The sequence below is a fragment of the Nocardiopsis halophila DSM 44494 genome, assembly GCF_000341245.1.
GTDB classification, from domain to species: domain Bacteria; phylum Actinomycetota; class Actinomycetes; order Streptosporangiales; family Streptosporangiaceae; genus Nocardiopsis_A; species Nocardiopsis_A halophila.
In genome coordinates this window covers 1-57,671 of record NZ_ANAD01000201.1, presented here as the reverse complement: position 1 = coordinate 57,671, position 57,671 = coordinate 1, and the positions used below count along the sequence as shown (strand labels likewise).

The window sequence follows — 57,671 nt, the reverse complement described above, 5'->3', positions numbered from 1 at the left end:
ATCACGGTGATGGCGGGGTCGTCCGGGTCGACGTTGGCGGCCAGCGACGCGGCGGCCTGCCGCACGACGTCCTCGGCCTCGGCCGTCAGCTCGTACTCGTCGAACTCGAACATGACGTCGGAGTGCAGCGAGATGGTCTCGGTGTCGCCGTCACGGGTGGTCGAGGCGATCTCCGAGTCCACGAAGCTCTCCACCTCGCCCTCCTCGGCGGTGGCGTCCTCCCCGGGGCGGCGGTTCTCGAAGACCAGGTCCTCGCCGGCGGGCGGCGGATCGTCGACGGTCAGGTGGTCCGGCCCGTTGGGGTCCTCCGGGTCGGCCCGCTCCTCCTCGACGTCCTGGACGGGGATGCCGGTCATCGCCCCCAGGCCGCTGCCGACGAACGTCACCTGCCGGACCTCGTCGGGGAGGCGGGGGAAGTAGCGCCGGTACTCGTTGGTGACGCCGTCGTGCACCGGGTACAGGCCGTCCCCGTTGGGGCTGACCGACCCGTACTTGAGACCGTCGGCGTCGAAGTACTGGCGCCAGGCCCGCCCGGTGACCGTGTCGACGAGCGTGTGGGGCATGCTCAGGTTGCGGTTCGCACCGTTGAAGCCATCGGGGTAGGAGATCTCGTAGTGCATCACCGTGTAGTCGTCGGTGCGTTCCAGACCGGTGATGGAGAAGCGCATCTCGTTGTCCTGCCCGGTGTCCTGGAAGATGCGCCCTTCCTTGGTGTAGGGGAACTCCTCCGTGACCTCCGGCGGGCCGCCTCCGAACCAGTCGGACCAGTCGCCGCTGCAACCGCTCAACAGGAGAGCGCCCGACACCGCCAGCGCCACCGCAGAGAGGGCCCGTTTCCGCGCCATGCGGGTGAACTCCGATCGTTTGAGGGGGACGTGTCGGTCAACATCCTGGGGCACACGGGCGCGTCGGCGCGAAACGGGGCCTCCCGGGTCCGCTCGGTCCGGCCCCGCGCCGCTTCGTCTCCGTGCCGTTCCTGTGCGGCCCCTGTGCCGCCTCCGCGTCGCACCGCGCCGCCTTGACCCGCAGCCGGGCCGCGGCCGACCCCGCATTGACCTGCCACGGGTAGACCCGGTGGGGACGCGCCCGCTCCCGGCCCCGGCGGCCGGCGGGCGGAACCGCCGACCGCGAGGAGAGCCCATGCCCAGCGCCCCCGGGCGCCCCCGGCCGCAGCCGGTGCTGGCGCCGCTGACCCGCTCCGCGATCTTCCTGACCGCGGTCGTCCCGCCCGGCGGCGAGGACGGCGCGCGCGAGGTGCTGGGGTCGCTGGAGGCGCTGCAGCGGTCCGTGGGCTTCCGCAACCTGAACAGCGGGCTGGCCTGCGTGGCCGGGATCGGGTCGGCGGCGTGGGACCGGCTCTTCACCGGGCCGCGCCCGGCGGGCCTGCACCCGTTCCGGGAGCTGGACGGCGGGGTGCACCGCGCCCCGTCCACCCCCGGCGACCTGCTCTTCCACATCCGCGCGGGGCAGATGGACGTCTGCTTCGAACTGGCCCTGCAGATCACCGCGGCCGCGGGGCCGGCGCTGCGCATCGTCGATGAGGTGCACGGGTTCCGCTACTTCGACGAGCGCGACCTGCTGGGGTTCGTCGACGGCACGGAGAACCCCACCGACACCGAGGCCGAGGACTCGGTGCGCATCGGCGACGAGGACCCGGCCTTCGCCGGCGGCAGCTACGTGATCATTCAGAAGTACCTCCACGACATGGCGGCCTGGCAGGCGCTGACGACCGAGCGGCAGGAGGCGGTCATCGGCCGCACCAAGCTCACCGACATCGAGATGGACGACGACGCCAAGCCCGCGGACTCGCACGTCGCGCTGAACACCATCACGGACCCGGACGGCACCGAGCGCAAGATCGTCCGGCACAACATGCCGTTCGGCCGGGTGGGGGAGGAGGAGTTCGGTACCTACTTCATCGGCTACTCCTCCACGCCGGATGTGACCGAGCGGATGCTGGAGAACATGTTCATCGGGGATCCGCCGGGCACGTACGACCGGATCCTCGACTTCTCCACGGCGCTCACCGGAGGGCTGTTCCACGTCCCCACGCTCGACTTCCTCGACGACATGCCGGACGCGCCCCGGGACGGGTCCGGCAGCGGGTCCCTGGGGATCGGCGGCCTGCGAGGCCTCTGAGGCCCTGAGGAGCGCGCAGGGCCGCGCACACAGGACCCGCTCTGACCCGGACGACGCAGACGACGGAGAGGAGGCCCGAATGGGCACGCGAGACAACCTCCACCGGTGGTTGGCGCCGGTCTCCGGCGCCGCATGGGCCGACCTGGAGGAGGAGGCTCGCCGGACCTTCCGGCGCCATGCGGCCGCCCGCAAGGTGGTCGACGTGCCCGACCCGGTCGGGTCGGACCTGGCATCGGTGGGCACTGGGCGGTCCTATCCCGCGGCTCCCCCGGGCGAGGACGTCCTCGCCCGTGTGCGGGAGTCCGTGCCGTTGGTCGAGTTGGAGATCACTTTCGTGCTGAGCCGCGAAGAGATCGACGCCGTGGAGCGCGGGGCGAAGGACGCCGACTGGCAGCCGGTGAAGGACGCGGTGAAGAGCATGGCGCTGGCCGAGGACACCGCGGTCTTCCACGGCTACGAGGCGGCAGGGTTCACCGGCATCGCCTCCGGCTCCTCCAACGCCGCGGTGCCGCTGCCGGAGTCGGTGCGCGAGTACCCCGACGCCGTCGGGCGGGCCCTGCGCCTGCTGCGCGAACAGGGCGTCGACGGGCCCTATGCCCTGCTGTTGGACGCCGACGCCTATACGGCGGTGTCCGACACGAGCATCCACGGCTACCCGGTGAGGGACCACCTGAAGGAGCTCGTGGACGGCGGAATCGTGTGGGCGCCGTCGCTCTCCGGCGGCCTCGTGCTGTCGCTGCGGGGCGGCGACTTCGAGCTGCGCCTGGGGGAGGACCTGTCCATCGGGTACCTGGACCACGACGCCACCCAGGTCCGCCTCTACCTGCGCGAGACCCTGGCGTTCCTGCTCTACGCGGCCGAGGCCGCGGTGCCGCTCCCGGCATAGCGGGCGTCCGCGGCGCGGGTGCCGATTTCGGTCACCCGCCCCACGGAAAGAGCGGAACCGATAAAGTCGTCTGAGGGTTCCGTTGGAAATGTCTCCACGTCGATTCGTCGATTTGTCGACATTTCCGCGCCGACGGGGAATCCGGGGACGGGGAAACCGCGGAACGGGGCGGCTCCACGGACCCGGCCGGACTCCGGGGGCGAATCCCGGCTCAGGGCCGGACCTCCTCGATCGCCGTCTCGGTCGCCTTCCGCTCGTGCTCTTCGAGGTCGATCGGTCGGTGCAGCATGGCGGCACCGGTATCGGCGCGGAGTCGGGCCCCCTGCTCCTCGGCCGCGGCCCGCAGGCCGCCGACCACCGAGAGCAGCATGGAGATCCCCTCCACCGCGGAACCGCCGTCCTGGTGCTTGGTGAAGCGCTCGGAGAGGCGGTCGAACCCCGCGCAGAGGTCGGGGGCGGGGACCTCCACCGCGCCGTCGCAGCGATCGAGCTGCTCGCCGGACCGGTCCTGCCACAGGTCCCACCGCCAGGAGGGCCAGAGCGCGGCGGACATGGCCGGTTCGCCGAGCAGGTCCGGGTACGAGGTCCAGACGCCGGCCCGGCGCGCGTCCGCGTCCAGGTGGACGCCGGCGACGGGGGGCCGCGGCAGGCGGGTGCGGGGGGTCCAGGAGGCGAGGTACTCGAACACGCGCTCCGCCCCGTTCTCCGCGATGATCGCCGGCGTGCCGTCCACGTCATAGGCGCTGACGCGGCCCTCCTGCCGAACGGTGAGCAGGACGGAACCCCATGGCTCGTCCGGGTCCGCCTCCCCGAGGCCGATCGGGCCGAGCGGCAGTTCCCGGGGGAGCAGGGAGCCGGGAGGGTACGCCTCGGGGCTCAGGCGCATCTGAGGGAAGGCCGCGTGGAAGTCCTCGGGGGTGCGCAGGTCGTCGGCCACGGGCATGGCGCGCGGCGCCCGGATCGCGGCGGGGTCCGTGCCGAGGCGGGCCACCACGTCCATCAGGCCGTTGTAGGCCCACTCCACCGTCCAGCCGGGCCAGGTGCGGCGCAGAGCCATGAGGGCGGCCGTGCGGACCGCGGGGTCGCCGTCGCAGTGGCCGAACCAGAGCAGTGTGCGGGTGTCCAGGTCGAACAGGGCGGCCCCGTCGCACATCTCGGCGTCCGTCCAGGCCTCGACGGGATGCTGCGCCCGGGCGAACCGGAGGGCGCTTCCGGGGCCGGGGAGAAGGTCCAGGTCGATTTCGTGTGCGCCCCACTGGGAGTAGAGGTTCCGGTGGCGGCCGTCTTCGATGATCACGTAATGCGCTCGGCTTCCCATGGCGGGAGAGTAGCCGCGCGGTCGGCGCATCCGCAGGCGGATGCGCGAGAAACGGGCGGGAGGAAAACGGTGTTTCGTCCGCTATCCGGGAAAACCGGTACAACGTCCCGTCATTCTCCGTTCGCGTTGACGCGGCATGTGCGCTCCGAGCAGGGTTGACCGCAGAGGGGAGTCTCCTGACCCGTAGAGAGCGGAGCCGGGCCCATGGCGCAGCCCTATGTCGTCCCCGATCTGTACCGCCCGTATCCGGCGCGATTGAACGTCAATATCCAAGCGGCCCGCGCCTGTGGAAGAGAGTGGGCCAAAGGGGTGGGCATGCTCGCCGGTCAGAGGGGGCGGGCAGGGGCGGCGTGGTCGGAGGAGGAATTCGACTCCATGGACACCGGCCTCCTGGGTGCCTATGCGCATCCCGACGCATCGGCTTCGGAGCTCGAATTGCTCACCCAGTGGTACACGTGGCTGTTCTTCACGGCCGACCGATTCCGCCGCGATCTCCGGGACGGCCGGCAAGGTCGGTACGGCCTGCACGGTCGGCACGGTCGGTACTGCGCCGCGGAGCGTGCCGAACGCCTGGCGCGGTTCCTCGACGGGAAGGCACCGCCTGCCGACTGTCCGCGTTCCGCCTCTGAGGCCGGGCTCGCCGATCTCTGGCCGCGCACGGAGGCGACCGCCCCGGAACACCTGCTCGACGGCTTCGCCGCGGCGACGCGCGCGCTCATCGTCTCCGAGTCCGGCCTGCAAGGGATGCCGGGCGTATCGGCTCCCCACCCATTGCGGCTGTTCTCCCGGCGGAGGGAATCGGGCGCGGCGGTATGGGCGATGCAGCTGGTCGCTGTCACCTGCCCTGAGGCGCCGCCCGGCCGGGTGCTGAGGACGCGGCGGTTCGCCTCCCTGCGCGCATGCTTCTCGGACGCGGCGCACCTGGTGAACGACCTCTACTCCTATCGCAGGGAGACCGAGGACGAGGGGGCGCTGGACAACGCCGTGTCGGCGCTGGAGTACGCTCTCGGCGTCCCGCCGCAGGAGGCGGCCGAGCGGGTGAACGGGCTGCGCACCGCGAGGATGCGGCGCTTCGAGGAGATGTCGGCGTCCGAAGCGCCGGCCTGGCTGGCCGACCACGACCTGGCCCCGAGGGAGTGCGCGGCGATCGCGGACTACCTCAGGGGGCTGCAGGACTGGCAGGCCGGGATCGTCGAGTGGCACCAGAGGTCGGGCCGGTACCGCGCATCGATGAGGCAGGCGAGGCGGACGGGGCAGGGGGCGGCCGTCCTCCCCCTCCGCCCTGCCGCCCCTTCAGCCGCCCGGCCGCCGACCTTTCCCCCGTCCTCTCTCGGCCACCCGTTCCGGCTCCCGCCCTTCGAACTGCCGTGGACGCACCGGATCAATCCGCACGTCGACTCCGCACGGAAGAGGGCCCGCCGATGGGCGCGCGGGGTCGGCCTCATCTCCACGAGCACGGACGCGCCGACCGCACCCGTCTGGACCGAGCACACCTTCACCGCAGACGATGTCCCACTCCTCACCGCCCTGACGCTTCCCGACGCGACCGAGGAGCGGCTGTGCCAGGCGGCGCTCTGGAACGTCTGCCTCATGGCCGTCGACGACCATTTCGCGTCGGCCACCGGACCGGTTCTGAACGACGAGGGGGAGCTCGCCGCCGCACGCGCGTTCGTCAGCCGCCTGCCCGCCCTCATGCCCCTCACAGACGTGCCCTGCGCGTCTCGCGTGCCTGCTCCGCCCCGCAACCGTCGCGACCGGATCGAAGCCGCCGTTGCCGACCTGTGGCGCACGACCTCCCCCGACATGCCGGAGGGCCTGCGGAGACGGTTCCGCTCCGGCGTCGTCGCCTTCGCCCGATCCCACCTGTGGGAGCTGGACGACATGATCCGGGTACGGACGCTCGATCCCGTCGACCACCTCGAAACGCGCCGCACGACGTCCAGGGCGGACCTGTCCATCGCCCTGATGCTGCACGCCTCCGCTGAGGGGCCCCACTCCTCAGGCCTCCAGGCCCTGCTCGGATCGGCCCTTCTCCACCCCTTGCACGCGGCGTTCGCCGACACGGTGGGGATCCGCAACGACGTCCACTCCTACCGCAAGGAGACCGAAGAGGAGGACGGGGCCGCCAACGGGGTGGTGGCGATCCGCCGATTCCTCGACTGCACGGTGCAGGAGGCGGTCGACCTGGCCTACGCCCTGTTCACCGAGCGCGTGGCCGACTTCCGCAGCGCGGAGGCCGACCTGCCGTCGGCCCTCGACCGGACGTCCCTCGACGCCCCGACCCGAGAGGCCGTCCACAGGCATGTGGAAGCCCTGAAGACCTGGATGGCCGGCGACAACGAGTGGTACCGCAGGACCCACCGGTACACCCGCCCCAGGAGGCGCCCGTACCTCCTCCTCGAACCCCACCCCCTCCACCCATCGAGGAGCCCCGTCGACGCCTCCTACCGCCGCCCGCTGACGCTTTAGCCGTGCTGCCTCGAAGGACGCCGGGAGGACTCATCTGTCGCCCGTGCGGAACGGCGCCCGTAAACCCGGCGCAGGGTGGTGTTCAGCTCCCACGGCCGGGACGAAGTCCTCGGCGAAACCGAGAGGCGGTACGGGCACGGGATACGGGACACTTCGCCGTGTGATCGTGATGCAGCCCGTCTTGGAGATGTACACGCCTGACGGCTTCGACCTCTGGCCGATCGCCGAGATCGAGCCGTTCGACTTCCTGCCCCTCAGTGGTGAGCTCTCACCGGCCGAGGTCGGGGCGGCCATGATGCGCATCGCCGACTACAACGACATCGACCCCGACGGCGATCGGCTGCCTCAACCGACCGCCGCACTCGACTCGTTCCTCCGCGGATTGCTGACGTGCGACGACCTCATCGCGCCCGGCGGCCTGCGGGCCACCGACCACTCGACAGGCGTCACCTTCCTGCCCGATTGCTGTGATGGCCTGGAGGAGTGGCGCGACTGGCACCGCCTCGTCGAGGACGGCGGCCTGCTCGGATTCGGCCACCCCCCGGTATCACCGACCGCAGAGCGCTTCGGCGACACGGTCCGGCTCACCGTCAACGCCGAGCAGAGTGGCAGTCCGGTGATCGAGCTGCGCGTGACCGAGCTCCGCCACCTGCTCACCGGTGTCGAGCGTGACCTGGCCGACTTCCTCACGCGGGCGGCCGATTGGTCGTCCAGGCACCTGCCCGGCCACTGCGCTCCCGTCACGGCCGCCCTCGCCCGCCTTGTCGACCTTCCCGTTCCGCCCATGCCGCCGAAGCCGTAGGACGGCACGGGCGCGGCCTCCGCTCCGGCCAATGGTCCGGCGCGAGTCGGCGTCGTGTGACCGGCCGCCGACCCCGGACTCAGTGCTCGGCTCCCGGTTCCGCCTTGGCGAGGCACTTCCTTACCCAGGCGACGTCGTCGTCCGTGAGGCCGGGGTCCTCCGCTAGAGCGCCGAGCCGTTCCAGCAGCACAGTGTCGCCCGTGGCGCCGGCGTGCTGGGCGAGGGTGTTCACGGCCACCGCCCATGCCTGGCGTTCTGGGTCCCAGTCGGAGGCCTCGGCGCCTTCGGAGATCCGGATCAGGTCGGGCACGATCCCAGGGAGCCCGCCGTGCCTTCTGAGCGCCCTGATGAGCAGGATGGCCCGGCCCGGGCTGCGTGTCTCCCGCAGCGAACGGCTCAGCTCGGCAAGCCGTTCAGGTGCCCGAGGCGACCGGGCGATGGCGTTGATCAGCTCGCCGGCCGCCTCGTCCGGGATGTCGTGGCGATCGATGGCCGCGAACGCACTGCGGAGGTCGTCGTCGGTGGCCTGGGCGCTCCTCACCAGTTCGGCGAGAGCAGCGGGCGAAGGGGGGCCGTGCTCAGGCGCCCCGTTCTCGGCTGAGCTGGAGGAACTCATCGAGCGATCCCTTTCACGGGCGAATCCGTGCTGGTGGCAGAGGTGGTGACACGGCTTGCGGGTGCTGCGCAGGCGACGCGGAGCGCGAACCGGGACGGTGATCGCTCCCCGCGACCGGTACCGGCCATTCGCGCCGCCCTGTGCGGACGTCCGTCGCCCCGTCCCAGGGAGGCGCCTCTCCAGGCGCGCAGCAGTGCCCCTCCCCGGTTCCCGGCCACGTCGACGGTTCGGGATGGATGGGACGGATAGGCGATAAGGCGGAAATAGAGGGCTTTGTAGTGTGTCGTATGGAAAGCGCAACCGTCGCAACGGGCATGTCTTACTGTAGGTTGCGAGCGTTCACGGTGAGTGTTGAGTCGGGGGTCCCGATGGGGAAGGCGAGCACATGCTCCTGAGTTTTCGAGTCGCCAACCACCGCTCACTCCGGGAGGAGCAGCAGCTGCTGCTGGTCCCCGCCGACCGTGAGGACGCACAAGAGACCGATGCGCCCGAGGCGCTGCCCGTCGCGGGGCTTTTCGGACCCAATGCCTCGGGTAAGAGCAACGTGCTCGGCGCCCTGGGGTTCATGCGCCGACTGGTCCGGTTCTCCATGGAGATGGGAGAGCCGGAAAGCGGGATCGAACGTGACCCCTTCGCGCTGAGTCCCCAAAGCCAGGAAGAGCCTTCCCACTTCGCGGTCGACCTGCTCCTCGCCCGGACGCGGTACACCTACGGCTTCACGATCGACGACACGCGCGTCGTGGAGGAGTGGCTGTACCGCTACTCGGACGGCGGCGACCCGACGATCCTGTTCGAACGGGACGAAGACGGTTTCTCCTTCGACCCGTCCCTCCCGGACTCGGTGCGGCAGGTACAGGAGATCACCGATGTGAACACGCTCTTCCTCACGGTGGCCGCCCGTGCGCGCCTGAAGGTCTTCCGTCCGGTCTACAACTGGTTCATGCGATGCCGCCACTGGCGGGGGCGCCGGGACCGCGTACTCGACCGCGACCGCCGGTTGCTCATGCGCCGCATCGCCGAACCGGGGGTCCTTTCCCGTCTTCAGGAACTCATCCGCGCCGCCGACACCGGGATCGAGTCGGTCGAGCTCGAATACGAGCAGCTGAGCCTGGACATGGACGTGTCCCGAAAGGACCCGTGGGACAGCGACGTCCCGGATCCGCGGGCGTCCGCCGGCCGTGCCCGGCGCCGGCCCAGGCAGGCCGCCGAGGACGAGGCCACCCTGCTCTTCCACCACCGGACCGGTGAGGAGGGATCGCAGCCACTGACCGTCGACCAGCAGTCCGACGGCACCTGGGTCCTGCTGAGCCTCGGCGTCGAAGTCCTCGACGCCTTCCGGCACGGGTCCCTCCTCGTCGTCGACGAGCTCGACTCGCATCTGCACCCGCACCTGTCCGCCAAGCTCATCGAGCTGTTCAAGGACCCCGACGTCAACCGGCGCGGGGCGCAGCTCGTGTTCTCCAGCCATGACACCGCCCTCCTGGGCTGGATCAGGGGCGGAGAGGTGCTGGAGCGCGACGAGGTCTGGTTCGTGGAGAAGGACAAGGAAGGGGCCACGCAGCTCTACTCCTTGAGCGATTTCGGCGACGAGGGCGAGAACCCGGCGCTCGCCTATCTCACAGGGCGGTACGGTGCAGTCCCCGAGGTCACCGAGGGACCGGTGGCCGCGCCGCTCCACCCCCCCGAGGAGAAGGATGGCCCCTCGAAGGACGGCCGCGAATAGGCCGACGACGTTCTCCCATCGGACCTCCCTGCGGCGGCGGGGCGGACATCAGACGCAGCGGCGCCGGATTCTCGTCGTGTGCGAAGGGGATACCGAGCACGCGTACTTCACCGGGCTCCGGGAGAGCGACAAGCAGGAGATCCACCCCTTCCTTCCCGAGAAGTCGAAGCGGCCGCAGCGGCGGAAGGTCGTCGAACACGCCGTCAAGGCGAAGTCGCGTGCCGAGTACTCGCAGGTGTGGGCGGTCTTCGACGCCGACGGCGAAGACGTTCGCCCGCTCTGTGCACAAGCCGAGGCCGGCGGAGTGGGGCCCGCCGTCTCGAACCCGACGTTCGAGGTCTGGCTCCTCCTCCACCACCAGGACGGTGTGTCCGGGCGCTCGGCCCAGGCCGTCGGCCGGGAGCTGAAGAAAGCGGTCCCGCACTGGAGAAAGGGGAAGTGGACCCGGTTCGACCACTTCTCCCCGGGCCTGGAGAAGGCGTGCGCGAAGGCGAAGGAGTATCCGCCTTACGGAAACCCTTCCTCCACCGTGTGGAAGCTGATGAGGGAGCTGGGAATCGGGGAGTGAGTCCGCGGTCCGGCGCGTGGGCGTGGGCCCGCTGCACCGCGTCCGGTCCGCCGCGCCCGATCCGCCGTGCCCGCAGGATTCCTCCTTACACTGGGCATCCGGACGTCGGATTCACGGGCCACTCCGCGCATGTTCAGGGGCCGCCCCTGCGCATGCCCGGCCCAATCCCCCAGATCGGCCAGATTGGCAGGTGCCCCGTGGAAGATCTCACCCCCGCCGACCCGCGCCGGATCGGCGGCATCGACCTGCACGGACGACTCGGGCGCGGGGGCATGGGGCAGGTCTACCTCGGCACCACCGAGGACGGCGAGCGCGTGGCGGTCAAGAGGCTCCTCGAAACCCATGCCGACCGCGACGACCTGCGTGTCCGCTTCGACCGCGAGATCGCCGCGATGCGGATGGTTCAGGGGCCCGGAACCGCCGCCCTGCTGGACGCCGCCTCTCCTGACGACGACGATCCCTGGCTGGCCATGGAGTTCGTTCCGGGGCTGCCGCTCAAGGACCACGTCCAGCGGCACGGCACCCTCAACGCGTCCTCCGGAATCGCCCTCGCACTCGTGCTCGCCGACGCCCTCGCCGAGATCCACGCCGCCGGCATGCTCCACCGGGACCTGAAGCCGAGCAATGTGCTGATGGGCCCCGAGGGCCCGCGCGTCATCGACTTTGGCCTCGTCGCCCTCGGTGCCCCCGGTGGCGAGTACACCGCCACCAACGCCCAGCTCGGCACCCCGGTGTGCATGGCCCCTGAGCAGGCGGGCACTCCGGACAAGGTCACGGCCGCCGCCGACGTCCACGGGCTCGGGGCCACCGTGCTCTTCGCGCTCACCGGCCACTACCCCTACAAGGGGTCCACCATGCCGGAGCTGGTCGGCGCCCTCACCAACCCCGCCGTGAGCCCCGACCTCGACGGGGTCCCCGACGACGTCAAGCACCAGATCGGCCGCATGCTCGCCCACGACCCGGCCGACCGGCCCACGCTGGACCGGATCCGTCCCGAACTCGTCGAGCGCCTGGCCGGATACGGCCAGTCACCCGCCGCCGCACGGGTCGACCTGGCCCGCCGCACCTACACACCGCAGGCCGACGACCTCGACGACCGCCCCCTCGCCCGACGTCCGCGCAGGTCGAGACGGTCGGCTCCGCAGGTGTCGCTCTCCGCCGAGCTCCCGGTCGTCCGCAGGACCGCCGAGCGGCTGCGCCGCGCCTACGCGTGAATCCGGGTGACCGGGTCAACCGGTCACGGCCACTGGCAGTCTTGTTACCGGAGGCGGTCTGCGGTGGCCGCCGTGCGCTCGTCATCGTGCGCCGGTGCCGCCGGACCCCCACCCTGAGGTCGGCCCGCTCCGGGCGCCGTTCCGCGACCGCCGTGTCGCGTGCGTGGGCCCCGGGCACGACCAGGACACACCGCTGGGACGAGCAGGACGAGAGGGAGCGGAATGGCGGACGGCACGGGCACCACAGCGGAGTCGACCCCGTTCGCGCCCGGCGCGCGGATCGAGGTCCGCGACGCCGAGTGGATGGTGCGCACGTGCGTCCCCGCGGACGCCCCCGAGGACGGCTACATCGTCCGGGCGGTCGGCGTCTCGGAGTTCGTCCGCGGCGAGGACGCCGTCTTCTTCACCGGCCTCGAAGAGCGCGCGGGCGGCGCCGTCCGCCAACTGCGCCCGGAGGAGACCGAGCTCGTCACCGACCCGTCCCCCCGCTTCGCCCGCAGCCGGCTGTACCTGGAGTCGGTGCTGCGCCGCACGCCCCTCCCGCAGTCGGAGCGCGGTCTGGCGATGACCGGCAAGTTCCTGCTGGACGACCACGTCTACCAGCAGCGACCCGCCGAGCTCGCCCTCAAGGGCCTGCGGCCGCGCATCCTCCTGGCCGACGTGGTCGGGCTCGGCAAGACCCTGGAGATCGGGCTGATCCTGGCCGAGCTGATCCGGCGCGGCCGCGGCGACCGCATCCTGGTCGTCACGCCGCAGCAGGTGCTGGAGCAGTTCCAGCAGGAGCTGTGGACCCGGTTCGCGATTCCGCTGGTCCGTCTGGACTCGGTGGGCCTGGAGCGGATCCAGCGTGAAATCCCCGCAGGCCGCAACCCCTTCCTCTACTTCAAGCGCGCGATCATCTCCGTGGACACCCTGAAGAACCAGGGCAAGTACGGCCAGCACCTGCGCAACATGCACTGGGACGCGGTCGTCATCGACGAGTCCCACAACCTGATCAACGAGGGGAACCTGCGCAACGAGCTGGCCAAGCTGCTGGCCGCGCGCACCGATGCGCTCCTCCTGGCGAGCGCGACCCCGCACAACGGCAACGCCGAGTCCTTCGCCCAGCTCATCAGCCTGCTCGACCCGGCGGCGATCGCCGACCCCACCGAGTACGACGCCGCCGACATCGACCACCTCTACATCCGCCGCACCAAGGTCGACGACGAGGTGAAGGCGCAGATGGGCGACAAGTGGCCCGAGCGCGGCCCGTCGGAGTCGGTTTACTGCCCGGCCACCGAGGCCGAGGAGCGCATCTTCGCCGAGTTCGCCGGGACGTGGTTCGGCGGCCAGGCCCTCGACGGGGGCCCTGTCGTGGGCAACGACCGGCGGCTGTTCCCTTACACCCTGCTCAAGGCGTTCCTCTCCTCGCACAAGGCCCTCGCCTCCACGGTGGACAAGCGCCTCAAGACCCTCACCGACCGCGAGTCCGGGCAGGTGAAGGACCCCGCCAACGCGCGCGAGCACGAGGCGCTGGTGCGGCTGTCCGAGCTCACCGGCCAGATGGGCGACGACGACTCCGCGAAGCTCACCGCGCTGGTCGACCAGCTCAAGGAGATCGGGGTCGGCAAGGGCAGTGCGACCCGGGCGGTGGTCTTCTCCGAGTCGGTCCCCACGCTGGAGTGGCTGAGGAAGGTGGTGCCCGGGAAGCTCGGCCTCGCCGACAACCAGGCATCGCTCCTGCACGGCGGCATGTCCGACCAGGACCAGCAGAGGATCATCGAGGACTTCTCGCTCGCCGACTCCAAGGTGCGGATCTTCTTCACCGGCGACGTCGCCTCCGAGGGCGTCAACCTGCACCGCCAGTGCCACCACCTGGTCCACTACGACCTCCCGTGGAGCCTGATCCGCATCGAGCAGCGCAACGGCCGCATCGACCGCTACGGGCAGACGCAGCGCCCGCAGTTCAAGGCGCTGGTGGCGACCTCGCAGGTCGACGGCGCCATCGATGACACCAGGGTCGCCGAGAAGCTGCTCAAGCGGGAGGAGAAGGCCCACCGCAGCCTGGGCAGCGCCGAGGCCGTCACCGGCCTGTACTCCGCCAAGAAGGAGGAGGACCGGCTGATCCACGACCTCCTCAGCGGCAAGGAGGTGGAGGAGTCGCTCGCGGGCGCCGAGCACGACTTCATGGGCGACTTCTTCGGCGGCGGGATCGGCGTCCCCGAGGGCGCCGCCCCTCCCGGAACGGTGGAGGCCCCGCGCCTGTTCGACTCCACCGAGGCCTTCGTCCGCACCGCCCTGGACACCGTCTGCGCTGACCTGCCGGTGGACGACGACGGCGTGCTGCTGGCGTTCGAGCCGCCCAAGGACCTGGCGAACCGCCTCAACGCGCTGCCCGCCTCTTACCTGCGTACGCACAAGGTGAAGGAGCGGCTGCGGGTCACCTTCGACGCCGCCCTCGCCGACGCCAAGCGTGAAGAAGCGCGCAACACCAAGACGACCTGGCCGGAGATCGGCTTCGTCAGCGACCTGCACCCGGTGGTGGAGTGGCTGGTCGACAAGGTCCAGGTGCAGCTGCACCGCAGACAGGCCCCGGTGATCACCGCTGACATCGCCGCCCCGGCCGTGCTGGTGCAGGGCATGTGCTCCAATGAGCTGGGGCAGCCGACGGTGGTGCGTTGGATGGCCGTCACCGGCCTGCCGCACGAGCCGGGCGTGGATGACATGTTCGAGGTGCTGAAGCGCGCCGGCGTGGGGCCGGACATGAACAACACCGGCGGTGTGGACGACCTGGAGCCGCTGCGCAAACTGGTGGACCCGGCCGTCCGGGCGGCCCGTGAGCACCTGGAGGCGCACCGGGAGGCCCACGACGCACAGATCGCGGCGGACCTGGCCGAGCCCAAGCGCAAGCTGGAGAAATGGCGCCAGGAGAGCCTGGAGGGCCTGGAAGGGCTCGAAGGCTCGTCCCAGTGGCGCGCGCAGCGCAAGCGCGGCGAGGTGGAGAGCACTGTCGACGAGCAGCAGCGCCTGATGAAGAGCCTGACCACGGCCGGGGAGCCGCTGCTGCGCGTCCTCGCGGTCCTGGCCCCGCGCCCGTGATGGGGGCCGTGGAACGGGCGGCGGAGGCCGCCGGAGGAAGCGCTCCGGTCGGCTCTGCCGGTCCCGACGACACCGAACGCACTGACTCCACGTACTTCACCGGCCCCGCGGCGGCGCCCCCGCACCGCCTGCGGGGCCGGGACGACGCTTCAACGGACGACGCCGCTTGGGAAGGGGCATCGTGAGCTACGATTCGCTGGTCAACCGCGGCGACTACTTCTCCGCGCACTACCTGGCCGAGGTCCTGCCCAAGCGGCTCAAGGGCAAGGACGGCCAGTGGCGCGCCTGGGACGAGCGCGAGAAGCAGGAGCGCGAGCGCGTTGGCAAGGGGGGCCGGGCCGAGGCTGTCACGCCGCGCGCGGGCCTGCGCGCCCTGAAGACCCGCTACTTCGACGAGCGGTGGTACTTCGCGAACTACCTGGAGAACCGCCGCGAGGGCGTGGCCGCCCGCCCGGATGAGGCCGTCGCGCATGGCAAGCGCCTGCACGAGCTGCACCGCGAGGTACTGGACGCGCTCGGCTACAAGGTGCAGCCCGACCCGGTCGAGCGGACGATCGAACGGGAGAGCGCTGACGGCGACGAGCCCCTGCGCGTGCGCGTCGCCCACAGCGAGCCCACCATGGTCGCCATCGAGTGCGGTTGGGCGCCCGACGTCGACGCCGCGCTGGACCAGGAACAGGCGGGCCGACTGCTGGAGCCCGTGGAACTCGGGTCCCGGGAGACCCTAGAGACCGGCACCAAGCTCGCCTCGTGGCTGCTCAACACCGACCCGGACCTGCGGTACGTGCTGATCCTCGCCGGCGGCGTCGTCGTCCTCGCCGACCGGGCCGCCTGGGGCGAGGGGCGGTACCTGGCGGCCAGCCTGGACATCGCCCTGGGGCGCAGCGGCGGCAAGGACGACGCGGAGCTGGGCACCATCGCGTCCCTGTTCGGGGCGGAGACCCTGCTGCCGCCGGAGGAGGGCGGCGCCGAGGAGATGACGGCGCTGCTCGACGCCTCCCGCCAGCACGCCGTGGGGGTCTCGTCCGACCTTCGCGAGGGGCTGCGCGAGTCCGTCGAGATCATCGCGAACGAGGTGTTGGACCGCCTGCGCGAGCAGGGGGTCTCGCCGTCGCGGATCCCCGAGCCGGAGCGGGGCGCGGAGGACGTGCCCACCGACTTCGCCGGTGAGCTGGCGCGAGAGTCGCTGCGCTACCTGTACCGGATCCTGTTCCTGCTGTACGCGGAGGCCCGTCCCGAGCTGGGCGTGGTGCCCGCCGACGACGAGGCCTACGTGCAGGGCTACAGCATGGCGCGGCTGGGCGACCTGGTGGTGCACGACCTCGTGGGCGAGGAGTCGCGCCGGGGGACGCACCTGTACGAGTCGCTGGACCTGCTGTTCCGGATGGTCAACGAGGGGCACCGGCCGCGCGGGAGCGCGGCGGGCGAGGACCTTTCGGGCCTGTCGGAGGGGGAGGGCCTGCGCTTCGAGGCGCTGAGGGCCGACCTGTTCGACCCGGCGCGCACCCGCCTGATCGGGAACACGAAGCTGGCGCACCCGGACTTCGACCTGGACGACCCGGCCTCGCCGCGCCTGGACACGCGGCTGCGGAACGAGGCGCTGCACAAGGTGCTGCGGCTGCTCATGCTGGCGAAGGGGAAGCGCAAGGAGCGCGGCGGGTTCATCTCCTATGCGCAGCTCGGCATCAACCAGCTCGGCGCGGTGTACGAGGGCCTGATGTCGTACACGGGCTTCGTCGCCGAGGAGGAGCTGTACGAGGTCGCGAAGAACGGCGATCCGAAGGACGGCTCGTGGCTGGTGCCGGCGTCGGCGTTGGAGGAGTCGGACTACCCGGACGACGTGTGGGTGTACCGGCGGGACGAGGACGGCAAGAAGACCGACGAGCGGGTGCGGTACCGGCCGGGCGCGTTCGTGTACCGGCTGGCCGGGCGCGACCGGGAGACGAGCGCGTCGTACTACACGCCGGAGTCGCTGACCCGGACGACGGTGCAGCTGACCCTGCGCGAGCGCTTGGACCAGGACGGCGAGACGACGCCCGCGCGCGAGCTGCTGGACTGGACCATCTGTGAGCCGGCGCTGGGGTCGGGTGCGTTCCTCAACGAGGCCATCAACCAGGTGGCGGAGGAGTACCTGCGGCGGCGCCAGAAGGAAGTGGAGCAGGCCGGGGAGCAGGACCGGTACGAGCCGCTGACCCCGGAGAACTGGAAGGAGAAGCTCCAGGCGGTCAAGGCGTACATCGCCTTGCACAACAGCTATGGGGTGGACCTGAACACCACGGCGGTGGAGCTGGCCGAGGTGTCGTTGTGGCTGAACGTGATGCACCCGGGGATGCAGGCCCCGTGGTTCGGCCTGCACCTGCGGCGGGGCAACTCGCTGGTGGGGTGCGGGCGTCGGGCGTATGCGCCTGAGTGGTTGAAGAAGGCGGCGTGGCTTAAGGAGGCGCCGGAGGATCTGCACCTGGCGTCGGACGCGCTTCCGGACAAGTACGTCCACCACTTCCTGCTGCCTGCGTACGGGTGGGGAGCGGTCGCCGGGGAGCGGGAGGCGCGGAACCTCGCCCCGGAGGACACGAAGAAGCTGGCCGACTGGCGCAAGGCGATGCGCAAGGCGCCGTCGGCGACGAAGCCGCGAGGGCAGAAGCGGTCGCAGGTGCAGCGCTTGCAGGGGCTCGCTCGGAGGGTGGAGCACCTGTGGGAGCTGGTGGTGCGGCGGCTGGAGATCTCCGAGTGGGAGATCAGCCGGCGGGTCGACGTGTGGGGCGCCGACGACCTCCGCCATCCGGAGGACGCGGTGCCGAGGGAGAAGGTCCTGGAAGACCTGACCCAGAAGGGCACGCCGTACTGGCGGCTGAAGACGCTGATGGATGCGTGGTGTGCCCTGTGGTTCTGGCCGGTGGATCGGGCCGGGCTTCTGGACGGCAGCGATGAGGAGTACGAGCGCCTGAACCAGTCCCCGGACGTGAGCCAGCCGGGCGGGGATGGGTCGCTGTTCGGTGTCGGGCCGAAGGCGACGCCGCTGGCGGATCTGGACGACTGGCTGGAGTTCGCCGAGGCACTGGTGGGCACGGCCGAGGTACCGGAAGGGTCGTTGGTGGCCGAGTTCGGGTCACTGGCGGATTTGGATGCTTATGAGGATGAGCTGCCGCGTTGGACGGGGATGGGAGATGAGTACCGCCTGCCGGAGCGGTTCCCGTGGTTGAAGACGGTCGAGGAGATCGCGAAGAGGCAGGGATTCTTTCATTGGGACTTGCAGTTCGCGCACGTTTTTCTGCGGGGCGGATTCGATGTCCTAGTAGGTAACCCGCCTTGGGTGAGGCCTGACTGGGACGAAGATTCAGTCCTTGCTGAACATGACCCATGGTTCAAACTCTCTGAGAATGCCTCGTCTAAAAACAGAAGTAACAGAAAATTCCGCTTGCTTAGCAGGGCGCAAACGTTCACTTACTTCTTGGGTGAGCTTTCGCAGATATCGGGTGTAAGTGACTTCATTGCCAGCCGTGCAGTCTATTCTTTGCTGGCGGGGACTCGGCCGGATCTCTACCGGGCCTTTATGTGCACAATATGGAGGTCGCTCGGATGGCATGGGAGCGCCGGTCTAATTCACCCTGATTCGCATTTTGGGGGAAAGAAGGAAGCTACGCTCCGAAGTGCCGCATACAAGCGTTTGAGGGTGCATGCAGGGTTTATTAACGCCGCCAATTGGGCATTTCCTGATCTAAGTCGAACCCAAGAATTTGGGATTCACGTCTATGGTCCTCTGCGGAATAGGATTTCTTTTGAACATTTTAGTGAGCTATATAGCGCGGCAACCCTTATGGAGTCTCTTGCTCATAGTGGCAGCGGAGCGCTTCCTGGTATCAAATATAATGGAAAATGGGACACGCGGCCACATGCTGCGCGTCGGATTGTCGTTACTGCTGAAGTCCTAGAAGAGTGGCAAAGAATAGTGGGCGGGGTCGGCTCTCTGGTGGAAGACACCCCACTTCTTTACCCTGTGACGACTTCTGAAGCAAGAGCAATCGAGGCGCTGGCTGTGTACGGCGACCGTCTTGATCGTTCTTCTCCGCGTATTAGCTCGGGATTTAATGAAACAATCGCTAAAGATATCGGCATCATTCGAGCAAGTACTGGGCGGCCTACTCAACTGTCGTCTGTTATATTGCAGGGTCCTCACCTTGGCGTAGCAACTCCGATCGCAAAAGAGCCACCGTATTTTAAGAGCTCGGACCAGCCTCGGGACCTACGTGTATTGCCAGCGAATGCGATCCCTGCCACTAACTACCAACCGGGGGATAGTCACGATGCCTATATAGGGGCACAAGATCTATGGGGTGGGAGGCCTTATACGGAGTATTTCCGTGTCGCGTGGAGGGCGATGATCCCGTTTAATGGTGAGCGTTCCCTTTTTGCATCTATTATTCCCCCAGGGCCTGCCCATGTTCACGCTGTTCATTCTATGGCATTGTCTACGAACCTGGAAACGGCTGCCGTTGCAGGGTTTTGGGCATCGCTCCCCCTCGATTACTTCCTTCGCATTACTGGGCGTACGCATCTGCAATTTGCCGAAGCACACAACATGCCAAGTCCTTCTATTGGGCATCCGCTAGTTTCTTCATTGCTTATGCGAACTCTCCGCCTAAATTGCTTGACTGGTGCATATTCTCCTTTGTGGAATGAACTATATGACGCCAACTGGGGTAGAGAGTGCTGGGCGGTAGAATGGCCATTCTTGCCTTCATTGGGAGGGGTTGGTTCTGAGTGGAGCTATGCAACGCCCTTGCGGACGGAGTACGAGCGGCGAGCGGCATTGGTTGAACTTGATGCCCTTGTGGCGGTCTGGCTCGGTATGAGCGAAGAAGAACTGATTGCCGTGTACCGATCTCGGTACCCAGTACTCGCAGACTATGAGTCGCGGATCTGGTTCGATTCAAAGGGGCGGAGGATTGCCGCAAATCATAATGCCTACGGTTTCGGTCAGTCAAAGGAGGAATATATTCAACTAGAGAAGTATTTGGAGTCGCCGGAAAATGATTCAGTGCCTGAGGGGTATGAAGCGCCTTTTTACAGGGCGGACCGTGTAGGTGAATATCGCCAGGCACACGCCTACTTCTCGGAGAAGCTTCGGGCTGCCAGTGAGTGACCGGGCTGGTCATCTCGTGCTCCCCGTCGTCGTGGGGCTGCCGTGCCACACCGTGCCGAACACCGCGAGGGCTGCGTCGTAGAGCACCCCCGGCCGCTTAGCGTAGATGCACGGTGACCCCCGTCCATGCCTCCCCCGTTCATAGAAGGTCAGGTACGCGCCCTCATCCGTGGCGATGACTCTGAAAAGGTGCGGCAGCTCGTACCTCCGCAGTTCCACGCTGCTGCGCTCGCGGGCGATCGCGCCTACATACGCCGCGTTCGTGTGCACCTGTTCGGCGAGGATGTCGGTCTCCATCCCCGGGTCGCTGTCCCGCAGCTCCCGTGCGCGGCGGTCGAGCCACGAATCCGGGTGCGAGTCCGCTGTCGGCAGCAGGATGTGCGCGGACTCGAGGCCGTCTCCCACACCTGACCGCAGTGGGGCGAACGCCTCCCGCGTCAGTGCGTTCCCCCGGCCCGCGAGAACCTTCACCCACCGAGCCCGGCGCAGGTCCCGCGCAACGTCGGCTTCGGCGTCCTGCTGGCGCAGGTAGACCCGCCGAATTCCCAGACCCGTCCATCGGGAGACAACGGCCGTCAGCCAATCCCGAGCACGCACCGAGACCAGGCGCACGGCGACGAACACCAAGGCGCTCGCGGCAAGCGAGCTGGCCATCCCTGATACGAACGGCTCCATGGTCGCCCTCCTCTTCTCCTGTGGGGGCGGCCCGGCCGGGCCGCCCCCACAGGGACAGGTGCTTCAGCGCAGGTAAGGGATCAGCTCGCGGGCGACATAAGCCGCATTGCGGGCCGCGAGGGAGTGGTACGCGTCCCCCTTCTCCCGGTCGGCGCGGTCGGAGATCCCGCGGACCACCACCCACCCCGGGTTGCGCACCGGATCGACCGAGTTCTCCTGCCAGTACTGGCTCAGCCCGCCGGCCTCCATGTCGAGCGCGAGGATCTTGTCGTTGAAGCCGGTCAGGTACTTCCGGATCTCGCTCTCCTCATAGGCGACCACCGCTTCCCCCGAGCCGATCGGGGACGGGAACACCTGGAACTCGCGCCCCTCGAACCCGTCGGCCTGGCCGGGGATGGGGGCAGGTTCACCGTTCACCGTGAAGTAGGTATTCACGCCGTGACAGATCACGGCAGGCGCCTCACGCTCCTCGCCCCGGCGAATGGTGCCGCCTGCGGTCTCCTTGCGTGGTTCGTAATAGACTACCCGGGTGCCGGTCACGACGTCGCCGATGTCGGGCGCGTCGTCCCCCTGCCCGATGCCGCCGCCGATGCCCACCATCACCAGCACCTCCGGGTCGTAGTGGCGGCGCAGGTTCTCGCATGCACCCATGGCCGAACGCTGCCCCTGGGCGCTGGCCCGTGTGGCGACGACCGACATCGAACCGTCCCCGACCTTGACCTCGCCGGTGGCGAAGAAGAGCCCGCCGACCCGTCCGGGTTCCCAGTCCAGGCCGAGGACGTCGTTCACCGCACGTGCTTCCTCCGCCAGGATGGTGATGACCCCGATGTCCCAGCACTGACCGTAGGAGTCCTCCGATTCGGCGGCTTGCACTTCCATGGGAACCGACCCGTTGTTCACCACTGCTCCGCGCCCGATGGCGTTGTTCGACATGGTGTTGGTACCGCCGAAGTTGGCGATCCCCTCGACGTTGTACGTGCCGCTGTTCTTTCCGTCGTTCTTCATCTTCGGAGTCCTTCATCTAGGGGGAGCCGAGTGCGGTAGAGGAGGCCGTCACTGTGGAGCCACCTGTCCGGCCTGCTGGGCCTGCATGGTGTTGTTGGCCTGAGCCCCGAAGCCGATGGCGTTGTTGGCGAACTGGTTCATCCCGCCGACGTTGACGACGCTGGCGTTGATGATCTGCGTGACCCGCTCCTCGAAGTCGGCTGTGTCGACCTCATGGGCCACGAGGAAATCCCGAACGGAGTTGAGGAGGTGCTTCTGGACGATCTTGATGTGGTCGGAGAGCCTCGTCTGGTCGAGCTGCACGTCGCCCAAGTCCTCCGCGCACTGTTCGCGCACGGCGGTCTTGGGGCCGATCAATACGCCTCTGAGTCTGACGAGGGACCAGTCCCGCTGGGCCCACAGCCCCCAGAGCAGCTGGACAGGCAGCTTCGCCAGGCGATGAAGCCGACCGCACTCGCCCGGCAGGGTTCGTACTGCCCGGAGCGCAGCGAGAACGATCGCAGCGGCGCCGAACTCCGCGTAGCGATTGATGCGCTGGAACTCAGGAAGGGAGCGGGGCAGGGCGCAGGCGGCCGAGTCGAGGCTCAGCGTGCGGCCCTTGAGGCTCACACGCAGTAGGACCGTGCTCACCAGCTCTCCGCCGGCCGAAGAGGCGCTGGCCTCCAGGAAGTGATGGGCCTTGTGGTCGACCGTGTCGATGATGCGGTCGAGCTCGGTGCGGGCGACGTCGGCGTCCAACAGGCTGCGATCGATGGTCATGTCCGTTTCCGAGACGTAGACGCGGTCCCGGATCTGGCACTGAAGGCGGACGTCGTCGGTGTCGCGGTCGAGTTTGGCCATTGACCTACGGAGATGATCGACCAGTTCGTGCGCCTTGAACGGCGGTACCTCGAACTCCCGTTCCTGCCTGCTCTCGTCAGGGCTCTCGGCGCGCCGCATCAGCTGCACGGTGATGGGCGGGTTCCAGAGGCTGACGATGTCCCCGGCCCCGACGAACGGGGAGACCCGCCCGTACAGCGACAGTCGAGGGAGCGTCCCATCGGTGTCCTTGAGGGCATCGTCACCGCGGCGGTAGACGACACAGACGGGGTCCTGCTGGTCGACCACCATCTTCTCTCGCGGGGTCTTACGGGCGGGCCGCAGGTCGTCGCGGGTGCGGAGCCGATTGACCAAGTACTGGCGCACCGCACCGATCGTTCCGACGGCGAAGACGAGCCCCAGGAGGACCTCGGCTGCCAAGGCCGTCTCTTCCGGCCGGAGCACCCAACTGAGGGCCGTGAAGCCGAGCAGTAGGACGCCCGCTTTGAAGTACCTCTGGTAGCGCAGAGGGATGAGCCGCCAAAGGGCGAAGCCGAGCGGATCGTCGAGGATCTTGGGCCGGAAGGAGGGCATGCGGAAGCGGGCCTTCTCCCTGTCCTCCTTGAGTGTGGAGGAATCATCGAAGGCGCCCCACACGGCCCTCTTCGCCCGGCGGACTTCGACGTGCACGGCCAGGCAGGCCGACAGCGCGAGCCCGACCAGTACGGCGCTCCACGGGTGTCCAGTGACCCAAGGCAAGAGCACGGCCATGACTATGGCCAGGTGAACGGAGGCTTCAAGGGCTCGGGCAATCCATGCGTGACGCATGACCGGGACCAGGTCGAAGTCGTAGGACGGGGCGAGCCGCCGGTGGGCGGCGTTGTGGACCCGGATCACCAGGTCGCTGAACGCGCGATCGGAGTAGACACCGGCACACAGGTGGCGGGTGGCCGGAGTGTGTTCGGAGATGGGGGAGTAGTGGCTCTGATCTGGGATGACGTCGGTGGTGCTCATGCTGTCCCGCCGGTTCGTCGATTAGAGTCAAAGTGACCATAAATCGCTCGACGTATTTAAGTCAAGATGACCTTTAGGGGTGGCGATGGGACCCTCCAACCGACCCGACCGACCGGTCTCGCCCGCGTGGGTGACCGTCGACCTGGCGATCTTCACGATTCGTGACGATGGCCTGCACGTACTTCTGATCGAGCGTGGCAAGCCCCCTTATGAAGGGAGGTCGGCGCTCCCCGGCGGCTACGTCGGCACCGACGAGGGACTGGAACACGCGGCCTGGCGGGAGCTGAAGGAGGAGACGGGGGTCGACTCGCGCGATCTTCACCTGGAGCAGCTAGGGGCGTACGGGGCGCCTGACCGGGATCCTCGGGGGCGGGTTGTCACGGTCGCCTACCTGGCCCTCGGGCCGGAGCTTCCGGAACCGGTCGCCGGGACCGACGCCCGGCGGGCGCACTGGATCCCGGTGAAGAAGGCGCTCGATGCGGACGGCGCGCACCTGGCGTTCGACCATGCGGTCATCGTGCGGGACGCCCTGGAGCGGGCGCGGACGCAGTTGGAGTACACGACGGTCGCGTCCGCGTTCTGCCCCGAGCCCTTCACCATCAGCGACCTGCGGCGGGTGTACGAGGTGGTGTGGGGGCAGGCGCTCGACCCCAGCAACTTCCGAAGGAAGGTGCTCAAGGCGGAGGGGTTCGTGGTCGCGACGGGGGAGCGCACCGCGCCGAGCGCGGGAAGGCCGGCGGCCCTGTACCGGCGAGGGGAGGAGAAGCTGCTGGCTCCGCCGCTGATGCGGGCTGATTCGGAGTGATGAAGAGGTGGCCCCGTGGTCGTCCACAGGGTGTGGGCGACCACGGTCGCGTCGGAGTGTTCAGGGGGGCGCAGGCGGGGGGCCGCGAGGACTACAGGTCGGAGGTGCGAACGGTGGTGAGGAAGGCGTCCCACTCGGTGGGCGGGAAGGCGAGGTGGCCGAGTTCTGGATGCTTCGAGTCGCGCAGCGCGGCGCCAGTAGGAAGAGCAGTGGCCTCGACGCAGTTCTGGTCCTGTCCACTGTGGCTGCTCTTGTGGAAGTCCGGTACGTGGGCTACCTCCACGCACTCCTGCCCTTGGGCGCTGTAGCTGCTCTTGCGGAACTCCAGGCCACTCATCATCTCGTGCTTTCTAGTGACTGCATGACATCGGCGATGAACTCGTCTGAGAGGGCCGTGGACAGTGCCACGCCCTGTACGTTGCTGAAGGCCACGTTATATCGCTCGATGTCGTCCAACTGTTCCAGATAGAGCCCGTCCATGTTGGTCTCCACATGGACGATGGGTTGGTCCTTCGGCTCGGGGAAGTCGAGGATCGTGAAGGGCCCTGCCAGCGCGAGGTGGGCGCCTGCTGAGTACGGAAGTACCTGGATGTCGATGTTATGCCGGGCCGCCATGTTCCTGATGTGCGTGAGCTGGTCATGCATCACTTGCGGGCCGCCGATGAGGCGGCGCAGCGCCCCCTCGTCGATGACCGCCACCATGTGGGGTGGCTTGACGCGGTTGAAGATCTCACGTCGCTTCATCCGCGCTTCCACGCGGCGCTGTACCTCGTCCTCAGGTATCACACGCCCTGCTCGGAACACTGCGGCCGCGTACTCAGGGGTCTGGAGTAGCCCGGGGACGGTCAGGCCCTCGAAGCGCCGGATCATCGATGCCTCGGCCTCCCAGTCCGGTAGAGCCTGGTCGCCGAAGACGTCACGGTACTTGGACCACCAGCCGCGTTCCTTTGACTGGCGAGCCAGTTCATGCATTGCCTGCCTCGTGCTCTCGTCGACCTCGTAGAGGTCCGCGAGCGAGTCCAGGTCTGTGTGGCGGAGGCGGCGAGCGTCTGCGGTCTCGATCCGCCCCAAGGTCGCACGCGGCACGCCGGCCGCCTTGGCTGCGGCCTCCAGGGTGAGTCCTGCGTCTTCGCGTAGGCCGCGCAGGACCCGTCCGAGGCGTCGTCGGCGAACGTTCGGGCTCTGGTTGTCCATGGGCGCCCACCAAAATTTATGGGAATCTCGTGATTCAGCTTGTAAACTCAGAATCTGAGTTTAACATGGTGAGTGTCAGGCGATCGTGGCTCACGTTCGATCCAGTGCTCCAGGATCCACCATGTTCTTCCTGTGTGTTCGAGGTTTCGTGAGCTGGGTGATCGGTCCTTGCCGTCAGTCCTCTCGTCCGCCAGCGCCTTCAGGAGCCACCATGCCCGCTCGCGCTACCCTCGATCAGCTACCGTCCGTAACCGTTCCGCTCTCGCTGCTCGTGCCCTGGCAGAAGCAGCACTACTTCACCCCCGCCCGCCGCGTGCCCTACCGGCGCCGCGCCTTCACCTTCTGGGGTGACCGCGCCCTCTTCCCGCTCGTCCACACCTTCCTGGACACCTGCGCCGCCGACCAGACGCGCGACTACCGCTACGTCTTCAACCTGCTCGGCACCGAACTCGCCGCCAACGCCGTCCGGCACTCCCGCTCGGGCGCACCCGGCGGCACCTATACCCTGCGCGTCGACCGCTGTTCGACCGGGCTCACGCTCACCTGCCGCGACGGCGGCCACCCCGACATCAGGCGGTGGGACATCCGCGACCGCTGCTACCTCGCTCCCGCGCCCGACGGCCTCCGACCCGATACCGAATCCGGCCGCGGCCTGGCCCTCGTCGACGCCCTCGCCACCTCGTGGGGAGACAACGGGCTGCCCACCCACCGCCACGTCTGGTTCCACCTGGCCTACGACATGGCCGATAGCGCCTGGTCCGCGGCCTGACGGCGGCGGCCGGCCTCAGGTCCCAATGAAAACGGCCCGGGTAGGTGCGGCAACACCTCCCGGGCCCAGATCCCAACCCACTTGCGAAAGAAAGGTGCGGAATCGATGGCCGAGGTTATCGCTCTTCCCGTCCCCACCGCCATCCCTGCTTCGGCTCGTACCTCCGGGGCCCACCCCGAAGGCGCCGTTCGCTCGGCTGGCGCGGGCTCGGAACACGGTCCCCGCGACAACGGCACCCCCGCCCCGGCTCCCCTGGGCACCGGCCACGGGCCGTCCGGCTCCGCCGCTCCCGAGCCGTCCCCGAACCGTCGGCCCGCGTCGCCGCCCTCCGGGACCCCCTGCGCCGCCTGTACTCACCCGCCCTGTCGTGCGCTCCGCTCCGAGGACCAGGTCCGTCGCTGTGGCCGCACGGCCGAGTTCGCCGCCGAGCACCGCAAGGCGGCGGCCCTCCAGGCGCGGTACCGCCACCTGGTGATCTGGTTCGGCGAGGCCACCCAGTCCTACTGGGCCGCCACCTCGGCCGGGCTCATCGAGGGCGCCGATGTCGACGCCCTGCTCATCGCCCTTTGGGCCGCCGCCTCCAGCGCGGCTCCGCGCGGTGCCGCCCCGGCCGTCCCGCCGCTCCCGGCCGCCGCCTGAGCACGCCTCGATGATGATCTCGGGGAAGTCGGGCTTATCCGGGCCGTCATAAGCCCGACTTCCCCGAGATCGCCGACTGGACCGTGCCGGAGGGGCGCGCGGCGGGTGGGCCGAAGGGTGATGCCGAGCGGAGCCGCACCACCCAAGCGGCCGCTACGCGTCCCGGAACCCCTGCGCCACAGGGGATGCGTCCGGTTGCGGCCAAGTCGGTGCGCGCGCATCCGCACCCACCATAGGTTCCCTCCGAGGTGACGGAAGGCGGTCCTTCGGACCGCCTCTGCCCCTGCATGCCCGCCGCCCCCGAACACCCCCATCGCGCTCCCGCGAACGCCCCTGCACCACGGCGACCACGGAAGGTTCAGACAGCGTGGCCGAACGGATCTGGCTCGACGTCCCCTACAGCGAGAAGAACCAGGCCAAGGCGGCCGGTGCCCGCTGGGATCCCCAAGCCCGGCGCTGGTACGCGCCCCGCCCCGGCATCGACGCCCTCCAGCCATGGGCGGCCCGCCCCGAGGTGCCCGACCTCCTCCCCGGCGAGGACCGCTCCTTCGGTTCCGGCCTCTTCGTCGACCTGGTGCCCAGCTCCTGCTGGTTCACCAACGTCCGCTACTGCGTCACCCAGCAGAACTGGGAACGGCTCCGCCGGATGCTTCTGCGCCGCGCCGGCCACACCTGCGAGATCTGCGGCCGGGGCGAGGACCGCGCCACGAGGCGCTGGCTGGAGGCCCACGAGCGCTGGGCCTACGACGAGAACCGCCTCGTCCAGTCCCTCCGTCGCCTGATCTGCCTGTGCACTGACTGCCACCGCACCACCCACTTCGGGCTCGCGCAGATCAAGGGCCGGGCCGTCGAGGCATTCGACCACCTGCGCGCCGTCACCGGCATGACCCCCGACCAGGCCGACGCCCATGTCCGGCAGGCGTTCGCCGTGTGGGAGGACCGCTCCGCCCGCTCCTGGACGCTCGACCTGTCCATGCTCACCGACGCCGGGATCACCCTCGCGGAGCCTCCGGACCGGAGCCGCCGCGGCGGCATCGCCGCGAGCGAGCTGGAGCAGACGCGCCGAGCGGGGGCGTGACGGCCGCCCTGCGGGACGCCGACCCTCCCGAGAAGACCGGTGCGGGTCGGACGCCGGCTCGCCCTCCGGGCGAGGAGGGCCGGGCGCGTGGCCGATGGCCGCCCCGGAAACCGACGCGGGCCCTGGGCCCGCGAAAGGCCGGCCCCGGTGTCCGCTTCCGGTCAATGATCGAGGACCATCGGCCCCGCGCACGCCTGTGGTCACAGCGCGTCGCCTCGTAGCCTGATAAGGGATGGGCGGCTGTGCCGGGCACGGCGCCCGTGAGGCGTGTGCGAAGTGAGGAATCCGTTCATGGTGGTGCAAGACGAGACGTTCGTTCCCGAGATCATCGAGGAACACGTCGACAACAGGGGAACGGGCGTGGAGGCCGAACAGCTTCCCGAAGGCGCCGAGATCAGCTCGGACAAGCCCTGGAACCCCGACGAGATCCGGGTCAGCACCAAGCAGTTCTCGCTGCGCAACACCATGGACATGATCGAGGACGGCTCCCTGGAGCTGGCCCCGGAGTTCCAGCGCAACCGGGTCTGGAAGACCCCCCAGAAGTCCCGCCTGGTGGAGTCGGTCCTGCTGCAGATCCCCCTCCCGGCGTTCTACTTCGCCGAGGACGCCGACGGGATGCTGCGGGTCGTCGACGGGCTCCAGCGGCTCTCCACCATCAACGACTTCGTCCGGGGCGAGGACGGCGGCGGGTTCGCGCTCAAGGGCATGGAGTACCTGGCCAAGGAGGAGGGCAAGCGGTTCGCCGAACTGGCCACCCCCTGGCAGCGGCGGATCAACAACGCCCAGATCGTCGTCCACGTCATCGACCCCACCACCCCGAGCGAGATCACCTACGACATCTTCAAGCGGATCAACACCGGGGGCACCCCCCTCAACGCCCAGGAGATCCGCCACTGCATGAGCAAGGAGCGCAGCCGCCGCATCCTCCGCGAGATGGCCGCGACCGAGGAGTTCAACGCCGCCACCGGCGACCTGTACAACCACGTCCGGATGGACGACCGGGAGATGGCGCTCAGGTTCACCGCCTTCTGGATCTTCGGGGTGGACGAGTACATCAAGCGCCCGGTGATGGAGCGGTTCCTCGAACGCGCCACGGCCTGCCTGGACGATCCGGCCGAGCTCCCCGACACCAAGGTCGAGGAGCTGAAGAGGGCGTTCTCGGTGGCGATGCGCAACTCCCACCTGGTGTTCGGCAGCCACGCCTTCCGCAAGTGGCCGCACGGCGAGGAAGGCCTCAACCCGATCAACCGGGCCCTGTTCGAGACGTGGTCCATCGCCCTCGCCGACTTCTCCGAGGGCGACCTGCACCGCCGGCGCGACCAGATCGCGGCCGAGGCCCGGCAGATGATGACCGAGGACTTCGACTACCTCAACGCCATCACCTCGGCGACGGGAGGCGCGCAGCGGGTGCGCTACCGGTTCGACGCGGCCCGCCGTGCGGCGAAGGCGGGCCTGTGATCACCAAGCTGGAGGTCGCCAACTTCAAGCGCTTTACACGGGCCGCGTTCGACCTCCGCCGCCTGACCGTGCTCAGCGGGCTCAACGGAGCCGGGAAGAGCACCGTGATCCAGGCCCTCCTGCTGGCCCGGCAGATCTCCGAACCGCACAGCGGCAACGCGATCCAGCTGAACGGCCCGTACGGCCTGGCGCTGGGTGAGGCGCAGGAGCTCCTGCCCTTGGACGCGGACGGCCCCACGATCGAACTCGGGCTGTACAGCGGCCCGCAGTACCGGCACTACCGCCTGTCGGTACCGGAGGAGCGCGCCCTGTTCCTCCGGCTGCAGAACGAGTACGAGACGCCGCTGCCCGAGTTGACACGGACGGGCTTCGGCTTCACCTATCTGGGCGCCGAGCGGCTGGGGCCGCGTGACCAGCTCGGCGTCTCCGCGGCCGACGTCGCCCGGATCGGCGTCGGCCACCAGGGCGAGTTCACCGCCCAGGTGCTCGCGGTGAACGAGACCCGGCAGGTGCCGGAGGCGGTGCAGCACCCGCGCACCGCCGAGCAGTACGGGGTCACGACGCTGCGCACCCACGTCGAGGGCTGGGCCGGCGACATCGTGCGGCCGCTGCGCATCAACGCCGCATGGCCCACCGGGCTGACCGCCAGCACCATCCGCTTCCAGGAGCCCGGGGTGTACGGCGAGCCCATCCGGCCCACGAACATGGGGTTCGGCGTCTCCTACGCCCTCCCCGTCATCGTCGCCGGGCTGCTGGCCGAGCCCGGCGGAATGCTGATCGTGGAGAACCCCGAAGCGCACCTGCACCCGGCCGGACAGTCGCGCATCGGACGCTTCCTCGCCCGGGTCGCGGGCTCGGGGGTCCAAGTGCTGGTGGAGACCCACAGCGACCACGTGCTCAACGGGGTCCGCCTGGCCGCCGCGGAGGAGGGGACGGTCGCAGGGGCGGACGTGTCCATGCTCTACTTCGGCGGCACCGGTGGTGAGCCGTCGGGCATCGGCCCCGGTGAGGAGGGCCCCGGCGCCGTCTCCATCGACCTCAAGGCCAACGGCGAAGTGGCCGAATGGCCGGCCGGTTTCTTCGACCAGCTCGAACACGATCTCGGGAGGTTAGCCCGTGCCCGACGCCGCCGCCGTCCATGAGCCCTTCCGGTACGTCGTCGCCGAGTCGAGCCTGGACTTTCGGGGCCTGAGCGGAGATGAGCTCGGCGACCTGCTCGACCGGTTCAACGAGGCCCTGCTGGAGCTGCAGGAGGACGCCGCGGTCGCGGTGTGCAGCCTGGTCTTCGACACCGAGTGCGACGACGGCCAAGAGCTGTGGGAGTTCCTGTTCGGCCCCGACGCGCCGCCCGTCCCCGCCGACACCCGCCGCCTCCTGGCACGGCTGCTCGACAGGTGCGCGAGCTGGGACGACGAACGGTACGGGGACGTCGGCACCGTCCCCGACGCCGTGCGGGTCGACGGCACGGACACCGACGGCGCCTGGTCGGTCGGGTACGCGCTCGTCAACGCCTCGAAAAAGCACGGAACCGGGTGCGTTTCCTTCGGGGAGCGGCACCGCTCATGGCTCCCGGTCTCGGACGGGGAGCGCACAGGAGAAGTCTGCTTCCTCACGCGCGCCGAGGACCGCACCGGCTTCTGGCAGGGGCTCTTCTCCCGCGAGGACGTGGCAGAGGACCGGTTCCTCGACTACGCGGAGCGGGCCTTCCCCAACCTGGTCTGCGCGCCCACGCTCCGGTTCCGGGCCTTCGACGGCGCCTACCGCGACCTGAGGGACGAGGTCGTCGGCGTGCTCGCCGCGATCGACGGCCACTTCGCCGAGGCCCTTGAGGCCTGCAAGGGGCAGCCGTACCAGGTGCAGTCCTATCTGGGGCGGTGGGGTCTGGACGTCTCGCCCGAGAGCCCGAACACCAGGAGCAAACCGAAGGCCATGGCCCAGCGGGACGTCCAGTACAACGGCGAGACGTTCTCCTGCGAATGGCACGCCAAGATCGAGCGGCACCGCAACCGGGTGCATTTCAGCCTGCCCAGGGAGGAGTTGGGAGGCCGTATCCTGATCGGCATCTTCGCCGACCACCTGGACACGTGACGGCGCCCTTCCCCGAGAGCGGCGGGCCTGTGTCCTCGCGCCTGTCCCCGTGATCGCCGGGCGGTGGTCAACGACCGCCGACGATCTGGGCGATCAGGCGCAGTTTCTCCGCGCTCTCCGCGTCGCCACCACGCCCTGAGACCGCTCCGACGAGGAGTTCGTCGCCGCGGCGCGTCGGTTCGAGCACCGCCGTGATCAGCTCGCCGACCGGAGTGTTCTTCAGGTACAGGCGCACCTCGGCGTCCTGGTTCCCCGGCAGGGCGGGCGGCAGGTGCCCGATTCCGTGGTCGTTCAGCCGCTCGCTGATCTCTTCGCGCACCTTGGCCCCCAGCCGCAGGGCGTTGTGCAGGTCGCGGAGGCGCCCCATCCCGGTTCGTCCGAAGTCGCCGTGCTCCACCAGTGCATCCCGCAGTCCGGCATAGGTCGTGACGCCACCGAGGAACAGGTCCACGTTCCGCCTTTCTCCGTCGTCCACCGGTTTCGGGGAAGGGGTGAATGTGAAGAAGTGAGGAGCTTTCGGTCTGCGCCGACGATACACCAGGGGGAAAGCCGCGCCCGTCGGTGCAGGCGGGCTCCGAACCGGTGGCGGAAAAAGGGCCGGCCCGCCTCCGCGGCGTTCACTGGGAGCGCTGGTCGCGGGCGTCCGCGGGGAACACCACCAGCGTCTTGGCGAGGCGGTCGTGAAGAGCCTGCTTCCTGGGATCGGAAACCAGAGCCAGCGACTCGAACAGGACGAAGACGTGCCCGACCACGGGAATCGACTGCGGTAGGCCGAAAACGGAAGCGCGGATCATGATCTGGCGTCGGTGGAGGCGGCGTCCGCCGGCGGCATCGACCACGCAGACCCCAGTTGCGGCCATGCCGATCGTGCGGCCCTGCGTCCCGAGCAGGAGGGCGTCGTAGAGGAACATCAGCGGTCCCCAGCCGAAGAACACCGACACCACCCAGATGGACATCAGGACGTCGAACGGTTGGCTGAAGTCGAAGCCGGACTCTACGTTCTCGGGCGCCGTGAGTGCGCTGATCATCATTACGGTGAAGAAGGCGAGCCCCCATCCGAAGACGCCGACCAAGGTGCAGTCGATCAGGCGCGCTCCCACGCGCCGCCCGGCGCCCGGCCGGTGGGGCCGAGCGGGGGCGCCGGTCGGTGTCCCCGGCCGAATGACGTCCCGCCCCACCTGGCCACGGGGCGGCTGTGGGCCGGCCAGCACGGTGGCCGGTGCTGTGCCCGGTCCAGGAGGGAACGGTGCCGGAGGTGCCGGTGGAGCGTCACCCATCGCCGGGCCGGCGTCCGTATGCGGTCCCGGTTCCGGTGTCCTCGGGGGTTCGGCCGTCTCGGCAGGCACGATCTCGGCCGTCACCATCACCTCCACCTCGCCGGTCGGCCCGGAGAGGGTGAGGGCGGTGTCGACCGCGCCCAAGCGGGTCGTGTCCAGGGTGACCGCCAGGCCGTCCAGGGTGTCGGCCTGCCAGTCCACGTGCAGCACGGGCGAGTGCGGATGGGGGGCGCACCGCCGTGCCAGCGGCGGTCCGAGGAGTTGGATCGTCCGCCTCGGTGGGGCCGCCCCCTGGGCGATGCGCCCGAACTTCAGTACCTCCGGCAGCGGTTTGATCCGTAGGCCGTCCAGCACGCGCCGTGCGTCGGCCATGAGCGGCCCGGCGTCCTTTTCGGCCACCCAGTTGAGCGCCGCGTGGGCGCGCTCGGCCGCCTCGGTGTCGGAGCCGGTCGCCAGGGCCTCCAGACGGCCGAGGCCCTGGCGCCGCACGCCCTGGTCCTCGTCGAGGAGCTTGTCCGCCAGGTCGTCGGGGAGGCCCTTGAGGACACGGTGATTGCGGGTGCTGCGGGCCAGGTAGACGTCGCCCTGGACGTGCATGCTGCGACTCGGCGTCTGGTTCGGATTCTCGGTGCGGACGCGGTCGTACAGGTACTCGTACAGCTCGTCGAGCGAGACGAGCCCGTCCTCGTTCCGGTCGGCCTCGCCCGTCGTCAGGGCGTCGACCAGGGCGCTGGTGAACACCGAAGGCTTCGGGCGGGCGTCCTCGGTGAGGCGGCCGTCCTCGAAGGCGTACTCCATCGCGCTCGACGCCGTCACCACCGCCCAACCGCGGCCGCTGTTCATCGCCTCCTCGGTGAAGGTGTCGAACACGTGCACGTCATTCGAGGCGCGCAGCCCCATCCCCTTCATGAACGCCCCGCCGTAGCAGCAGTCGAGGAACAGGACGGAATTGCGGGCCCGACAGGTCTGCATGCACTCGCGGACGAAGAGGGCGGGGACAGCCGTGGAGCGCAGCAGTTTCGGATCGGTGTCGCAGGCGGCGAAGTACAGCTCGCCCCTGGCATTCTTCAGGCCGTGACAGGAGAAGTGCAGGAGCAGGGCGTCCTCGCGCCCGCCCGAGGCGAAGAAGGCCTCGACCCGCCGCGTCACCTCGTGCGAGGCGGCGTTGTGCACCACCTCCACCTCGAACCCTCCGATGGCCGGGTCGCCGAGCACCCGCGCCAGTGCGGCGGCATCCTCTTCGGGAGAGCGGAGGTCGGTGAGCCCGTCGTTCGCGTAGTCGTCCTGGGCGACGACCAGCGCCCGGCGCGCCCCGGTCATGGCTCGGAGCGGGCGGTCTCACCGCCGTGCCGCTGCAGGCTGTGCCGCTGAAGGAAAAGGTCCATGGCACGGTCGGCCTGGTGGTCGGTGCCCTCCGCGATCTCCAGGACGTCGCCCGCGATCTCCAGGCGGATGGAGGGGCGCGGCCGGGACCGCAGGCGCCAGGCGCGGACGGTGTGGACGATCGCCGGCAGGACGGCCGCCGTCTTCTCCGCGATTACGGCCAGGGCGGAGGCGTCCGCGGCCCAGTCCCCGCGTGCGCCCGGCGGTGGGGGGCCCGCAACGAGCGGGCGGACGTCGTCGACGTCCAAATGGTCGAGCTCCTCCCGCAATCCGTCCACCATTGCGGCGAGGTCGTCGTCGAAGACATCGCAGGAGACGCGGACCAGAATCGTGTTCTCCATTGCGGTACCTCGTGCTCTCCGTGGGGGGGACGACCAGTGGGGGTGACCAAGGCGCGGTCGGCGGAAGTCCCTCAAGTCTGCGCCGCAGGAGTCCCAGCGGCAACCGATTCGACGGCATTCACCCTGCTCGCGCGGGTCGGCCGGACCGGAGGTCGGTGGCGGCCGGGCCATTGGTCCCGAAAAGGATGTCCGGTACGGGGTGCTGAAGGGCGCTGTGCGGTGAATTCCTCCGCTTATAACAATCCTCGCCAACAGGTAAAAAAAGGCCCAAAGCGCCTCCCGTTCCCCATAATGTTGGAGGGGTGAGGGGGGTGCCCCGGTGAGGCGTCGGCGCGCGCTCCGGGCACGCCCCGGTCTTTGCGGTGCGTGAGCGAGCGAGGAGCGTGACGGAGCCGGTGCAGCCCACCCTGGCCGCCGCCGAGGTGCGGCGCAACCTCACCCAGTACCTCTCGACCACGTTCGCCCTGGCCGACGAGCCCGTCCGCGACGCCCTCGGGACGTTCCTCAACGACCCCGATCGCGGCATCTTCCGCGGGCCCTACCTGCGCATCCGCACCCCCTTCCGGCATGCGGACGAGGGGTGGCGGCGCCATCTGGAGTGGGCGCCCGCAGGGTTCACTCCTTACCTGCACCAGGCCGCCGCGTTCGAGCGGCTGTCCACGCTCAACGGCCCGGCGCAGCCCACCCTCATCACCACCGGCACCGGCTCGGGTAAGACCGAGTCCTTCCTGATCCCCGTGCTCGACCACTGCCGCCGCGAGCGCGCCCGCGGAGCCGCCGGCGTCAAAGCGGTCGTCCTCTACCCGATGAACGCCCTGGCCAACGACCAGGCGAAGCGGCTCAACGGCTACCTCGCCCTGCCCGGCTTGGAGCAGGTCACTGCCGCGCTCTACGTGGGCGACACCCCGGAGAGCGGCTACGACCGGGTGATGACGCAGCGCTCGGAGATCCGGCGGAATCCGCCGGACATCCTCATCACCAACTACAAGATGCTCGACCTGCTGCTCCAGCGGGACGCGGACGTGCCGCTGTGGGAAGGCGCCGACCTGTCCTACGTGGTCGTCGACGAGTTCCACACCTACGACGGTGCCCAGGGCACCGACGTGGCGATGCTGCTGCGCCGGCTGGCCTCGGTGACCGGCGCGAGCGAGGACGGGCGCCCGCTGGGCCGGATCTGCCCCGTCGCTACCAGCGCCACCCTCGGCGCGAACGCCCTCGGGGCGAACGGCGGCGGTGCCGTCGACGGGGACGAGGAGATCCGCCGTGTCGCGGCCACCGTGTTCGCCACCGAGTTCGGCCCGGGGGCGGTGGTGGGCGAGGACCGCATCGGCGTGGACGAGTTCATGCGCCAGGGCATGGAGACCGAGGAACAGGACCCCGACGACCCGCGGTCCCCGGACGGGATCAGGTACAGCCTGCCCATCCCCGACCCCGTGCGCGTGGCGCGGATCCCGGACCCGCGCAACCGGCCCGACGCGATGGGGGAGATCGAGCGCGCCTTCACCGGGCGCGAGTTCACCGACCCCGCCGAGCTCGGCGCCGTCCTGCGCTCGCACATCCTCACCGCAGCCGTTCTGCGGATCCTCGGCGGCGAGGTCGCCCCGCTGGACGCCGTCCTGGACCGGCTGCCCCGCGAGGGCGCCTACGCCTGGGGCCAGGCGCTGCGCACCTCGCGCCCGCAGGTGGCCGAGGCGCTCGCCCGCTACGTCGCGCTGCTGTCCACCGCGCGCGACCCCGACCGCCCCGACCGGCCGTTCCTGCACATCGAAGCCCATCTGTGGGTCCGCTCGATCACCCGCCTGCTGCGGGACGTCACCGATTCCGCGCCGGCCTTCAGCTGGCACGGCGAGGCCGCGCCGCCGCTCGACGCCGAGACCACCGCGTCGGCGATCGGCCGGGGCCGCCTGCCCGCGGTCTACTGCCGCCAGTGCGGCCGGTCGGGCTGGGCCGCCATCTCACCCGAGCGCCACGCCGCCGACCTGGACACCGACCCCGACCGCATCTACCGGGCGGCGGTCTCCGGCAAGAAGGCGGTGCGCCCGCTCATCCGCGCCGCCATCGACGAAGCGGAAGACCCCCAAGCCGGGACGAAGGTCGCGGTCCTCGAATCCTCAGGAGCCCACGTCCGCCCCGTCACCGCCGGAGACGTGGAAGCCGCGCGCACCGGCGAGCTCGACGGGGTCTTCGTCCTCACCGACCTGACCCACACCAAGGAGGCGTTCCGCGCCGCCGAGAACGACCGGTGCCCCGCCTGCGACAGCGAACAGGGCACGCGCTTCCTCGGCGCCGGGCTGGCGTCGCTGGCGTCGGTGGTCGCGACCGAGCTGTTCACCAGCGGCCAGCTCGCCGACCCGGGGGAGTCGCCCAAGACGCTGGTCTTCAACGACGCGGTGCAGGACGCCGCCCACCGCGCCGGGTTCATCTCCAACCGGTCCTACACCTTCTCCCTGCGGGCGCTGCTGGCCGAGCAGCTGCCCGACGACGGAGGCCCCGTCCGGCTCAACGACGTCATCGCCGACACCGTCACCACCGCGGGCGACCCGCGCTACCTGCCCTGTGTCGTGCCGCCCGACCTGCATGACCGGGACGGGATCGACACGGTCCTGGCCGGGGAATGGGACGGCGACGACCGGGTGTGGCGGACCATCGGCGAGCGGCTGGCGTTCGCGGCCGTGATGGAGTTCGGGCTGCGCTCCCGGCAGGGGCGCACCCTGGAACTCACCCGCACCGCGGCGGTGGAGGTGGGGCTCGACGACCCCGACCGGCTCGCCGCGCTCGCCCGCGACCTGCTCCTGCACAACACCGACCGGCTGACGGGGGTCCCCGAGCCCGCCGTGTTCCGCGGCTACCTGCGCGGACTGCTGGAGCGCACGCGCATGCGGGGAGGCCTGGCCCACCACTGGCTCGACGCGTGGATCGACAAGGCCGGCACGCGTCGGTTCGGTGCCGTCTGGGGCAATCGCCCCGACGGCATGCCCGCCTTCCCCAATGGGCTGTCCGCGCCCCGCTTCATCCTGGGCGACCCCAAGAAGAACAGCGAGTTCGACGCGATCAGCGGGCGCCGCACCTGGTACCAGGACTGGACCGTGCGCTGCCTGGGCATCGAGGCCGCGGACGCCGCCCGCTACCTCGGCGTGCTGTTGGAGATGCTGCGCGACGAAGGCGTCCTCACCCGGTTCACCGCGGGCGACCAGACCACACGGGTCTACGGGCTCCAGCCCGGACGCATCCTCGTGCGGCGGCTCTGCGAGGACGAGGTGCACCGGGCCGGGATCCGCTGCCCGGTCTGCGGCTGGCGCCAGACCGTCCACCCCGACCTGGTCCCCGAATGGCACGGCCTGGCCTGCCCCCGCTACCTGTGCTCGGGGCACCTCGACCCCGACGAGGACCACCGGTTCACCGGCGACTACTACCGCCACCTGTACTTGGACGCCGAGCCGTTCCGCGTCACCACCGCCGAGCACACCGGCCTGCTCACCCGGGCCCAGCGCGAGCGCGTCGAGTCAGCTTTCCAGGGGCAGAGGCACCACAACGACCCGAACGTGCTCTCCTGCACGCCCACGCTGGAGCTGGGGATCGACATCGGCGACCTGTCCGCCGTCATCCTCGCCTCGGTTCCGCACGGGCCCGCCAACTACGCCCAGCGCGTCGGGCGGGCCGGGCGGCGCAGCGGCAATGCCCTGCTCCTCACCCTGGCCGGCAGGCGGGCGCGTGACCGGCACTACCTCGCCGACCCCACGGCGATGATCGCCGGGCGGATCCAGCCGCCGGGCAGCTACCCGTCGGCCGTGGAGATCCTGCGCCGCCAGTACGCCGCGCACCTGGTCGACCTGGCGGCGCGCGGGGAGCTGCCCGGGGTGCTGCCGCTGCCCCGGCGCGCCTCCGCGCTCTTCGGTGAGACCGGGTGGCTGGCCTCCTTCACCGAGGCGGCCATCGCCGAGGGGCCGCGGCTCGTCGAAGGGTTCCTCGGGCTGTTCGCCGGGGCCGGTGAGCCGGTCGGCGACGACGCGGCCGCCCAGCTCCGGGAGTTCGCCGCGGTCGGGATCAAGGAGGCGGTGGCCGCCGCCGAGCGCCGCTGGGAGGACCGGTTGGCCGACCTGCGCCACCGGCTCCGGTTGATCGACGCCGCCGCCGACGCCCTGGTGGCCTCCGACCCCGAGCAGAACAACCNGGCGGGGGGGGGGGGGGCCCCCGCCGTATCGGCGAGATCGGGCGGTCCGACGCCCACTCCGCCCTGGTCGAGCTGGGCGTTCTGCCGAACTACTCCCTGGTCGACGGCACGACCGCGCTGGAGGCGACCATCACCTGGTCGGAGCGCTCGGAGGCGGAGGGCGAGACCCGCTACCACAGCGAGGTCCGCGAGTACGAGCGCTCGGCCCTGCCCGCCCTCACCGAGTTCGCGCCCGGCAACCACTTCTACGCGCGGGGCTACCGGCACACCGTCGACGGCCTGGACATCGGCACCAGGACCCGGCGCACCTGGGCGCGGTGGCGGGTCTGCCCGCAGTGCGGGTACGTGCGCACCACGACCGCCCAGGAGGACACCAGCCCCTGCCTGCGGTGCAAGGGGACCCGGATCGGCGACAGCAGCGCCCTGCACAACGTGCTGGAGCCGACCCGGGTCGAGGCCCGGAACCGCCGCGAGGACGCGCAGATCCGCGACGACCACGACGACCGGCAGCGGCGCTACTACGAGGTGGCCACCGCCGTCGACATCGCCCGCGAGGACATCGCGCCGCACGCCTGGCGGCACAGCAAGCGCGCCTTCGGGGTCGACTTCACCCGGCGGGCGGTCATCCGGCGCTTCAACCTGGGGGCGCTGCGGATGGACCGCCCCGCCGACACCGAGTTCGCCGGGGAGCTGGTCCGCCACCACCCGTTCCACGTGTGCACCGAGTGCGGGGGAGCCACCCCCGACCGGCCCGACCGTGGTCGGAGCGCCTCCGTGGTGACCAGCGGCTACGACGCCTCGCCCAGCCACCACCGGCCGTGGTGCCGCCAGCGCCGCGGCGACGACGTCGAGCACCTGCCGCTGGTGCTGGCGCACACCTTGGAGACCGAGGCGCTGCGCATCCTCGTGCCCGCCGCCAACATCCTGGTGCGCGAACGCACCGTCACCTTCCGGGCCGCGGTGATGGCCGGGCTGGCGCGGCTCTACGGCGGGCGGCTCGACCACATCGCGGCCACCACCGCCACCATGCCCGACCCGCAGACCGGGTCGACACGGCGGTTCCTCGTCGTCTACGACACCCTGCCCGGCGGCAGCGGCTACCTGAACCCCAAGTCGGGCCAGGAGGGCATCCGGCAGATCCTGTCCTGCGCCCTGGAGGTGGTGGCCGAGTGCCCGTGCAAGGAGCAGGAGGACACGGCGGCCTGCCACCTGTGCCTGCTGCCGCACGTGGCCGGTCCCGACTTCCCCTACGCGGACCGCGCCCTGGCCGTAGAAATGCTGCGCGAGCTCCTGGACGACTGGCGGACCGAGTCCGTCTCGGCCACCGACGAGATCTCGCTGTGGGACCAGGTCGAGAGCGAACTGGAGTCCCGGTTCCTGGCGGCCCTGCGCACATGGGCCTCTGTACCCGGGACCGGGCGCTCCTTCAGCGGCGGCGGGCGCGTCAACGACCGCCTCACCGGCGACCTGCGCCTGGAGGGGGCCGACGGCACCCTCGTGAGCTGGCGGGTCATCCTGCAGAACACGATCCGTGACACCCGGCCCGACGTCGTCTTTCAGCGGCGAGACGCGGGGGCCCAGCGGGTGGCCGTCTACCTCGACGGCTACAGCTACCATGCGTCCCGCTCCTACAACCGGCTCGCCGACGACGCCCGCAAGCGGGCCGGGTTGCGCGCGTACGGCATCCCCGTCTTCCAGCTCACCTGGGAGGACATGGATTACTGGGAGACCGGCAAGGTCCCCGAGGATCCGCCGTGGCGGCCGTACGGTTCCGCGGCGGAGACCCGCGCGCGCCAGTACCACCAGAGCAAGGGCGCTTCCGCCGAGGAACTGCCCCGGACGGTGTGGACCAGCCCTGTGGAGACGCTCCTGGCGTTCCTGGCCGATCCCGACCAGGAGCGCTGGAAGGGCCGGGCGGAGGCCGCCGCGATGGGGATGCTGCGCACGCCTGAGGCGGACGGGGGACCGGTCAAGCCGGAGGCGCTCGGCGGTGCCCTGGCGGAGGCGCTGCGCGGCGGTGCGCTGAGCGCGGACCCCCAGGCCGCTTCGGGAGGAGTGGCACTGGTCCGCAGTGCGGACGCCTCGGGCCTGCCCGTCACCCTGGTGGCGGACCGGAGGAACAGGGACGCGATCAGTGCCTTCGTGGTCATCGACGACCGCGACGCCACCATCGTCGCTGAGGAGGAGGCGCACAAGCGCCGCTGGAGGGCCTGGCTGTACTGGGGCAACCTGGTGCAGTTCCTGGGAGACGCCACCGGGGGCGGGTCCGGCGGGGACGGCGCGCAGATCGCCCTCACCGCGCTTGGCGGCTTCGACCTGGATGCCCTCACGGCGGCGGGCGGGGAAGGGCTCGACGAGCGCCTCGCGCGGACCCTGGTCGCCGATCCCGAGCTGACGCAGATCATCACCGAGATCACCGGGACTGTCCCCTACACGGTCGTGGAGCAGCCGTCGCCGGAGCGGCGGCCCGAGCCGGTGGTCGGGGGCGAGTCCGATGCGAGGGAGGCGGAGCCCGCCGGTGCCGCAGCCGGTGCGTCCGCCGTGACCGCCGTGCCCGAACCGACGGGTTCGGAAGAGCGGAGTACGGCCGTCGAGACGGCGGCACAAGGTGTCCCCGGCCTCCATCAGGACGGGCGTGCGGGGGCGCCGGAGGACGACCCCGAATGGGCCGAGGTGATCGGCCTGCTCGACGATGAGGAGCCGGGACTGGAGTCGCTGGCCCGGACCCTGTTCGCCCGGGGCGTCCCGGCCCCCCAGGTCGGATACGAGCTGGGAGACGGCCTGTGGCCCGCGGAGCTGGCCTGGCCGGACCGGCGGATCGCCGTTGTGCTCGGCGGGTACGGCCACGACGGCATCGGCGACGGCGAGGCCGAGAAGGCCAAGCGGGACGCCGCCTTCGAGAAGGCGGATTGGAAGGCGCGGGGCGCGCGGGAGTGGGACGTCTCCGAACTGGTGCGGCGTCTCGGCGGGACGGAAGGATGAGCGTGCAGGACAAGGCCACACTGAGGCTGCTGGACAAGGCCGATAAGGAGATCAGGAAGCTTCCCCGGCCGGTCAAGGGGGCCATCTACGACTTCCAGTACAAGTTCCGGGAGAACCCGAACAGCCCTGGCCTGAATCTGGAGATCCTGAAAGGGGCCGAAGGGGGCCGCCTGTACTCGGCCCGTATCAATCAGGACTACCGCGCGTTGCTGCTGCACGTCGGCAACAGCGATTACGTCCTGGTGACCGTCCGCCCCCACAAGGACGTCTACAAGAACCTCGACCGGCTCAAACACCAGGTCAACCCGGTCACCGGCGGCATCGAGTTCATGGAGATCGTCGAGTCGGCCGAGCTGGCCCCCTCCGGCGCCCCGGGGGCCGAGGCCGGGCCTACCGCGCCGCAGGCCCAAGGCGCAGTCCCGCAGGCGCCGCAGGATGCACCGCGCCCCCTGCTCGCCGACTACACGCACCAGCAGCTGGCCGATCTGGGCGTCGCCGAGGCGCTCATCCCGCTCGCACTGAAGGTGACCACCGAGGAGGGCCTGCTCCACCTGGTGGAGACCGCCCCCGCACTCTCCGAAGACGTCCTGCTCAGGCTCGCCGACGGCTGCTCCTACGAAGAGGTACTGGAGGAGGTCACCCGGCCCGTCGCCGCGGCCGAGCCGGTGGACACCTCCGACTACTCGGCCGCGCTGGCGCGCCCCGCCACCCGGGTCACCAGTGAGGACACCGACCTGCAGGTGGCCATCGAGGACGGGTTCGGCAAGTGGAAGGTCTTCCTCCACCCGTCCCAGAGCAAGCTGGTCCGGCGCGACTACCGCGGGCCCGCGCGGGTCAGCGGCGGTCCGGGGACGGGCAAGACGATCGTCGCGCTGCACCGGGTCGCCCACCTCGTCGACCGGCTGCCCCCGGGGCGCGGCAAGGACGTCCTGTTCACCACCTTCAACAAGAATCTCGCCGGCGACCTGCGCAAGCGCCTGCTGGAACTGGGCGGGCAGGAGGTCCTCGACCGGGTGGAGGTCGTCAACATCGACAAGCTCGCCACCCAGATCGTCTCCCAGACCGGGCGCGGTGGCCGCCGCAAGCGCATCGACGACGCCAAGGCGCTCGCCGAGTGGCAGGCGCTCCTCGACGAGCTCGGCGAGACCGAGTGGGACGCCGAGTTCCTGCACGCCGAGTGGAGCCAGGTGATCCTCGGCCAGGCGATCAACACGCGCTCGGAGTACTTCCGGGCGCGGCGGGCCGGGCGCGGGAGCCGGATCAGTCGGGCGCAGCGTGCGAGGATCTGGCAGATCGTTGAGCGCTTCACCATGCGCCTGGACGAGAAGGGGATGTGGACGCACCGGCAGGTCGCCCAGATGGCCGCGCGTATCCAGACCGAGCAGGCGATGAAGATCGCCGAGTTCGAGGCCCGGCAGGAGCGCGAGGGCGCCGAGATGCTGCAGCACCTGGAGCAGTCGTGGGCCAACCTGCGCTACCCCTACCGGCACGTGGTGGTCGACGAGGCGCAGGACCTCAGCCCCGCGCACTGGAAGCTGCTGCGGACTCTGGTGCGCGAGGGCGACAACGACATCTTCCTGGTCGGCGACACCCACCAGCGGATCTACGACAACTACGTCTCGCTGAGCAGCCTGGGCATCAACATCCGCGGGCGGTCGTCGCGGCTGACCCTGAGCTACCGCACCACCCGGCAGATCCTCGGGTCGGCGCTGCGGCTGCTGGGGGAGGAGACCTGGGACAACCTGGACGACAGCTCCGAGGACCTGTCCGGCTACCGGTCGGTGCTGCACGGGCCCCGGCCCGAGCTGGCCGGGTACCCCACCTGGGAGGCGGAGCTGGACGCCGTGGCGCGGAAGGTCGCGGCCTGGCAGGAGGAGGACCGCGAGCGGGCGGAGCGGGAAGGGGAGGACCGGGAGCGGGGGACCATCGCGGTCGCCGTCCCGATCCGGGACATGGTCGCCGAGGTCGAGCAGCGGCTCGTCCGGGAAGGCGTCACGGCGGCGAGCATCGGTCCGGAGGGGCCGCGGCTGGAGGACGCCGTGCACGTGGGCACCCTGCACCGGTTCAAAGGGCTGGAGTACAAGCGGGTCGCCATCGCCGGGGTGTCCGAGGGGCGGGTCCCACCGCGCCGGATGGCCCAGATGGGTGACGAGGACCCCCAGCGTCGACAGCGGGAGATGCAGCGGACCCGGTCCCTGCTGTTCGTCGCCGCGACCCGGGCGAGGGACGCACTGACGATCACCTGGCACGGGGCGCCCAGCCCGTTCCTGCCGAGCGAGGAGGCCGGCGCCGGGAAGGACGGAACTGGGCGGCCCGAGGCCGGTCCGGTCGACGGCGCCCTGTTCAAGCCGGACGGCGCGATGTTCTGACGAGCGCGGTTCCGTCGGGCGCGGTTCTGGCGTCCGCCTTCCGCGCGCAGGCTCGGTGAAGGCCCCGATCCACCATGTGGTCGGGGCCTTCGTGCGTTCGGGTTCGTGGGGGCGAGACAGACCCGGCCCCGACCTCCGCCTGCCCCTTCATGACGACGTGCTCGGGGGCAAAGGCTCGGATGCCCTGGCGTGGCCGTGAGCGCAATGACTGTGTCCGCATCCGGACGCCGTGCGGGGACCAGCCCCGACCACGGGGACGGGGAACCGCAGATCCGAGCGGCACGCGGCCGGCCCCCTTCGGCAAACCGTCTCCGATGAGGAATGCAGAGCTTTCCGGAGCGTCAGAGGGCCGTGCCACCCGACTCCTTTTTCTGGCCTATCGGTAATGGGATCAAATGAGGACTCCCTGGGCTTGCGCAAGCCCTGCCCCCGCCGTTGGCACGGAGTCTTCATGAAGCACCCCGAGAAATGTGAAACCGCAAAACACTCCCGGTGCAGGTGTGGGTGGTGTGGCGGCGCCCTTCACGGCTGGCCGGGATTCCAACGCCTCGCGGAGAGGCCCCCGAAGTCCGTAGTGAGTACCGCGCGACAGTGGATGATGAGTGGTTCGGGGCGCTCAGGGCCGACGGTGCCCCTGAGGGCCGCCCCAAGACCATGAAGCGTGCGGCTGCGAAGCGGGCCACAGCCGACCTGGTGGACCTGCTCGCTGGCGACCAAGGCTTTCTCGGGCAGGTCAAGGGGTTGGGGGATCATCTTTCCGGGCCGGTGCGCAAAACGGCCATCGACCGCGCCGAGAAACAGCCTGTCCGGGACGGGGATGACACCGATCCGCAGAGGAGGACACTCGGGCACTTCTGGTGTTCGCTTCTGGTCGAGTTGTCCGGGGCGGTGGAAAGGATCTGCGATGCGGCGGAGGCAGCGGCGGAATCCGCGGCCGCTCTTCAGGAACCTCTCCCCGGCGAGGTGCACCCGTTCGCAAGCGACCTCCAGAAAGAACTGGCGGTCTTGACGCTGCGGTCTCTCATGATCTCTCAAATGCTTCACGATCCGCTCCTGATCATGAGGATCATGGCCGTCTTCATGTGCCCCGACCCCGCCAACCATCCGCAGATCGCCAAGCAGTGCCTTTTCCCTCTGGTCGGGGAGGCGATCGGGGACGACGCGGCGGCGTCTCTGCGCAGGGCGTTCGGGGATCCGGAGGCCGAGTAGGGGGCGGCTTTTTCGGGGCGGCGCGGGGAGGTCGGGACGGGGATCTGCCGCGCACGCAGGGGAGGTGACAGATCCCCGGCCCTCATTGACCTCTAGTGAGCTTGAGGTTTTAGGGTCGGTCGTGCGTCCGGGAGGTGCGTTCGGAGCGGGAAGCGGGGCCCATGGCGGAGGATGGGCGCGTGCGCCTGCGGCGCACCTGACGACGTCCAGAGAGGAACCCGCACATGTCGACACGTTCGGTCCAGGTCCCCACGCCCGACGGCACCGCCGACGCCGTCGTCGCGTCCCCCGACGACGGGGAGCGGCACCCGGGGGTGCTCCTGTACCCGGACATCATCGGGCCGCGCCCGGTGATCCACGAGATGGCCGAGCGGCTCGCCGCGCACGGCTACCACGTCCTCGTTCCCAACCTCTTCTACCGCCACGGCCCCGCCCCGGTGGTCGAGGTCCCCGACCTGACGGTGCCTGAGAACCGCGAGGCCTTCTTCCGGGAGGCCCTGCCCCTGCTGCACGAGCACACCGTCGAGCGCGCGCTCGCCGACGCCGGCGCCTACCTCGACTTCCTCGCGGCGCGGCCAGAGGTCCGGCCGGGGCCGGTCGGGACCGTCGGCTACTGCTTCGGCGCCGTGCTGGCCGTGCGCACGGCCGCCGCCCGGCCCGACCAGGTCGCCGCCGCAGCGGGCTTCCACCCCGGCTCCCTGGTCACCGACGCCCCGGACAGCCCGCACCGGCTCGCCTCCGACATCGCGGCCGAGCTCTACTTCGGCTTCGCCGAGCACGACGACGGCATGAAGCCCGAGGACATCGCGCGCTGGGACGAGGCCATGGACGAGGCGGGCGTCACCTGCACTTCCGAGGTGTACCCGGGCACCGTCCACGGCTTCACGATGGCCGACACCTCCGCGTTCAGCCCCTCCGGCCTCGACCGGCATTGGAAGGACCTCGTCCCGCTGCTCGACCGGAACCTCACGACCGACTGACCCCGGCGCCGCCGACCCCGCCCCTGTCGGCCCCGGCTCCCTCGGCCCCGAATCCCGTCGGTCCGGATCGGCGCCGCCCGCCGCCGCCCGCCGCCGCCCGCCGCCGCCCTGTGCGGCCCACCCCGATTGGACGACGAATGGCCGGTCACGTGGTCACATCACCCGCCCACCCCGATACGGCGGGCGGCCGCTCCCCGCGGCTGTGGGCCGTGGTGCTCGCCGCCTGTGCCGGGCAGTTCCTGGTCGTCCTCGACGTGTCGGTCGTCAACGTCGCGCTCCCCGCAATGCGGAGCGACCTCGGCCTGAGCGCCACCGGACTGCAATGGGTGGTCAACCTCTACACCATCGCCTTCGCCGGACTCATGCTGCTCGGAGGCAGGGCCGTCGACGTCTTCGGCCGGAAGAGGATGTTCCTCCTCGGCCTCGGCACCTTCATCGTCGCGAGCCTGGTCGGCGGCCTCGCCCAGGAGCCGTGGCAGCTGCTCGGCGCGCGCACGGTGCAGGGGATCGGGGCCGCCGTGCTCGCCCCGGCGACGCTGACGATCCTCACCACGTCCTTCCCTCCGGGGGCGGCGCGGACCCGGGCCATCGCCACGTGGACGGCCGTCGGCGCCGGAGGCGGTGCGGCCGGCGGGATCATCGGCGGCGCCCTGACCGAGCTGTTGTCCTGGCGCTGGGTGCTGCTCATCAACGTGCCCATCGGGATGCTGGCCGTCGTCGCGGCCGCTCTGTGGGTCACCGAGCGGCGGGACGACCGGGAGGGCGCGCCGCCCCGGCTCGACGTGCCGGGCGCCCTGCTGGTCACCCTCGGCCTGGTGACGCTGGTCTACGGGGTGGTGCAGACCGAGACGCAGGGCTGGGGCGCCCCGGGCGCCTTCGGACCGCTGATCGGCGGGCTCGTGATGCTGGGGGCGTTCGTCCTCGTGGAGGCGCGGACGGCGGCCCCGCTGGTGCCGCTGCGGCTGTTCGCGTCGCGCCCGATATCGGCTGCGAACGCCGCGATGTTCGTATGCGGTGCCGCCATGGTGTCGATGTGGTACTTCATGTCGCTGTACATGCAGAACGTCCTGCACTTCAGCCCGCTCCAAGCCGGTCTGGGGTTCCTCGCGCAGACGGTGAGCATCATCCTCGGCTCCAAGGTCGCCCCGGTGGTGATGCGGGCCCTCGACGGGAAGTACGTGGCGATGGCGGGGATCGCCGTCAGCGGCGCCGGCTTCCTGTGGGCCGGGTGGGGGATTCCGGCCGGCGGCGGATACGTCGCCACGGTCCTGGGCCCCGGGATCCTGATGGCGCTCGGCTTGGGGCTGGCGGCGACGCCCCTGACGTCGTCGGCCACCTCGGGCGCGGCACCTGAGGACGCGGGGCTCGTCTCGGGCCTGGTCAACACCGCGCGCACCGTCGGTGGAGCGCTGGGGCTCGCCGTGCTGTCCACGGTGGCGGCGTCGCACACGGCGGGCCGGTCCGCTTCCGAAGCGCTGGCGGGCGGCTACGGGTTCGCGTTCCAGGTCGGCGGCCTCGTGCTCATGGCAGGTGCCGTGTTCGTCCTCGCCGTTCTTCCCCGCCTGCGCTCAGGGGACGAGGCAGGGTAGGCAGAATCAGTCCCTCTTGGGTCGGCGATCCTGGCGCCGTAGAGCACACGAGCAGGGCCTGCCCGTGGTCGACGGGAAGAAGGGAGCTTGGCTCCCTTAGACCGTCGACGGGCATTTGCTGAGACGCCTGTGCGACGGCGATGGCGAGAACGCCGCGCGCTCGGCGGCCTCCGCGGTCTTGGCCTCATGCGCCCCTGACCGCGACGAGCGGTTCTTTCCCAGCGGCATCGCCCGGTTCGGCTCTGCCAGCGGGGGGCTGTCCGTGGGTTTCGGTGCGGCGGGCCAAGGCCTACAGATCCCGCGCAGGTTCAGGTGTCCTCTCATTCCCGAACGCCGGGATCCGGCGTGACCGGCGGACCGTCCGCTCACCACCGACGTCCGCTCACCGTCGCAGAACCTGCCCGGCCCGCCCTTCGCTCCGTGAGCGTGCGCTGGGCCGCCGACTGCGACACGACTGCGACTCGGCGGCCACAGGGCCCGGACACAGGGACGGCAGCCTCGCCTCCATGACGCAAGCCGAGCCGAACCGGGCCGTCCGGGCCGCCGACGGCGCCTCCGGGCGCGCACCGTACGTTCCCGCCCTGGACGGGCTGCGGGGGATCGCGATCCTCGGGGTGCTGCTGTTCCACACCGACCGCCTCCCCGGGGGCTTCCTCGGCGTGGACCTGTTCTTCGCCCTCTCCGGCTACCTCATCACCGACCTGCTGCTGCGCGAGGTCGCGGCGAGCGGATCGGTCTCCCTCGCCGCCTTCTGGGGCCGGCGGATCCGCCGCCTGTTCCCCGCCCTGGCGGCGATGCTCGCCTCCGTCGCCGTACTGGTCTGGGCCCTCGGGCCGCCGGACACGGTGCGCACGATGCTCTCCGACGGCCCGTGGGTGCAGGTGAACCTGGTCAACTGGCACCTGCTCGCCGAGTCGGCCGGGTACTGGGACCGCTTCGGAGCGGAACGGGTCTTCGAGCACCTGTGGAGCATCGCGGTCGAGGAGCAGTTCTACCTGGTGTGGCCGCTGGTCCTGCTGGCCGCGGCCCGATCCGCACGGCGCCCGGGACGGCGCGGGCACCCGGAACGGCCGGTGGACCGCCGGATCGCGGTGGCGTCCGTCGCCGCCTCCGCCGCCTCGCTGGTGCTGATGGTCCTCCTCGTCGGCGCCGACGGGACGTCCCGCGTCTACATGGGCACCGATACCCGCGCGTTCTCGCTGCTCCTGGGCGCCGCGGCCGCCACGGGCCCGGCCCGCGCCCTCCTCGCGGCCGCCGTCGGCCGGTGGGCGGGCGCGGCCGCCGCGGCGACGGCCGCCGCAATCGCCGTCATCTGGCTGCTCGCGGACGGCGCGGACACGCGGTGGCTGTTCACCGGCGGGCTCTTCGCGCACTCGCTGGCCTCGGCCCTGCTGATCGGCCTGTGCGTCCAGGCCCCGCGGACGCGCCTCTCCCGCGCGCTGTCCTGGCGGCCGCTGCGCTGGCTGGGCCTGGTCTCCTACAGCCTGTACCTGTGGCACTGGCCGGTCATCGTGCTGCTCTCGCCCGAGCGCACCGGCCTGGAGGGGTGGGCCCGGACCGCTGTCGTGGCGGCCGCGGCCGTCGCCCTGGCCGCCCTGTCGAAGTACCTGGTCGAGGACCCGATCCGGTTCCGCGCCCGGTGGGCGCGCGGGCGCAGCGGGGCGTGGGCGTTCGCGGGGGCCATGGTGGGACTCGCCGTCTTGTGGGTCGTGCTGCCGGCCCCGGCCCCGCCCGCCGTCGACATCGCGAAACTGGAGTGACCGGCGGCGCCGTCCACCGTCCATGGCGCGTCACCCGATCAGCGGGCAGGTCCGGTGCTCCTCCGACTCCGCGGTGCCCAGGGTGAAGCGGACCTGGACCTTCGTCCCCGTCGATCCCCCTTGCTGCACGTGGGCGCCCAGCGCGGTGCACACGATCTGGTCGATGCCCTGCGGGGTCACCTCGTCGACCGACAGGGGCACCACCACCGTGAGCACGTCGGGCGCGGTGGTCACGGCGACCCGTGTCGTGGGGACCGGGGCGATCTCCGTGCGCAGGCCGGACGTGGGCCCGGGGCCGGTCAGGAGCAAGGACACTGCGTCCGAGACCGATCCCAGGCGGCCGCTCTCGCGCTGCTGCGCCTTGAGTTCGCCGTCGCCGTCGACGAAGTAGAGGGTCATGCCGGGTGCCACGCCGGTCGGGGCCCGACCGCCGTCGGTCGGTCCGGTGGGGTGCAGCCCGCAGCCCGAGGACAGCAGGGCCGCGGCCACGAGCGCGCACAGCCCGAGCGGGACCCGCGCGGCCGACCGCGCCCGCACCGCCTGTGCCGGTCTCACGACCCCTCCTCCTGCTTCTCCTGCCCGCCCGGGTCCCTCGGCAGCCGCAGCACGAACCGCGCACCGCCGCCGCCGGCGTTCTCCGCGGTGATGCCGCCGCCGTGCAGGCGGGCGTTCTCCGCGGCGATCGCCAGGCCGAGCCCGCTGCCGGGGGTGCGGGCGCGGGCCGTGTCGGCCTTGTAGAAGCGGTCGAACACGTGCGGCCGCACCTCCTCCGGCAGGCCCGGTCCGTCGTCGGTCACCTCGATCCGCACCTCATCAGGTGTCGCCGTGACGCGCACCCGCACGGGCGGCTCCCCGTGCCGCAGCGCGTTGCCGACCAGGTTGGCCACCACGACGTCCAGGCGGCGCCGGTCGGCCCGCAGCGTGATCCCCTCGACCCCCTCCAGCTCGACCCGGTCGAGCCAGCCCCGCGCGCGCAGGCAGTCGCGTACCGCGCCGACCGCGTCGAACTCCTCCACCCGGAGCCGGACCGAACCGGCGTCGAAACGCGACACCTCCATCAGATCCTCCACGAGCCGGACCAGGCGCCGGGTCTCGGTGACCGCCAACCCGACCGACTCGCGGTCGTCCGGCTCCATGCGGTCGGACGCGGTCGCCAGGACCTCGACCACCGCGGTGAGCGTGCTCAGGGGCGTCCTGAGCTCATGGGAGACGTCCGAGGCGAACCGGCGGGCGTCGGCCCGCATCCGCTCCATCCCCGCCATCGACGTCTGGACGGACTCGGCCATCTCGTTGACGGTGGCGGTCAGTTCGGCCAGTTCGTCGGCGCCCTGTGGCGCGGTCCGAGCGCCGAGGTCGCCGCTGGCGAGCCGGCGCGCGGTGTCGCGGAGATCGCGCACGGGGCGCAGGACGCCGCGCGCGGCCAGCAGGGCCAGCAGCACCGCGGGGACCAGGGCCAGTGCGGAGGCTCCGGCCGCCGCCCGGGTGAGCGCGTCGACCTGGTCCTGCACGCCCGACAGGTCGCGCACGGCGTACACCTCGATGCCGGACGGGGTGCGCCCGCCGTCCGGGGCCGTGATCATGAGCGGCACCCCGACGAGGAGCCATGGGCGGCCGTCGGCCGCGACCCGCTGGACGGTGATCCGGTCGCGCTCGCGCACGGCCCCGCGCAGCGCGTCGGTGACCAGGCGGGGGCCGGTGCCGTCGGCGGAGCGCATGTCCTCGTAGGTCACCAGTGTGTTCGGGCCCACATCCCGGCGCAGGCGGTCGAGGGCGTCCTGGTCCGGGGGGTAGGCCAGCTCGGGGGCGGCGGCGCCCACCCGGTCGGCGACCTCCCCGGTGATCCGCTCCTGGGCGCCGTCGACCAGGGCGGTCGCGGCCGAACCCGCGCCGGCCCACGCCGCCGCGGCGGCCCCGAGCACGGTCACCAGGACGAAGGCGACCACCAGCCGGGGGCGCAGCCCGCGCGGCCGCAGCCGTCCGAGCACGGGGCTCACACCGGCCCGAAGCGGTAGCCGAACCCGCGGACCGTCTGCACGTACTCCGGCGCGGAGGGGCGCGCCTCGATCTTGGCGCGCAGCCGCTGCACGCAGTTGTCGACCAGGCGGGAGTCGCCTAGGTAGTCGTGCTCCCAGACCTCCTCCAGCAGCTGCTGCCTGCTGAACACCCGGCCGGGCGCCCGGGACAAAGTCAGCAGCAGCCGCAGCTCCGTCGGCGTCAGGGCCACCGGCTCGCCGTGCAGCGTCACCGTCAGGGCCGAGGTGTCGATGCTCAGGTCGCGGTGCACGCGCAGGCCGTCGGACGGGGTGCTGCGGCGCAGCACGGCGCGGATGCGCGCGTCCAGCACGGTGGGCCGGGCCGGTTTGACGACGTAGTCGTCCGCGCCCGCCTCCAACCCGCTGACGATGTCGAAGTCGTCGCCGCGGGCGGTCAGCATGATCACCGGGACCCCGCCGGACGCGCGGATGCGGCGGCACACCTCCAGACCGCTGATGCCCGGGAGCATCAGGTCGAGCACCACCAGCTCGTACGCGGCCGACTCCAGTTCCCGCAGGCCCCGCTCGCCGGTGTCCGCGGCACCGACCCCGTGGCCGTGCCGGGAGAGGGCGAGCTGGAGGCCGCGCCGGACCAGGGGATCGTCCTCGATCAGCAGAATCGCAGCCATCGCTCCAAGTATGCGCAACGGCCGGCCGCCGGGCCCGCAGGCGCGGGGGACTGCGACACGACCGGGACACGGTGGCGGACGGGCCGGGACAAGCGGCAGGCACCGTCGGGGACATGATCAACAGACCGATCCTCATCGCGGGCCTGGTCGGGCCCCTTCTCCTGTCCGTCGGCTGCTCCGGAGGGAGCTCCGCATCCGAGGACGCGGGCGCGTCCGGGGGCGCGTCCGAAGGTGCTGACGCCTCGGCCGGTCCCGGGCTCTCCGAGGTCCTCCTGCTCGGGGACTCGGTGGCCGCGGGCCAGGCGCTCCCCATGGCGGAGGCGTTCGACGCGAGCGGTGTCGAGTTCGTGTCGGAGGCCTCGGACGGCGGGGGCAACGTCGTCGGGCCCTTCTCCGAGAAGAACTGGGAGGAGCTGCCCGAGCGGGTCGCCGACGCCGACCCCGACCTGGTCGTCTACCAGGTCACCACCTACGACTGGGGGACCGCCGACGAGCAGCGGGAGGGGTACGGGAAGCTGCTCACCACGGTGACCGACCAGGGCGCGGACCTGGTGTTCGTGACCATGCCGCCGATCAAGCCCGACGACTTCTACCGGCCGCACATGGACCAGCTGGAGCGAACGTCAGAGATCGCAGGGCAGGTCGCGGATTCCTCGGGCGATGCGAGACTTCTCGACGCCGGTGAGGTGTGGGGCGACGAGTACCAGAGGGCGCGCGACGGCGAACCCGACCGCAGTGAGGACGGAATCCACACCTGCCCCCAGGGCGCCGCGCGGTTCACCCAGTGGCTGCTTGAAGAGCTGAGCGACGCCTACCCGGGGTTCACCCCGGCAGAGCCCGAGGAATGGGCCGACGCCGGCTGGTCCGCCGACGAACGCTTCAAGGGCTGCTGACCCGCCTGGAAGGCGCCGCTGACCTCTCGGCACGGTGAGACCGCCGCGTTCGCGTATCGCGTCCTCGACCTCTCGGGATCATCAAGGAAGGACAGGGACGTTCCCGTGGGCCGCCCCTGGGCCGTCGGTGTCGGCCGGGGACGCGAACGCGGTCTTGAACCTGCGTCGAGTGCTCCTAAGGAGCGGAACCGGCGGCCCTCACGGGATGAACACGCCTGCGGAGATGAGGTCGAGCAGCCGGGCCCCGGCCGGTGACCGGTTGCCGAAGCGGCTGATGAGCCGGTAGCGGGTCGCGGGCGAGGTGCGGGCGTTCTGGAAGCTGGTCACGACCTTCAGCATCGCGGGGTGGGCCAGGACGTACTCGGCCAGGTCGGTGGCGACCTCTTCGACGCGGGGGTCGTTCGGCTCCCAGGCGAGGGCCTCCCCCGCACGCTTGTGCAGGTCGATGACGTGCGGATCGCCCAGGGCGGCCTCCACGTCGTCGAGGTAGTCGTCGAAGGCATCGGGGTCCAGCGCCCGGGCCAGGACCAAGCCCTCCCGGGTGGCGGCCACCTCCTCCGGGGTGAGCCCGGAGGCGCGCCCCTGCTCCAGCAGGACCGCGGCGCGGTCGGGGAGCAGGGCCTGGTCGCCGTCGGCCAGGCGGCGCAGCTTGGTGCGCTGGGCGGTCATCTCCTCGATCCGCCGGTTCAAGCGCGTCTCGACGTCGTCGAGGGCCGCGGCGAAGCGCTCGGGGCCGTATTCGAGCATGGTGCCGATCTCGGCCAGGGGCACCCCGGCGGCGGCCAGTGTGCGGCCCCGCCCCAGCCGCAGCACCTCGGCCGCGCCGTAGCGGCGGTAGCCGGAGGCGTCGCGCGGGGGCTCGGCGAGCAGTCCGATCCGGTGGTAGTGGCGGACGGCCTTGACCGTCACTTCGGCGAAGGAGGCCGCCTGGCCGATCGTGAGTCCGTCCGGCATCGGCGCGACGCCTTCCTTCTGTGCGGAGACCATGCGCTGAGTGTGCTCCGAGTCTGTGTGGCGTAGATCACGCTTGAGGTTGACCTTAGGGCAAGGGCCAGGCTCCTCATAGAGGCACAGCGGCACAACGGGCACAACGGCACAGTGCCGACCGCGCACGACGGATTCGAAGGAGCGGGCCACGATGACCACACCCCTTTCCGGTCGGCACGAGGACCGACACGGGAGCGTTCCGCCGACCGGCACCACCGGAGCGGACACCCCCGGAACGGATACCGCCGGGCAGGACCGCCCGGAGCTGCAGAGGGCGATCGAGGAGATCGTCGAATCCGGCTTCCTCGGGGTGTCGCTGCGTGTACGCGACCGGCGGGGCGAGTGGGCCGGCAGCGCCGGACGGGCCGAGCTGGGCGGGGCCGCAGCGCCGGCGACGGACACGTACACGCGGATCGGCAGCACGACCAAGACCTTCGCCGCCGCCCTGGTGCTGCGGACGGTGGCCGAGGGGCGGATCGGACTGGACGCCCAGGCAGCGGACCACTTGCCCGGGGTCGGTCTGGACGAGCGGATCACGGTGCGGATGCTGCTGCAGCACACCAGCGGCGTCTTCAATTTCACGGGCGAGTTCGATGCCGAGGGGACACTGATCCCGGGCGTCACCACGCCCTACGGCGCGACGACCGAAGAGTGGCTGGGCGGCCGGCTGGCGAGCCACCGCCCTGAGGAACTGGTGCGGCCGGCGCTCTCGAAGCCGCCGCGGTTCGAGCCGGGTTCCGCGTGGAGCTACTCCAACACCAACTATGTGCTGGCCCGGCTGCTGGTCGAGAGCGTCACCGGCCGCACGTTCCCTGAGGAGATGCAGCGGCAGATCCTGGGGCCGCTCGGACTGACGGGCACCGTGCTGCCGGAGGACTCGCCGGAGATCCCCGCGCCGCACGCCCGTGCCTACTTCCGTTACGAGAAGGACGGCGTGCAGGAGACGGTCGACATCACCCGCCAGAACCCCTCCTGGCTCTCCACCGGCGGCGACGTGATCTCGACCACCGAGGACCTGGCCGTGTTCCTGTCCGCACTGTTGGGCGGCCGGCTCCTGCCGCCCGAGCTGGTGGTCGAGATGTGCACGCCGCGGTCCACGGGGATCCCGTCGATGGACTACGGCCTCGGGGTGTTCGTCCAGGAGACGGAGAGCGGCACCGTCATCAACCACAACGGCGGCGTCCCGGGTTACGCGGCGCTGGCGGCCGCCGCGCCCGACAGGAGCACGACCTTGACGGCGGCGATCAATTACGTGGACGACCCCGACCTGACCATGAACGCCCGGGGCCAGGAGGCCTACCGGAGGCTCGTGAGCGAGGTGTTCTGAGGCGGGCCGACAAGGCGGGGCAGACGGTCGGGCCCGCAGGGGGCACGCCCCTCGATCCCGGCCGGTGAATCGACCGAGGTCGGGAGGGGCCGGGCCTCACTCGATGTAGGGCCTGGCCCGGCCTTCCACGTAGTGGCTGAGCCGGAGCTTCATCGACCGGTCCATCCGGTATCCCTCCAACTCCGCCTTCGGGATCCAGCGGACTTCGCGGGACTCGCTGCTCGGTTTCACCTCCCCCGAGACCGGTAGCGCTGTCAGCACGATCGAGAACTCCTGGCGAACCTCGTCATCGCTCGTGTAGTGGATGACGTGCTTCGGGTCGGTGTAGGTCCCCGAGATTCCCGTGATCTCGCAGGTAATGCCGGTCTCCTCCTGCGTCTCGCGCACCGCCGCCTCGGTCAGGGACTCTCAGAGATCGATCGTGCCGCCCGGCACGGCCCAGTTGCCGTTGTCGGTGCGGCAGATCGTCAGAACCTCGTCCCTCTCGTTGACGACGACCACGTTGACCGAGGGGACGAGGCTGTTGGCGGGCGGGGCCTGCGGGTCGTCGTAATGGTCGATCCGCTTGGGCATGGTCCTCCCTCACTCCAGCGGCGCCGCTTCGCTCTCAAGGCGCTTGAAGCTCTCCAGGTATGTGCTCACCATCCCACCGCCGGCGGTCCGGACACCTCCGGCGGCGCCCATTGCCATCGTCCCTCCGGCGTGTGGCCGACGTGCGCGCATCTCCTCGTCCGGTCGCAGTACTGGCGGTGCATACGACCCCGGCGGGTCCGTGCCCGGTGCCTCCGTCGAGTCCCGGTGGTACGGCGCCCTACCTCCAATTCGGGATGCGGTCCAGGATGTCGCACCGAAGGTCGAGGGCGGGCAGCAGCTCCCGGGGGTCCCGGTGGTCGTTGATCGAGTCGATCGCGTCAAGGAACTCCCCGCGGAAGTGGATTCCGCGGGGAGCGCGCGGATCGGCCAGCAGGAGGTTGACGACATCCGGTTGCAGTACGGCGCGCGCGAAGTCGTCGTCTTCGGTCGTCACCTCGAACTGGCCGTCGAACTCCGGGAGCCCGATCGATGTCCCGCCACGGCCGATGGCCTGGTTGGCGGAGTTCTGGAGCCGCGGGACGCGCGTGATGTTCAGGATCGGATGAGGGGACGGGGCCGCGACCCAGATGGCCCGCTCACGTTGGTGGTTCCCCTGGTAGGTCACGTCGAAGGTGGACGCGAGGAAGCGCCGCCCCCGGTGGGTTCCTGAGACGACGTCATGTGCCGCCGTGGCTCTGGGGGGACCCGCCAGCGGCGTACGCCGGTCCCGCCGGTCGAACTGGCGGTTGTACAGCTCGATGAGCGTGTCGTCGCGCTCGGAGAACGCCCACCCGCACTGCTCGATCGCGGGTCGGAGCTGCTGTGCCTCAGGCGGGCGGGCGGCCCGGGTCGCCCGGAGGACGAAGAAGATCAGCAAGGCCACGCCGGCGAGAATGGCCAGAGTCCCGAAGATGACGATGACCAGCACCAATGCCGAACTCATTTGCCGCCCCCATACAGACTGGAACCCGAGGCCCGGACCGCACCGGGGGTTCGGTCACGCACTCGTACGGACCCGGAGCCAGGTTCGCACAGGCCCACAGCAGTGCGGTGACCGAGGGACCCGCATGCGTCTTCGTGGGGTTGTGTCCGCCGGCGATCGCGGATCGCACCTTGCAGGCGACGATCGGCCCGATGACCAGGGAGCCGTGGCGGTAGCGCGGTGCCTCGGGTAGGGGAACGGATTCAGGTGTTCGGGCGCCGGCTCCCCGCATTCACCTCCGACAGCAGAAAAGCCCTGCCTGTTCGATGTGTCATCGCAGGTCAGGGCTTTCTTTCGAATGGAGCGGATGACGGGAATCGAATGCCCCAGGTTCAGGGGGATGACCTGCATAAATCCTGAGAATGTGCAGGTGAAGGGGGAGTCGTCGTCCAGGGTGTTCCGGGTTGCTCCGGGATGCTCTCCCAGTGGTGCACCCTCAGGGTGCACCACCTGTGCGGGGTCGGTGCACCCGCGAGGGTGGACGGCGGGCTGGGCCTGCCTTTTCGGTCGTCGCCGAGGTTCGTGTGGGTGGTGCGGGTTATCCTTCGGCTGGCGTTCGCGGGTGGGCGGTGTCTGTCGCTTGGGAACCCTCGGTGCCCATGGAATCCCGGGGAGGTTCTCAAGGGGAAATGGGTGGTTTTGGTGTCCGGTGGCAGGTTCCAGGTGCCGGTCAGCGCTCCGTTCCCGGGCCGACCTACCTGTTCAGACGC

40 protein-coding genes and 2 pseudogenes (1 of these 42 running past the window's edge) are annotated in these 57,671 nt (G+C 70.4%); 25 read left to right on the top strand and 17 right to left on the bottom strand.

Annotation, left to right across the window (positions count from 1 at the left end; genetic code table 11):
- Nucleotides 1-845, bottom strand: the 5' portion of a protein-coding gene (locus tag D450_RS35310) for an OmpA family protein (protein WP_026128722.1). It extends 742 nt beyond the left edge of the window; the window shows 845 of its 1,587 coding nt (coding positions 1-845); the start codon lies at nt 843-845; its stop codon lies off the left edge, out of view.
- Between the two features lie 295 nt (nt 846-1,140).
- Between D450_RS35310 and D450_RS0122905 the strand changes: the two genes are divergently transcribed.
- Entirely contained in the window at nt 1,141-2,139 is a 999-nt protein-coding gene (locus D450_RS0122905) for a Dyp-type peroxidase (protein WP_017540968.1), read from the top strand.
- Between the two features lie 79 nt (nt 2,140-2,218).
- Nucleotides 2,219-3,025, top strand: a complete 807-nt coding sequence (locus tag D450_RS0122900) for a family 1 encapsulin nanocompartment shell protein (RefSeq protein ID WP_017540967.1) — start codon at nt 2,219-2,221, stop codon at nt 3,023-3,025.
- Between the two features lie 211 nt (nt 3,026-3,236).
- Here D450_RS0122900 and D450_RS31025 read toward each other — a convergent pair whose 3' ends face one another.
- Complete coding sequence (locus tag D450_RS31025) at nt 3,237-4,343, bottom strand: hypothetical protein (protein ID WP_241483254.1); 1,107 nt, start codon at nt 4,341-4,343, stop codon at nt 3,237-3,239.
- Between the two features lie 375 nt (nt 4,344-4,718).
- On the opposite strand from D450_RS31025, the gene D450_RS0122890 reads away from it, so the two are divergent.
- On the top strand, nt 4,719-6,812 hold the full coding sequence (locus D450_RS0122890) for a terpene synthase family protein (protein ID WP_241483253.1): 2,094 nt from the start codon (nt 4,719-4,721) through the stop codon (nt 6,810-6,812).
- 169 nt (nt 6,813-6,981) lie between these two features.
- A complete protein-coding gene (locus D450_RS0122885; protein ID WP_241483255.1) occupies nt 6,982-7,614 on the top strand; it encodes a hypothetical protein in 633 nt (210 codons plus the stop codon).
- Nucleotides 7,615-7,693: 79 nt separating this feature from the next.
- On the opposite strand, the gene D450_RS0122880 is transcribed toward D450_RS0122885, so the two are convergent.
- Entirely contained in the window at nt 7,694-8,230 is a 537-nt protein-coding gene (locus D450_RS0122880; protein ID WP_241483252.1) for a hypothetical protein, read from the bottom strand.
- A 385-nt stretch (nt 8,231-8,615) separates the two neighbouring features.
- Between D450_RS0122880 and D450_RS0122875 the strand changes: the two genes are divergently transcribed.
- The 5 genes from D450_RS0122875 (at nt 8,616) to D450_RS0122855 (ending at nt 19,953) form a co-directional block, all read left to right on the top strand.
- A complete protein-coding gene (locus D450_RS0122875) occupies nt 8,616-9,953 on the top strand; it encodes an AAA family ATPase (RefSeq protein WP_017540962.1) in 1,338 nt (445 codons plus the stop codon).
- Between the two features lie 76 nt (nt 9,954-10,029).
- Nucleotides 10,030-10,521, top strand: coding sequence for an RloB family protein (locus D450_RS0122870; protein WP_017540961.1), 492 nt, complete (start codon nt 10,030-10,032; stop codon nt 10,519-10,521).
- Between the two features lie 197 nt (nt 10,522-10,718).
- Complete coding sequence (locus tag D450_RS31020) at nt 10,719-11,735, top strand: serine/threonine-protein kinase (RefSeq protein ID WP_051063645.1); 1,017 nt, start codon at nt 10,719-10,721, stop codon at nt 11,733-11,735.
- Nucleotides 11,736-11,957: 222 nt separating this feature from the next.
- Complete coding sequence (locus D450_RS0122860; RefSeq protein ID WP_017540960.1) at nt 11,958-14,813, top strand: DEAD/DEAH box helicase; 2,856 nt, start codon at nt 11,958-11,960, stop codon at nt 14,811-14,813.
- A 181-nt stretch (nt 14,814-14,994) separates the two neighbouring features.
- Nucleotides 14,995-19,953 (top strand): Eco57I restriction-modification methylase domain-containing protein, encoded by a 4,959-nt coding sequence (locus D450_RS0122855; RefSeq protein WP_017540959.1) that lies wholly within the window; start codon nt 14,995-14,997, stop codon nt 19,951-19,953.
- A 9-nt stretch (nt 19,954-19,962) separates the two neighbouring features.
- Here the strand turns inward: D450_RS0122855 and D450_RS31015 are convergent, their stop codons facing one another.
- The 3 genes from D450_RS31015 to D450_RS0122840 form a co-directional block, all read right to left on the bottom strand.
- Nucleotides 19,963-20,628, bottom strand: coding sequence for a hypothetical protein (locus D450_RS31015; protein WP_017540958.1), 666 nt, complete (start codon nt 20,626-20,628; stop codon nt 19,963-19,965).
- 63 nt (nt 20,629-20,691) lie between these two features.
- Nucleotides 20,692-21,633: a 5'-methylthioadenosine/S-adenosylhomocysteine nucleosidase family protein gene (locus tag D450_RS0122845; protein ID WP_017540957.1), complete on the bottom strand. Its 942-nt coding sequence runs from the start codon at nt 21,631-21,633 to the stop codon at nt 20,692-20,694.
- A gap of 48 nt (nt 21,634-21,681) precedes the next feature.
- The gene (locus tag D450_RS0122840) at nt 21,682-23,445 is read right to left on the bottom strand and encodes a hypothetical protein (protein WP_017540956.1); all 1,764 of its coding nucleotides are present in this window, start codon (nt 23,443-23,445) and stop codon (nt 21,682-21,684) included.
- A gap of 85 nt (nt 23,446-23,530) precedes the next feature.
- On the opposite strand from D450_RS0122840, the gene D450_RS0122835 reads away from it, so the two are divergent.
- On the top strand, nt 23,531-24,250 hold the full coding sequence (locus D450_RS0122835) for an NUDIX hydrolase (RefSeq protein ID WP_051063648.1): 720 nt from the start codon (nt 23,531-23,533) through the stop codon (nt 24,248-24,250).
- Nucleotides 24,251-24,341: 91 nt separating this feature from the next.
- On the opposite strand, the gene D450_RS0122830 is transcribed toward D450_RS0122835, so the two are convergent.
- The gene (locus tag D450_RS0122830; protein WP_026128720.1) at nt 24,342-24,590 is read right to left on the bottom strand and encodes a DUF397 domain-containing protein; all 249 of its coding nucleotides are present in this window, start codon (nt 24,588-24,590) and stop codon (nt 24,342-24,344) included.
- Entirely contained in the window at nt 24,587-25,444 is an 858-nt protein-coding gene (locus tag D450_RS0122825) for a helix-turn-helix domain-containing protein (RefSeq protein ID WP_026128719.1), read from the bottom strand. The genes D450_RS0122830 and D450_RS0122825 overlap by 4 nt, the downstream gene beginning before the upstream one ends.
- A 211-nt stretch (nt 25,445-25,655) precedes the next feature.
- Here D450_RS0122825 and D450_RS0122820 point away from each other — a divergent pair, with 211 nt between their 5' ends.
- The 6 genes from D450_RS0122820 to D450_RS0122795 all read left to right on the top strand — a co-directional run bounded on the left by D450_RS0122820 (nt 25,656) and on the right by D450_RS0122795 (nt 31,476).
- Nucleotides 25,656-26,213: an ATP-binding protein gene (locus D450_RS0122820; protein WP_026128718.1), complete on the top strand. Its 558-nt coding sequence runs from the start codon at nt 25,656-25,658 to the stop codon at nt 26,211-26,213.
- A gap of 471 nt (nt 26,214-26,684) precedes the next feature.
- On the top strand, nt 26,685-26,852 hold the full coding sequence (locus D450_RS34190; RefSeq protein ID WP_017540951.1) for a hypothetical protein: 168 nt from the start codon (nt 26,685-26,687) through the stop codon (nt 26,850-26,852).
- A 367-nt stretch (nt 26,853-27,219) separates the two neighbouring features.
- Nucleotides 27,220-27,930 (top strand): DUF5710 domain-containing protein, encoded by a 711-nt coding sequence (locus tag D450_RS0122810; protein WP_017540950.1) that lies wholly within the window; start codon nt 27,220-27,222, stop codon nt 27,928-27,930.
- 291 nt (nt 27,931-28,221) lie between these two features.
- Entirely contained in the window at nt 28,222-29,388 is a 1,167-nt protein-coding gene (locus D450_RS0122805) for a DUF262 domain-containing protein (RefSeq protein WP_017540949.1), read from the top strand.
- On the top strand, nt 29,385-30,530 hold the full coding sequence (locus tag D450_RS0122800) for a DUF3696 domain-containing protein (RefSeq protein ID WP_017540948.1): 1,146 nt from the start codon (nt 29,385-29,387) through the stop codon (nt 30,528-30,530). Before D450_RS0122805 ends, D450_RS0122800 begins: the two co-directional genes overlap by 4 nt.
- Nucleotides 30,505-31,476, top strand: a complete 972-nt coding sequence (locus tag D450_RS0122795; RefSeq protein WP_017540947.1) for a hypothetical protein — start codon at nt 30,505-30,507, stop codon at nt 31,474-31,476. Before D450_RS0122800 ends, D450_RS0122795 begins: the two co-directional genes overlap by 26 nt.
- 67 nt (nt 31,477-31,543) lie before the next feature.
- Here the strand turns inward: D450_RS0122795 and D450_RS0122790 are convergent, their stop codons facing one another.
- The 3 genes from D450_RS0122790 to D450_RS31005 all read right to left on the bottom strand — a co-directional run bounded on the left by D450_RS0122790 (nt 31,544) and on the right by D450_RS31005 (nt 34,477).
- On the bottom strand, nt 31,544-31,927 hold the full coding sequence (locus tag D450_RS0122790) for a hypothetical protein (RefSeq protein WP_017540946.1): 384 nt from the start codon (nt 31,925-31,927) through the stop codon (nt 31,544-31,546).
- A gap of 166 nt (nt 31,928-32,093) precedes the next feature.
- Nucleotides 32,094-34,073, bottom strand: a complete 1,980-nt coding sequence (locus D450_RS31975; protein ID WP_051063644.1) for a caspase, EACC1-associated type — start codon at nt 34,071-34,073, stop codon at nt 32,094-32,096.
- Nucleotides 34,070-34,477, bottom strand: coding sequence for a hypothetical protein (locus tag D450_RS31005; protein WP_017540945.1), 408 nt, complete (start codon nt 34,475-34,477; stop codon nt 34,070-34,072). The genes D450_RS31975 and D450_RS31005 overlap by 4 nt, the downstream gene beginning before the upstream one ends.
- 362 nt (nt 34,478-34,839) lie before the next feature.
- Between D450_RS31005 and D450_RS35305 the strand changes: the two are divergent.
- From D450_RS35305 to D450_RS0122750, 7 genes and pseudogenes are all read left to right on the top strand, one after another.
- Nucleotides 34,840-38,085 (top strand): annotated as a pseudogene (locus D450_RS35305) (DEAD/DEAH box helicase); the annotation flags it as partial.
- Nucleotides 38,086-39,080: 995 nt separating this feature from the next.
- Complete coding sequence (locus D450_RS34920) at nt 39,081-41,630, top strand: DUF1998 domain-containing protein (RefSeq protein ID WP_241483251.1); 2,550 nt, start codon at nt 39,081-39,083, stop codon at nt 41,628-41,630.
- A complete protein-coding gene (locus D450_RS0122770) occupies nt 41,627-43,999 on the top strand; it encodes a UvrD-helicase domain-containing protein (protein ID WP_017540944.1) in 2,373 nt (790 codons plus the stop codon). Before D450_RS34920 ends, D450_RS0122770 begins: the two co-directional genes overlap by 4 nt.
- Before the next feature lie 591 nt (nt 44,000-44,590).
- Entirely contained in the window at nt 44,591-45,208 is a 618-nt protein-coding gene (locus D450_RS0122765) for a hypothetical protein (protein ID WP_017540943.1), read from the top strand.
- Nucleotides 45,209-45,432: 224 nt separating this feature from the next.
- Nucleotides 45,433-46,188, top strand: coding sequence for a dienelactone hydrolase family protein (locus D450_RS0122760; protein WP_017540942.1), 756 nt, complete (start codon nt 45,433-45,435; stop codon nt 46,186-46,188).
- Between the two features lie 149 nt (nt 46,189-46,337).
- Nucleotides 46,338-47,777: an MFS transporter gene (locus tag D450_RS0122755; RefSeq protein WP_017540941.1), complete on the top strand. Its 1,440-nt coding sequence runs from the start codon at nt 46,338-46,340 to the stop codon at nt 47,775-47,777.
- Between the two features lie 506 nt (nt 47,778-48,283).
- Complete coding sequence (locus D450_RS0122750; RefSeq protein ID WP_017540940.1) at nt 48,284-49,537, top strand: acyltransferase family protein; 1,254 nt, start codon at nt 48,284-48,286, stop codon at nt 49,535-49,537.
- 30 nt (nt 49,538-49,567) lie between these two features.
- On the opposite strand, the gene D450_RS0122745 is transcribed toward D450_RS0122750, so the two are convergent.
- Genes D450_RS0122745 through D450_RS0122735 form a run of 3 tightly spaced genes read right to left on the bottom strand, consistent with a single transcriptional unit; the run spans nt 49,568 to nt 52,199 of the window.
- Nucleotides 49,568-50,092 (bottom strand): GerMN domain-containing protein, encoded by a 525-nt coding sequence (locus tag D450_RS0122745; protein ID WP_152520900.1) that lies wholly within the window; start codon nt 50,090-50,092, stop codon nt 49,568-49,570.
- Nucleotides 50,089-51,531 carry an ATP-binding protein gene (locus D450_RS0122740; protein WP_241483250.1) on the bottom strand — a complete coding sequence of 481 codons (1,443 nt, stop codon included), beginning with the start codon at nt 51,529-51,531 and terminating at the stop codon, nt 50,089-50,091. The genes D450_RS0122745 and D450_RS0122740 overlap by 4 nt, the downstream gene beginning before the upstream one ends.
- Nucleotides 51,528-52,199 carry a response regulator transcription factor gene (locus D450_RS0122735; protein WP_017540937.1) on the bottom strand — a complete coding sequence of 224 codons (672 nt, stop codon included), beginning with the start codon at nt 52,197-52,199 and terminating at the stop codon, nt 51,528-51,530. Before D450_RS0122735 ends, D450_RS0122740 begins: the two co-directional genes overlap by 4 nt.
- Before the next feature lie 113 nt (nt 52,200-52,312).
- Between D450_RS0122735 and D450_RS0122730 the strand changes: the two genes are divergently transcribed.
- Nucleotides 52,313-53,092: an SGNH/GDSL hydrolase family protein gene (locus D450_RS0122730; protein WP_017540936.1), complete on the top strand. Its 780-nt coding sequence runs from the start codon at nt 52,313-52,315 to the stop codon at nt 53,090-53,092.
- Nucleotides 53,093-53,290: 198 nt separating this feature from the next.
- Here the strand turns inward: D450_RS0122730 and D450_RS0122725 are convergent, their stop codons facing one another.
- Nucleotides 53,291-54,079 carry a MerR family transcriptional regulator gene (locus D450_RS0122725; RefSeq protein ID WP_241483249.1) on the bottom strand — a complete coding sequence of 263 codons (789 nt, stop codon included), beginning with the start codon at nt 54,077-54,079 and terminating at the stop codon, nt 53,291-53,293.
- A gap of 151 nt (nt 54,080-54,230) precedes the next feature.
- Between D450_RS0122725 and D450_RS0122720 the strand changes: the two genes are divergently transcribed.
- Nucleotides 54,231-55,406, top strand: a complete 1,176-nt coding sequence (locus D450_RS0122720; protein WP_017540934.1) for a serine hydrolase domain-containing protein — start codon at nt 54,231-54,233, stop codon at nt 55,404-55,406.
- Nucleotides 55,407-55,502: 96 nt separating this feature from the next.
- On the opposite strand, the pseudogene D450_RS30995 reads toward D450_RS0122720, so the two are convergent.
- Nucleotides 55,503-55,979, bottom strand: a pseudogene (locus tag D450_RS30995) (NUDIX domain-containing protein).
- A gap of 238 nt (nt 55,980-56,217) precedes the next feature.
- Nucleotides 56,218-56,922, bottom strand: a complete 705-nt coding sequence (locus D450_RS0122705; RefSeq protein ID WP_026128716.1) for a hypothetical protein — start codon at nt 56,920-56,922, stop codon at nt 56,218-56,220.
- Nucleotides 56,923-57,671 lie beyond the last annotated feature (749 nt).

Coding starts and splice junctions, on each gene's coding strand:
- D450_RS0122760 (WP_017540942.1), top strand. CDS start 45,433: ATGTCGACACGTTCGGTCCAGGTCCCCACGCCCGACGGCACCGCCGAC.
- D450_RS0122820 (WP_026128718.1), top strand. CDS start 25,656: ATGCCCGCTCGCGCTACCCTCGATCAGCTACCGTCCGTAACCGTTCCG.
- D450_RS0122705 (WP_026128716.1), bottom strand. CDS start 56,922: ATGAGTTCGGCATTGGTGCTGGTCATCGTCATCTTCGGGACTCTGGCC.
- D450_RS0122750 (WP_017540940.1), top strand. CDS start 48,284: ATGACGCAAGCCGAGCCGAACCGGGCCGTCCGGGCCGCCGACGGCGCC.
- D450_RS31015 (WP_017540958.1), bottom strand. CDS start 20,628: ATGGAGCCGTTCGTATCAGGGATGGCCAGCTCGCTTGCCGCGAGCGCC.
- D450_RS31975 (WP_051063644.1), bottom strand. CDS start 34,073: ATGACCGGGGCGCGCCGGGCGCTGGTCGTCGCCCAGGACGACTACGCG.
- D450_RS0122890 (WP_241483253.1), top strand. CDS start 4,719: ATGGACACCGGCCTCCTGGGTGCCTATGCGCATCCCGACGCATCGGCT.
- D450_RS0122880 (WP_241483252.1), bottom strand. CDS start 8,230: ATGAGTTCCTCCAGCTCAGCCGAGAACGGGGCGCCTGAGCACGGCCCC.
- D450_RS0122905 (WP_017540968.1), top strand. CDS start 1,141: ATGCCCAGCGCCCCCGGGCGCCCCCGGCCGCAGCCGGTGCTGGCGCCG.
- D450_RS31025 (WP_241483254.1), bottom strand. CDS start 4,343: ATGGGAAGCCGAGCGCATTACGTGATCATCGAAGACGGCCGCCACCGG.
- D450_RS0122770 (WP_017540944.1), top strand. CDS start 41,627: ATGAGCGTGCAGGACAAGGCCACACTGAGGCTGCTGGACAAGGCCGAT.
- D450_RS0122900 (WP_017540967.1), top strand. CDS start 2,219: ATGGGCACGCGAGACAACCTCCACCGGTGGTTGGCGCCGGTCTCCGGC.
- D450_RS0122825 (WP_026128719.1), bottom strand. CDS start 25,444: ATGGACAACCAGAGCCCGAACGTTCGCCGACGACGCCTCGGACGGGTC.
- D450_RS0122845 (WP_017540957.1), bottom strand. CDS start 21,633: ATGAAGAACGACGGAAAGAACAGCGGCACGTACAACGTCGAGGGGATC.
- D450_RS0122805 (WP_017540949.1), top strand. CDS start 28,222: ATGGTGGTGCAAGACGAGACGTTCGTTCCCGAGATCATCGAGGAACAC.
- D450_RS31005 (WP_017540945.1), bottom strand. CDS start 34,477: ATGGAGAACACGATTCTGGTCCGCGTCTCCTGCGATGTCTTCGACGAC.
- D450_RS0122860 (WP_017540960.1), top strand. CDS start 11,958: ATGGCGGACGGCACGGGCACCACAGCGGAGTCGACCCCGTTCGCGCCC.
- D450_RS0122875 (WP_017540962.1), top strand. CDS start 8,616: ATGCTCCTGAGTTTTCGAGTCGCCAACCACCGCTCACTCCGGGAGGAG.
- D450_RS0122730 (WP_017540936.1), top strand. CDS start 52,313: ATGATCAACAGACCGATCCTCATCGCGGGCCTGGTCGGGCCCCTTCTC.
- D450_RS0122720 (WP_017540934.1), top strand. CDS start 54,231: ATGACCACACCCCTTTCCGGTCGGCACGAGGACCGACACGGGAGCGTT.
- D450_RS0122725 (WP_241483249.1), bottom strand. CDS start 54,079: ATGGTCTCCGCACAGAAGGAAGGCGTCGCGCCGATGCCGGACGGACTC.
- D450_RS0122885 (WP_241483255.1), top strand. CDS start 6,982: ATGCAGCCCGTCTTGGAGATGTACACGCCTGACGGCTTCGACCTCTGG.
- D450_RS0122840 (WP_017540956.1), bottom strand. CDS start 23,445: ATGAGCACCACCGACGTCATCCCAGATCAGAGCCACTACTCCCCCATC.
- D450_RS0122735 (WP_017540937.1), bottom strand. CDS start 52,199: ATGGCTGCGATTCTGCTGATCGAGGACGATCCCCTGGTCCGGCGCGGC.
- D450_RS0122830 (WP_026128720.1), bottom strand. CDS start 24,590: ATGATGAGTGGCCTGGAGTTCCGCAAGAGCAGCTACAGCGCCCAAGGG.
- D450_RS0122835 (WP_051063648.1), top strand. CDS start 23,531: ATGGGACCCTCCAACCGACCCGACCGACCGGTCTCGCCCGCGTGGGTG.